The sequence below is a fragment of the Marivibrio sp. genome (assembly GCF_040218065.1).
Lineage (GTDB): Bacteria > Pseudomonadota > Alphaproteobacteria > UBA8366 > Aestuariispiraceae > Marivibrio.
In genome coordinates, this window is sequence record NZ_JAVJQE010000007.1 from 166,513 (window position 1) to 221,457 (window position 54,945).

Below are 54,945 nucleotides of genomic sequence, written 5' to 3' on the forward strand. Positions count from 1 at the left end.
CCTCGCGCAGGCGCTCCATCAGGTCGCCGGCCCGTCTTTCATGGCCGTGCAGCACGCCGAACAGCGCAAGCGCGCTGACCGCCACGAAGGCCGCGCCCTTCAACGTCTCCGCATGCATCGCCTCGTCCGACGCCGCGCCGAGCGTCAGGTCGCTGACGATCACCCACCCGAGCGCGAGCGCCGCATAGCTGAGCGCGGCGGCGCGCGGACCGATGCGAGGCGACGAGCGACCGGCCCGAGCCTTGAAGAGGGAAAATGACAACGCGGCGTTCCTTTGCGACCGGGAGTCCTCGAGCGACGACGACTAGCCGCCGTCTCCGGACCTACGTCTTAAGCCCACGGTCTTAACAAGCCGTTGAGATCAGTCAGCGTGAAACCACGCAGCAAGACCGACCCCGTCTGTCCGCGCGACGGGTTCGAGCGGCGGGGCGGGACCGGCGCGACGGCCGCGCCCTGCAAATGAGGGAGGCGGCTTGAGACGGATCAGCCGCCCGGGCGCGGCCGCTCTACCGGTTGCATCAGGCGGCCGCGCTCGGCGATCGCCGCAAGCGCCAGGGTCGCCGCGCCGAAGCCGGTGAAGCCGTAGGTGAGCGGACCGAGCGTGCCGTCATAGGCCTGGCCCACCAGATAGCCGCCGCCCGCCCCGAGCAAAACGGTGAGCGCGCCCACGACGGAAGACGCCACGCCGGCGACATGCTGCTGGGGCTCCATCGCGAGCGCGTTGAAGTTCGCGAAGACGAGACCCACCAGCAGCATCGAGGCCGTGAGGAGCGGCAGGAAGCTGTAGAGGCCCAGCAGGCCCATCGCCTCGAGCGCCGCCATGACGAGTCCGAGGGCGGTGAAGATCACCACCGCCCCGTGACTGAGCACGCGCATGCCGAGCCGCTCCACCAGCTTCGAATTGATGAAGGAGGCGGCCGCGATGGCGCTGGCGACCATCGCGAAAACGGCCGGGAACCAGGGTCCGAGACCCAGCAATTCGCCCAATATCTGCTGCGCCGAGTTGATGAAGCCGAAAAGCGCCGCCAGAAACAGCCCCGCCGAGAGCGTGTAGCCGACAGTCTGGCGCGAGCCCAGGATCGAGCTCAGCGACTCGGCGACGACGTCGAGGCGGATCGGCCGGCGCCACTCCGGCCGCAAGGTCTCCGGCAGCCGGTGCAGGCAGATGTGGAACATAATCGCGCCGTAAAGCGCCAGCAGCACGAAGACCGCGTGCCAATCCACGAAGATCAGCAAGAGTTGGCCGATCGACGGGGCCACCACCGGCACGGCCATGAAGACCATCATCACCAGCGACATGACCCGCGCCATGCGCCGCCCGCCGTAACAGTCGCGTACGGCCGCGATGGCGACGACCCGCGGGGCCGCCGAGCCGAGGCCCTGCACGAATCGCGCGGCCAGCAGCGCCTCCATGCTGGGCGCGACGATGCAAAAGCCGGCGGCCGCGCCGTAGACGGCGAGCCCCCATAGCAGCACCGGGCGGCGCCCGAACCGGTCGGAGAGCACGCCCATCGCCAACTGCCCGACGCCGAAGCCGATCAAATAGGCGGTGATCACAGTCTGCGCGCGGTTCGGATCGTCGAGACCGAACGCCGCCTGGATGTCCGGCAGGCCTGGGATCATGATGTCGATCGCGAGCGCGTTCAGCGCCATCAACGCGGCGACCAGCGCAACGAAGGTCCCGAAGCCAAGCGGCGCATGCCGCGGGGACGGGCGGGAGTCGTCCGCGACATCGGCGTCGGGCCGGTCGACAGAGGCGGAGGCGGGGGCGTTTTCGGACATGGCGCGCCTTGCCTACGCCCGCGCCGCCGGCCTGTCCAGTCTGGGGCCAAGCCCCCTCGTCCGCCTGACAGGCTCGACGGAGCGGGTCTGGGGTTTCGTCGCTCCGGGCTCGTCCCGGAGGACGCCTCAGCCCCCGCCGCCTTCCCGGGTGAAACGCTCGTCCAACTCCTGTTCGAAGCGTTTCAGGTCGTCGGGGATCGGCAGGCCCTCGGCGCGCATCTGGTCGAGCATCTGCTTCAGGCGCATCATGATCTCGTGCTCATCGCCCTGCTCGCCCTCCAGTTCGGTCAGCAGCAGTCCCAGCTCGGCCTCGTACTCTTCGAATGACATGGTCGGCGCCTCTTTCAACACGCCCGCCGGCGTCGGCGGTTTTGATTGCTTAATCCCTGTCGCTTACCATATCACGGGCGCGGGCGACACGCCCGGAAGACGCCCCGAACCATGCGAGCGTGACGATGACCGCCGACGTGCGCCCCGTTCAAGGGGCCCCGAGCCTGCAAGATTTCATGCCCGGCGGCGCGGCCGCGCCGGCGGCGGACGCGCGCGTCGATCTGGTCGGCCAGTCGCTCGATCAGTTGAGCGAGACGTTGAAGACGCTGGGCGAGCCCGCCTTCCGCGCCAAACAGCTCTACAAATGGCTCTATGTGCGCGGCGCGACGGATTTCGATCAAATGACCGATCTGTCGAAAAGCCTTCGGGCCAAGCTGGCCGAGGGCTTCAAGGTCGGCCGGCCCGGCGTCTCGGCGCACCAGAAAAGCGTCGACGGGACGGAGAAGTGGCTGTTCCGCTACGCCGACGGGAACGAGGCGGAGACCGTCTTTATCCCGGAGGATGAGCGCGGCACCTTATGCGTCTCCAGCCAGGTCGGCTGCTCGCTGACCTGCAGCTTCTGTCACACCGGCACGCAAAAACTGGTGCGCAACCTCACTCCCGGCGACATCGTCGGCCAGTTCATGAAGGCGCGCGACGATCTGGGCGACTGGGGCCGATCGGAAGACGGCCGCCGGCTGACCAACATCGTCTTCATGGGGATGGGCGAGCCGCTCTACAACACCGACAACGTGATCGCGGCCCTGAAGCTGTTGGGCGACGGCGACGGGCTGGCGATGGGCCGGCGGCGCGTTACGCTCTCCACCTCCGGCGTCGTCCCGGAGATGGCCCGCATCGGCGAAGCGGTTTGCCCGCAGCTCGCAATCTCGTTGCACGCCGTGACCGACGCGCTGCGCGACGAGCTCGTCCCGATCAACCGCAAATACCCGATCGCCGAGCTGATGCAGGCCGTGCGCGACTACCCGAACCTCTCCAACGCGCGGCGGGTCACGTGGGAGTACGTCATGCTGGCGGGCGTCAACGATTCCGACGCCGACGCGCGCGAACTCGTCCGCCTGATCGACGGAATCCCCTCCAAGGTCAATCTGATCCCGTTCAACCCCTGGCCCGGTTCGGGCTATGAGCGCTCCAGCAACAACCGCATCCGGCGCTTCGCCGAGATCCTGATGGAGGCGGGCTACGCCAGCCCCGTGCGCACCCCGCGCGGCGACGACATCCTGGCGGCCTGCGGCCAGCTGAAAAGCGACAGCCAGCGCATCGGCAAACGCGAGCGCCTGAAGCTCGAAGCCGAGATGGAGGCCGCCCGGCTGGAAAAGGAAGCGGCGGTGGGACTGTGACTGCACGGATGGTGTGCAGGCGGCGCGCTTATCGCCTTTACGTGTTATTCATTCAGAAGCACAACTGATTCGTTGATTGGCGCGCTCGATTCGCCTATATCTGTCACTGTCTGAGAGGGGTGAGCGGTCTGGCTGCGGTCAGGCCGACATCGCGGCGACCCGCTTCCACCGACGAAGCGGTTGGCAGCCGTTACCTCTCAGACCTTTTTCATCCCAGCCTCTTTACGCCGAAACGCTCGGTCAAGACGCGCGACGTGACCTCGCCCGCGGCGAGCCAGGCGAGGGTGCTGGCCGCCAGATCGGCCAACTGCAGCAAGCGCGACGCGTTCGAATCGATCGCCGCGACATGCTCTATCGCTTTCGCGTGTCCGCCGACCCTCGGCCCTCCGCTTCGCCTCGACCGGTCGCCGAAGTCTCTCGCGAGGTTGGGGTCGCCGCTGTACTGATTTCGGTCGATGATCAGCTCGACATTGTTGATGACGGGCCGCCGCGCCACAGTGCGTTTGTAATGAGCGACCACGGCCTTGCCCGTTTCCGCCAACGCGTCTTCGTACAGTCGGCGACGGTCCGATGGGGTGATGCGTCCGCCCGGCGCGGCGACGCCGCGCGCCGCAAGCAGCGCCGGCGGACCGCCGCCGTCCGCGTGGGCGACGGCCTCTAGCAGAGCGCTCACGTTCCGGGTCCCGACCGCGGCCGCCCGCAATTCCCCGCGCAAGCCCTCTTCGCTGAGCCTCCGTTCGAGGCGCGCGGCCAAAGCGTTCGCTTTCGCCGCCGGCGCCATGACGACGCCGAATCCAAAGACCGGGTCCCCTGGCCCGCCATGTTCGTCGACCAGCAGCAAAATCTTCTTGTTTTTGGCGGGCATGCGAGAAACCTCCCGCAATACGGGCATCTCAATTCGTCACCCCCCGCAACAACAAGCGACGCTCCCACGCCGAAGAAAGACGCCTTCAGACCTGACAGCGCGCGCGACGCCTGATAGACAGAAGGCCATGCGCACCCGGCGGTCGCGGCCCGGGGCAAATGGCGGCTGCGACGGGTTTGGCGACAGCGTGTTGCGGTTACCCATGAGAACCCAGGCTAGGACGGGGGCAAATATGTCCGAGGCGATCGAGCGGGCCCAGGCGATGACGCCGGAGGCCGATCCCTTCCACATTCCCACCCATATCGACGACGACAAGATCGGCGTGATGGTCTGCGGCCACGGCAGCCGCAGCGAAGGGGCGGTGACCGAATTCAAGGCGATCGCGGCTGCGCTGCAGGCGCGCTGGCCGCATCTGCCGGTCGACTACGGCTTCCTTGAGTTCGCGACGCCGATCATCCGGGACGGGCTGGACAATCTGATCGCTCAGGGTGCGACGCGCATTCTGGCCGTGCCGGGCATGCTGTTCGCCGCCGGGCACGCCAAGAACGACATCCCCAGCGTGCTGAACACCTACGCGGCGCAGCATCCGGGCGTATCGATCAAATACGGTCGCGAGTTGGCGGTCGACCTCAAGATGCTGAAGGCCGCGTCGGCCCGCGTGCAGGAGGCCTTGGACCGCGCGAACCAGGAGCATGGCGCGCTGTCGAACCACGAGGTCTGTCTGGTCGTCATCGGGCGCGGCGCGTCGGATCCCGACGCCAACTCCAACGTCGCCAAGATGGCCCGCATGCTGTGGGAGGGGATGGGCTTCGGCTGGTGCGAGGTCGGCTATTCCGGCGTCACCTTCCCGCTGGTCGAGCCGGCGCTCGAGCACGCGGCGCGCCTCGGCTACAAGCGGCTGGTGGTGTTCCCCTACTTCCTGTTCACCGGCATCCTGATCCAGCGCATCTACGACTACGCGGACAAGGTGCAGGCGGCGCATCCGGAGCTCGAGATCGTCAAGGCGGGCTACCTCAACGACCATCCCATGGTGATGGAGACCTTTGCGGAGCGGGTGCGCGAGATCCTCGAAGGCGCCAACAACATGAACTGCCAAATGTGCAAGTACCGCGCGCAGGTGCTGGGCTTCGAGGACGAGGTCGGCCTGCCGCAGGAAAGCCATCACCATCACGTCGAAGGCATCGGCACAGGCCCGGCGCCCGATCACGCGCCCGATCACGGCCATGACCACGGACACGGGCATGCGCACGGCCATGATCACGGTCACGGCCACGATCACGGTCACGGCCACGATCATGGCCACGGGCACGGCCATGATCACGGACACGGCCATGACCATCATCACCACCCTTACCCGCAGGCCGACCATCCGCACGGCCCCCGCTCGATGAAGGAAGGGGTCCGGCTGCCGGAGGCCGGAGGCGACTGAAGCGGCCGGCCGCTGCAGCTAGGTGGACTGGAAGGTGCGCTCGACCGCTCCCGACCGCGCCCCCGCGGGTCCTTGCGGCGGCCCCGGCCGCTCTCTCTCCTGCGCCCGCCCGCGTCACGTCGCCGAGCGTGGCCGCGCCGCGCCCACTCGCCGCCGACTTCTGGCCGGCAACGCCTTGGTCGGTGTAGAAGAAAAGGCATTGCACGAATTGTGTAATAAAGTTCTCATGCGCGATCGACGGCGGCTCTCCGACCGCCCCGGCCGGCGGCTTTTGCTTCCGAGCGCGCAGCCACGGCGGCGGGACGGCGGCGGGGATCCGGTCGGCCGCACGCCCGGCGCGGACGCCGGCGCGCGCGCCGCGGGGGCGGTCGCGCGATGAGCGCGCCGCTCTTCACACGCTACCTGGCCGTCGACTGGTCGGCGGCGGCGACGCCCAAGCGCGGCGCCGATTCGATCTGGATCGCCGAGGTCGCGCGCGACGCCGACGGCCGCGTGCGGCGGATCGTGCTGGAGAACCCGCCGACGCGAGACGCCGCGACGGCGCGGCTGATCGAGATCGCCCGCGCGCGTCTCGCGGGCGGTCAGCGGGTGCTGATCGGCTTCGACTTTCCCTTCGGTTATCCGCGCGGCACGGCGGCCGCGCTGGGTCTCGCCGGCGGGCTGGAATGGCGCAAGCTGTGGGCGCGGATCGACGCGGCGCTGCAGGACGGCCCCGACAATGCGAACAACAGGTTCGACGTCGCCGCCGGCCTGAACGCCGACCTGACGGGGGAGGCCTTCCCCTTCTGGGGCTGCCCGGAGGCGCGCGCGTCGACGCGTCTCAAAGTTCGCGGACGGCGCGCGCGCGGACCCGATGATCTGCCGGAGCGGCGGATGGTCGAAGGCCGCGTCCGCCGCACCCAGCCGGTCTGGAAGCTGGCCGGCGTCGGCGCGGTCGGCGGCCAGGCGCTGACGGGGATCCCGAGGGTCTGGGCGATCCGCACCGACGCGGCTTTGGCCTTCCGCGCCCAGATCTGGCCGTTCGAGACGGGCCTGACCCACCGGCCCGACGGCGATCTGATCCTGGCCGAGCTCTATCCCAGTCTGGTCGAGCCCGAGGCGATCGCCGGCAAGCCCAAGGACGCGGGCCAGGTGTCGGCTGTCGCCAAGGCGCTGGCGCGGCTGGACGCGGCGGGCGATCTGGGCCGGCTTTTCGCCGGCGATCCGACGTTGTCACCCGAGGAGCGCGCCGACGTCGAGCGCGAAGAGGCCTGGATCCTGGGCGTCGCCGGCGCGCCGGCGCTGAGCGGCGGGAGGGCGGCGGCGTGAGCGGCTACGACTATATCCGCGACCCGGCGGAGATCTATCGCGAGAGCTTCCGGCGGATCCGCGAGGCGGCCGACCTTTCGGCCCTGCCCGAGACGTTGCAGCCGTTGGCCCGCCGCCTGATCCATGCGGTCGGCCGGCCGGAGGTGGCGGACGCGCTCGCCTGGTCCGAGGGGGCGCTGGAGGCCGGGCGCGCGGCGCTGGAACGCGGCGCCCCCGTGCTGGTTGATTCCAAGATGGTCGCCGCCGGGATCGTGCGCGCGCGGCTGCCGGCCGGCAACGACGTGCTGTGCCTTTTGGACGCGCCGGGCGTGGTCGGGACGGCGGCGCGACGCGGGACGACGCGGTCGGCCGCCCAGGTCGATTATTGGCGGCCCTGGCTCGACGGCGCCGTGGTTGCGATCGGCAACGCGCCGACGGCGCTCTTCGCCCTGTTGGAGGCGGTGGAGGCGGGCGGCCCCAAGCCGGCCCTGGTGCTGGGCATGCCCGTCGGCTTCGTCGGCGCGAGCGAATCGAAGCACGCGCTGATCGACGCGGCCGAACGCCTCGGCCTCCCCTACGTCGCGGTGACGGGGCGGGAGGGGGGCAGCGCGCTCGCCGCTGCGGCGGTCAACGCGCTCGCACTCGGCAATCCGGAGGAGGCGGGATCATGAGCGACGCCCCGTCCGCCGCTCCCTGGCTCAGCATCGTCGGCGTCGGCGAGGACGGCCTTGGCGGCGTGACGCCGGCCGCGCGCGCGTTGGTCGACGCGGCCGAGGTTCTCGTCGGCGGGACCCGCCACCTGGCGATGATCCCACAGAACCATCCGGCCGAGCGGCTGACCTGGCGGAGCCCGCTCGCCGACACGGTGGCGGCGCTGCGCCGGCATGAAGGCCGCGCGGTCTGCGTGCTGGCGACCGGCGATCCGATGAGCTACGGGATCGGAGTGACGCTCGGCCGCGAATTCGGACCCGCGGCGCTGAGCGTGCACCCCGTCGCCGGCGCCTTCTCGCTCGCCGCCGCGCGGCTCTGTTGGCCGCTGGAGGAAGTCGGGCGGCTGACGCTGCACGGCCGGCCGCTGGCGCTCTTGGCGGCCCATCTGGCGCCGCGCCGCCGGCTTTTGATCCTCTCGGAAAACGGCGAGACGCCGGCGGCCGTCGCGCGCTATCTGGCCGCGGAAGGCTATGGGGAAAGCCGTCTCGTCGCACTCGCCCATCTCGGCGGGGCGGCGGAGGAGACGCATCGCGCCGCCGCCGCCGACTGGGGCGAGCGCCGCGTCGCCGACCTCAATACGCTGGCGGTCGAGTGTGCGGCCGGACCGGGCGCGCCCGCGCCCGGCGCCGCGCCGGGTCTGCCGGACGATCTCTTCGCCCATGACGGTCAGCTGACCAAACAGGAGGTGCGCGCGGCGACGCTTGCAGCCTTGCGCCCCTTCCCCGGCGCGGTCCTGTGGGACGTGGGCGCCGGCGCGGGCTCGATCGCGATCGAATGGATGCGCGCAGGCGGGCGCGCGCTCGCCCTGGAGCCGAAGGCGGCGCGCCGGGCCTTCATCGCCGAGAACGCCGAGCGGCTCGGAACGCCGCAGCTGGCGATCGTCGACGGCGCCGCGCCCGACGGCCTCGACGCGCTGCTCGACCGGGCGCCGCGGCCCGACGCGATCTTCTTCGGCGGCGGGCTGACCGCCGGCGACGGCGCAGAGCGGGCGCTGGCCGCCCTCGCCCCCGGCGGGCGCTTCGTCGCCAACGCGGTGACGCTCGAAGGCGAGGCGCGTCTCGCCACGCTGCACGCGGATCGCGGCGGCGCGATGCGGCGGATCGCCGTCTCACGCCTGGTCGCGGTCGGCCCCTATCACGGCTGGCGCCCGATGATGCCGGTCACCCAATATTGTTGGATCAAGCCCCATGAGTGACAGAGAAGACCGGGCCGCCCGGCGCGGCGTCCTCTACGGCCTGGGCGTCGGCCCGGGCGATCCGGACCTGCTGACCCTGAAGGCGGTGCGTCTGATCCAGGCCGCGCCGGTCATCGCCTACCCCGCGCCGCTGGAGGGCGAGAGCATGGCCCGGCGCATCGCCGCGCCGCACATCCCAGAGGCCAAGATCGAGATCGCGATCCGCATGCCGATGGTCCAGGCGCGCTTCCCGGCGCAGGAGGTCTACGACCGCGCGGCCGAGGAGATCGGCGCGCATCTGGCCGCCGGTCGGGACGTGGCCGTGCTGTGCGAGGGCGACCCCTTCTTCTACGGCAGCTTCATGTATCTCTTCGGCCGCCTGGCGGAGGCCGGCGGCGCGCGGGCGGTCGTGGTCCCCGGCGTCTCCGCCCTGACCGCGACGGCGGCCAGCGCGGGCGCGCCGCTGGCTGCGCGCAACGACGTGCTGACTGTCCTTCCCGGCCCGCTGGAAGAGGACGACCTGACCGCGCGGCTGAAGGCGGCGGAAGCCGTCGCGATCATCAAGGTCGGCCGGCATCTCGCCAAGGTTAAGCGAGCGCTGGCCGCAGCCGGCCTGGCTGACGGCGCTCGCTACATCAGCCACGCCACATTGCCGGAACAGCGAGTCGCCCCCCTCGCGGAGGTCGAGGAGGACGCCGCCCCCTATTTCTCGATGGTTCTGGCGCATCGGCGCGGGGAAGCCTGGACATGAGCGAGCGACGCGAAGCGCCCGTCGCCGTCGTTGCGCTGACCCGCAACGGCGCGACCGTCGGGCGACGTATTACCAGTTTTTTGGAAAACGCAGAACTGCACGGTCGACGCGGACGGGTCGAGAAGGCCGACACCCTTTTCGACGAAACCGCGGCGCACCTGGCGCAGCTGTTTCTCGACGGCCGACCGATCATCGCGCTGTGCGCGGCCGGGATCGTGATCCGCGCGCTCGCTCCGCATCTCGCAAACAAGCGGGCCGAGCCGCCGGTGTTGGCCGTCAGCGAAGACGGCGCCAGCGTTGCGCCGTTGCTCGGCGGCCACCGCGGGGCCAACGCGCTCGCCCGGCGGATTGCGGCGGCGTTGGGCGGCCGCGCCGCCATAACGACGGCCGGGGACGTCGGGTTGGGAGTAGCGTTGGACGATCCGCCTCAGGGCTGGGTCGTCGCCAACGCCGACGCGGCCAAGCCGATCGCCGCCGCGCTGTTGGCTGGAACGCCGGTTCGGGTCTGGCGCGACGCGGGGCCGGAGACTTGGCCGCCCCTGGATCAAAGTCTCATTACAGAAAATTCGGAATTTGAGATTAGCATCACGGATCGCTTGACCGTTTCCGACGAGACCGAGTCCCATTCCGACGCAAGGACCCGCCTGACCCTCCACCCGCCGACGCTGGCGCTGGGCGTGGGGTGCGAGCGAATGGCCGACGCCGAGGGTCTCGTCGCCTTCGTGCGCGAGACGCTGGCGACGCGCAGCCTCGCGCCCGCGTCGATCGCGGCGATCGGCACCATCGACCTGAAGGGCGACGAGCCGGCGACGGCGGCGCTCGCCGACGATCTCGCCCGCCCGTTGCGACTCTTCACCGCCGAGGCCTTGGAGGCGATGACCCCGCGTCTCGCCAATCCCTCGGAGACGGTCTTCCGCGAGGTCGGCTGTCACGGCGTCGCCGAAGGGGCGGCGCTGGCGCTGACCGGCGCGACGGGGACGCTCGCGGTCGAGAAGGTGAAGCGCGGCCCCTATACGCTGGCCGTCGCGCGCGCCGGCGCCGGCGCGACGGTCGACGCGACCCGCGGGCGGGCGCGCGGTCGGCTCTTCGTCGTCGGCCTCGGCCCGGGCGCGCAGATGTGGCGCACGGGCGAGGCGGCGGCGGCCCTGCGCCGGGCGGAGGCGGTGGTGGGCTATCGCCTCTATCTTGACCTCTGCGCCGATCTGATCGCCGGCAAACCGACCTTCGAGAGCGATCTGGGCGCAGAGGAGGCGCGCGCCGCCAAGGCGTTGGCGCTGGCGGCGGAAGGGCGCGACGTCGCCCTTGTCTGCTCCGGCGATCCGGGGATCTACGCGCTGGCGACGCTGGTTTTCGAACTGCTGGCGGAAAGCGAGGACCGCGCGACCCGAGCGGTCGAGGTCACGGTGGTTCCCGGGATCAGCGCCTTCCAGGCGGCGGCCGCGCGCCTGGGCGCGCCGATGGGCCACGACTTCTGCCTGATCAGCCTTTCGGATCTGCTAACCCCGCAGGAGGTGGTGCGCAAGCGCCTTCAGGCGGCGGCGGACGGCGACTTCGTCTGCGCCTTCTACAATCCGCAGAGCAAACGCCGCCGCACCCTGCTGCCCGAGGCGCGCGAGATCCTGCTCGCCGCCCGCCCGGCTGAGACGCCGGTCGCGATCTGCCGCTCGCTCGGCCGGCCGGAGGAGGAGATCGAGGTGACGACGCTCCAGGCCTTCGATCCAGAAAGCGTGGACATGCTGACGCTGGTCGTGGTCGGCAACAGCGATTCCAAGGCCTTCGACCAGGCCGGCCGCCCGCGCCTCTACACCCCGCGCGGCTACGCCGGCAAACGGGCGGAACAGGAGACGGGTTAACCGCAAAGAGCGCAGAGAAGGCGCAAAGGACGCAAAGGCGGCGGCGATGGTCGGTCCTTCGGAGAATGAATTGTCGAAGACGGTGCTGGACGCGGCCCTGGCCGTTCACAAGGCGCTGGGTCCGGGATTGCTGGAAAGCGCGTACGAGGGGTGTCTCGCCATCGAGTTGGAGGAGCGCGGCCTCCCCTTTCACCGGCAGAAGGTTCTGCCCGTAACCTACAAGACGCATCAGATAGAGTCCGGATATCGGCTCGATCTGCTGGTGGCTGAAAAACTGGTGGTCGAGATCAAGTCGGTCGACCGACTGACCGATGTGCATCGCGCGCAAATCTTGAGTTATCTGCGCCTCGGAGACTTTCGCCTTGGTCTTCTTATCAATTTCAATGTCGCGCGACTGCGGGACGGTGTGCAGCGTTTCGCGAACGGCCTGGAAGAGCGCTAGGGCCGCCTTTGCGTCCTTTGCGCCTTCTTCGCGCCCTTTGCGGTTCAACGAGGAGCGGGAAGAGCAATGACCGTCTACTTCATCGGAGCGGGGCCGGGAGCGCCGGATCTCATCACGGTGCGGGGGTTGAAGCTGGTGCAGCGCTGCCCGGTCTGTCTCTACGCCGGCTCGCTGGTGCCGGCCGAGGTGGTGGCCGAGGCGCCCGACGGCGCGCGGGTGGTCGACACCGCGTCGATGCATCTGGACGAGATCCTGGCCGAGATCGAGGCCGCCCACGCGCGCCGCCTGGACGTGGCGCGCGTCCATTCCGGCGACCCCTCGCTCTACGGCGCGATCCAGGAGCAGATCCGCCGTCTGAAGCCGTTGGGGATTCCCTATGAGATATGCCCGGGCGTGCCGGCCTACGCCGGCATGGCGGCGGCGCTTGGCCAAGAGTTGACGCTGGCCGGGGTGTCGCAGTCCCTGGTGCTGACGCGCACGGCCGTGCGCTCCTCCGGCATGCCCAATCGGGAGGATCTGGAGACCTTCGGCGCAAGCGGCGCGACGCTGGCGATTCATCTGTCGGTCAACAATCTGGCGAAGGTGGTTCGCGAGCTGACGCCGCATTACGGGGCCGACTGTCCGGTCGCCGTGGGCTACCGCGTCAGCTGGCCGGATCAGGAAATCCTGCGCGGGACGCTGGCCGACATCCGCGGCCAGGTGAAGGCCGCCGGCTTCACCCGCACGGCGCTGATCCTGGTCGGGCGCACGCTGGCGCCAGACGATCTGGAGGCCGCCTTCGAGGACAGCCGCCTTTACGCCGCCGATCACACTCACGTGCTGCGGCCGAAAAGCTAGGGCGAGCCGTCTTCGGCCCCTTCGAGCGCCGCCGGGTCGGGCGCGCCGCGGATCAGCCAGAGCCAGGCGATCAGCGCCGCCGCCCCGCTGCCCGCGATCCCCAGCGTCATCGGCAGGGGCGTCAGGTCGAAGCCGTGGCCGACCGCCAGGCCGACGAAGGCGGCGACGCCGTACTGCGCCGCCCCGATCAGCGAGGAGGCCGCGCCCGCCCGGCGCGGAAACGGGCCGACCGCGCCGGCCTGGGCGCTGGGCAGCACGATCCCCATGCCCACCATGTATAGGATCATCGGGATCAGGATGGTCAGAATCGCCGCCTGCCCCGCCAGCACCAGCCCCAGCATGGCGAGGCCGGCGGCGGCGTTCACCGCCGCCCCGATCATCACCGCGCGGACCGGCCCGACGCTCAGCCGCGAGGCGATCTGCGCGCCCGCCATGAAGCCGATCACCACGCTGGCGAAGCAATAGCCGTAAAGGTCGGGGGCGAGGCCGAAGATCTCGATGAAGACGAAGCTGGAGCCCGAAATCCAGGCGAACAGGCCCGCATAGCTGAAGGTCGCGGCAAGCGCGAAGCCGGAGAACTGGCGATGGCGCAGAAGGCTTGCAAAAATCCGCACCATGCGCCGCGCGCCCGCCGGATCAGGGTCGGGATGGCGGTTCGTCTCCTCAAGCAGCAGGATCGAGCCGAGCAACGCCGCCGCGCCGGCCAGCGTCAGCGCCCAGAAGCACGCCTGCCAGCCGAAAGCGTCGGTCAGCAGGCCGCCGATCGCCGGGCCGACCGCCGGCGCGAATCCCATGGCGAAGGCGATCTTGGCCAGCACCGGGCCGGCGCGTTCGCGGCCGTGGACGTCGCGCACCACCGCGCGCGCGATCACCTGCCCGGCGCAGCCGCCGACGCCTTGCAGGAAGCGCCCCAGAATCAGCCATTCGATGCTCGGCGCGACGAGGCACAGGATCGAGGCCGCGACGTAGAGCCCCGTCCCGGCGAGAAGCGGCCCGCGGCGCCCGAAACGGTCGCTCAGCGGCCCGTAGATCAGCTGCGCCGCCGCAAAAGCGATCATGTAAACCGAGAGCGTCAGCTGGATCGCGCCCGTCTCGGCGTCGAACGCGCGCTGCATGGCCGGCAGAGACGGCAGATAAAGGTCGGTCGAAATCGGCCCGAGCGCGGTGAGCAGGACAAGCAGCAGCGTGACCGATCGGCCGCTCGGATCACGGCGCGGGCTCATCGTTCCCCTCCAGGCTTGGGCGCGGTCTTGGCGGGGTTCTCGTCCCCCCGGGCCAGCACCGCGTGCGCCAGGAAGGCGGCCGCGCTCATCGCCAACACGACGTAGCCGAGCGTCAGCGCGCCGCCGTCATAGAGCGGCTGGACCGCCACGCTGGCCGCGCCCGCGCCCGCCATCTGGACGAAGCCCAGCATGGCGGAGGCGCTGCCTGCGACCCGCGGAAACGGGGCGAGCGCGCCGGCGAAGCTGGCCGGCAGGGTCAGGCCGAAGCCGAGCGTGTAGACGCACATCGGCCCGATGACCCGCGCGACCGTCAGGTCGCCGGAAAAGCCGATCAGCAACAGCGCGCCGAGGACCGAGATCCCCGTCCCTGTCAGAATGACGCGCCGGCGCGGCCAGCGCCCGGCGAGCCGGCCGGAAAGATAGGAGCCGCCGGCGTAGCCGCCGACGGTGAAGACCATCAGCAGGCCGAAGACGTCAGGCGCGATTCCCAACTCCCCGATGAACAGAAACGGCGCGTCGGCGAAGTAGCCGAAAAAGCCGCCGAAGACGAGACCGCCGGCCAGCGCGTGGCCCATATAGACCCGGTTGCGCAGGAGGTCGGCGTAAATCCGGACGAGCCGAGCGGGATTGAGCGCGTCGGGCCGCCGCTCCGCAATGGTCTCGTGCAGTTTGAGCGAGCTTAGGCCCAACAGCGCGAGCCCGATGGCGGCCAGCGCCAAGAACGCCGCTTCCCACCCCAGCTGCGCCTGGATCGCGCCGCCCAGGATCGGGGCCAAGGCCGGCACGACGGCCAGCGCCGTGCCCACCGCGGAAAAGGCCCGCGCCGCCGCCGCGCCCTCGAACAGGTCGCGCACGATCGCGCGCCCGACGACCGGCCCGGCGCAGGCCGCGAAGCCTTGGAAGAACCGACCCAGCGTCAGCTGCTCCACCGTCGTCGCCAGCGCGCAGAAAATCCCGGCGCCGACGTAGGCCGCCAGCCCGACCAGCAGCACCGGCCGGCGGCCGAAGGCGTCGCTCAGCGGCCCGATCACCAGTTGCGCGCCGGCGAAGCCGACCAGAAAGCTGGTGAGCGTGCGTTGCACCGCGGCGCTGGAGGCGCCGAAATCCGCCCCGATCGCCGGCAGCGAGGGGGTGTAGAGCGAGGTGGACAGCGCGCCCAACGCCACCAACGCCGTGATCAGCGAAAGCGCGGGCGTCGCCCGGTCGGCGCTGCGAAGGAAAGCCATGGTGAAGCGCCGCTCCCGCCTAGCCGATCCGGTGCAGGCGCGCGCCGTGCTCGCGCAGCCAGGCGCGGCTCTGCTTCGGGCTCGGCGCGATCTCGGCCACCGTCGCCCAGAAGGCGGGCGAATGATCCATATGGCGCAGATGCGCCACCTCATGGGCGACGACGTAGTCCAGGATCTCGGGCGGACAGTAAATCAGCCGCCAGCTGAAATTGAGGTCGCCCGAGGCCGTGCAGCTGCCCCAGCGCGAACGCTGGTCGCGCAGCACGATCCGGCCCATCCGCACGCCAAGCGCCGCCGCCTTGTCGCGCGCCAACGGCTTGATCGCGGCGCGCGCCTCGCGTTTCATGAAATCCGTCACGCGGCGCGGCAGATGCGCGCTCTCGCCGGCGACCACAAGCTCGCGCTCGTCCGGGCCGTCCAGGAACACGCCGCCGCGCCCGCGGCTGGTCGGATCGTGGCGGATCCTGCGCTCGCGGCCCAAGAGCGGCACGACCGCGCCGTCGGCGAAGGCGATGCGGGGCGGCAGCGCGTCGAGCTGCGCCAGAACCCAATCGCGATGCTGCATCAGAAAGGCGACCGCTTCGCGCTCGGCCGCGCGCGGCGGCAGCGTCAGCACGGCGGCGTCGCGCCGCCCGTCGATGCGCAGGCTGATGCGCCGCGCGCGGTCATGGCGGCGCAGGATCACCGGGATCTCTCGCCCGGCGAGGTCGATCAGCCGCATTTCCTCGCGGCCGGCGGCGGGCGCGCGCGGCTTAGGCGCGAACAGGCCCGCGCGACGGGCGGATGATCGGCTGAACAGCATGGTTCGTAAGTAGAGCAAATGGGGCTGGCGGAAAAGAACGCCGTCTGGTCTCTTCCCACCGTTCGAACCGCCTTCGTCTTGAGGCCCTCCGTCTTAGGGATCGCATGGCCGACGACAGCCGAACCATCGCTCCCGCCGGCCCGGCGGAGCAGCAGGGCGCGCCGCGCCTGCTGCCCGCGCTGCTGCTGCTGTTTCTCGGCTCGATCTGGGGCCTGAACGCCTCGATCGCGAAGCTGGCGGGACAAAGCGGCGTGGCGCCGATCGGCTTCACCAGCTGGCAGATGTCGGGCGCGGCCGTCGTGGTGACGGCCGTCTGTCTCGCCCGCGGACTGCGCATCCGCTTCGACGCGGCGCACTGGCGCTATTACCTGCTGGTCGGCGTGCTTGGGACGGGCGCGCCCAGCGTCAATTTGGTCAACGCCCTCAACCACCTGCCGGCGGGCGTGCTGACCATCGGCCTGGCGATGGTGCCGCTGTTCAGCTATCTGATGAGCCTGACCGTAGGGCTCGAGCGCTTCGACCGGCTGCGCGCCGGCGGGATCCTGCTCGGCTTCGCCGGCATGCTGCTGATCATCCTGCCCGAGGCGAGCCTGCCGAACGAGGGCGACGCGCTCTGGTTCCTGATCAGTCTCCTGACGCCGCTGCTCTACGCCTTCTCCAGCGTCGCGGCGGCGAAATTCCGGCCGCAGGGCGCCTCCTCCTTGCCGCTGGCCGGCGGCATGCTGATCACGCTGGGGATCGTGCTGTGGCCGACCGCCTGGGCGGCCGGACAGATCTTCACACCGAGCCTCGGCGAGACCGGCGGGCTGAGCGTGGCGTCGGTGACGGTGCTGGTCGCCATCGCCGTCTCCTCCGTCGCCTACTTCATCTATTTCGAAATCGTGCGCATGGCCGGCCCCGTGGCGGTCAGCGTGGTCGGCTACATCGTCACCTGCACGGGCATCGGTTGGGGAATGCTGTTCTTCGGTGAAGAGCATTCGCTCTATGTGTGGGCGGCGGTGGCTGTGATTTTCGCGGGCCTTGCCCTTGTCAACAAACGCCAGGAGAAAGCGGCCATCCTTAAGAAATGAAAGGGGTCGCCCCAAAACCATGTCGCGCCCTTTAAAAAATCAGTATAATTATATGCGGTGCTGATAAAAACTTAACGCCATAAACATTCTTTCGTTTTTGTCTTGTTGATGCGTTTTTATACTCAAGTTATTGTTATAAATTTCTTTTCGCTTGAATTTTAGACGCTATCCCTCATCTTATAGTTCGAACGCCGCAAATTCGCGGCGTCACTTCTTCGAACGCGATGCGGCGCGGCCGACGGACGCTGAAGCCGGCGCGACGTATCGACCAAGGACGCCCGGCCCGCCGCGGCTGTCGCGGGCGGCGTGCGAACGACGATAACGGGGGATCACATCCCATGAGCAACGCGGACAAGGATCCGAACAAAGGCTATATCGCGCTCCTCGGCTGGAGCCTGAACGCGATCGAGGCGATCGACCGGTTCGATCGACGCTACGTCGTCGTCGCGCCGGACTGGGCGAAGCAATACGCCGAAGACAACGACATTCCCTTCATGGCGTGGAATTTCGACCGCCTGAACGAGCGGTCGATGGAGCTCGGCCAGACGCTTGAAGAAATGGGCGTCGACGTGGCCGTCCCGCTGTTCGAGGAGACGGTCGAATGGGCCGGCGCCGTCAACGCGGTCCTGCTGAAGGACCCCAAGCTGATGAACCAAGCCTTCCTATTCCGCGACAAAGGCATGATGAAGCGCCGCGCCCAGCTGGGCGGCATTCGCGTCGGCATCTTCGAGGAGGCCGACGACAAGCGCGACGTCATGAAGTTCCTGAAGCGGGTCAATAGCGCGCTTCTGAAGCTGGACGGCGATCCGAACGACCCGATCCACCTGAAGGCCTTCGACAAGGCCGGTTGCCTCGGCCACCGCGTCATCCGAACGCCCGAGGACGTGGACAACATCCCGGACGACGAGTTCCCCTGCCTGCTTGAGAGCCACCTGGACGGCTGGGAGTTCGGCGTCGAAGCCTTCGTGAAGGATCGTAAGATCCAGTTCCTCAACATCTCCGAATACGTGAAGCTCGGCTATTCGGTCTTCGTGCCGGCCAGCCCCGAGCTTGAGAAGTGGCGCAAGCGCGTCGAGGAAGAGGTTGAGAAGCTGATCGAGGCCTTCGACATCGATTTCGGCTTCCTGCATCCGGAGTATTTCGTCACCAATGACGGCAAGATGTACTTCGGCGAGGTCGCCTATCGCCCGCCCGGCTTCAACGCCTTCGAGCTGATCGAGCGCGCCTACGGCTTCAACGCCTATCAGGCGATGGTGCTGATGTTCGACCCCAAGGCGACGAAGGAGGAGGTCGAGAAGTTCTTCCCGACCCCGGTGAAGGACGCGAAGGGCCACGCCGGCACGTTCGGCGTCTATCCGCGCCGGCGGGTCATCAGCGCGCTGGAAATCCCGGAAGAAACCGAGAACGACCCCTATTTCGAGTTCCACGAGCTGGCCCCGCCGCTCGAGAACAAGGTGACGAAGCGCAACGCCTTCGGCACCCATTGGGGTCTCGTCTACTTCTTCGGCGAGGACCCGGAGCGCATGCGCGAGCTGCTGAGCGAGCAGGAGGAGCTCGACTTCTACGTCTGAGCCCGACAGGGCCGGCCAAGTCTGTTAGGGTCGCGCGATCCGGGGGTCGCCCCGTCGCGCGGCCCAGCGTTTTTTTGATGTGAGGACAATTGGTGAGCGCCGAGAACAATCCCGCGAGCGAGGCCGGACCCGGCGGGGTCGACACGGACGCCGAGGCGACGCGCCGGCTCGACGCGCTGCTCGACAAGCTCGACCATGCGATCGAGCGTCTGGCCCAGGCGCGCCCGTTCGCCAAAGGGCGGCGCAGCGCCGGCGTGCTGGATCTGGCGCGCCGCGCGATGGCCTCGCCCGGCGGCGTAGAGGCGGTCTACGAGCGCATCGAACGGCTGGAGCAGGCGGGGATCTTCCACGACACCGACTGGGCCCGGCCGGAGATTCTGCACGCCGCCATCGCAGCGCGCACGCTGAAGCTCGCCGACCCGGCGACCGCGACGCTGGAGTGCTTGAGCCAGCTGCGCATGGCCGCGATCAGCCGCGGCGCCTATCTGCACCCGTCGCTGTCGGCCGAGCAGGCCTCCAACTTCCTGGCGCAGACCGTCGGGCTCAATCTCGACCTTTTGATGGGCGGGCCGAACGAAGCGCAGCGCATGCGGCCGGGAAACATGGCCGCGGTGCTGAGCAACCTCTTCTCCTTCGTCGTCGGCCAAGTCGATCCGGACGAGATCGTGGATCAGCTGATCGGGGAGATCTGGCGCCTGCTGGCCCAGCGCCCGATCGTGGTTGACGAGATCAAGGCGATGATCCTGCAGATCGGTCTATGGCGTTCTCAGGAGAGCGGCGGCGCGCGCGGCGCGAACGAGCATTCAGGATGGGGCGCGGACCGGCTGGTCAGCGCCGTCTTCGCGCCGACCGCCGGCTGCAAGGAAGACCCCGGGCTGCAGGCCTACGCAGAACGGCTCTCCGCGATGGACGAATCCGCACTGGCGCAGGAGGCGGCGGGCTTCGCGCGCTCGATGCACGACACGGGGCTCGTCTCCGCCTATCACGCCGTCTTCCTGCGCGCGGCGCTCGATCACGGGCCGACCGACCTGCTGCCCGCCGCGCTCGGCTTGTCGGCCACCGGCGCAGACGCCTATCGCTGCTATCGCGATCTGGTGCGCGCGCTGATCGAGCGCGCGATCCACGCCGAGACCGCGCAGTCGGTCTACGGCCTGGCGCTGATGCTGGAGCGCGGCGTGCTGTACCAGCCCTCGGTCGCGCCGGGCCTATGGCGGCAGATCGGGCTGAAGGTCGCCCCCGCCCCGGCGGAACGGCTGCGCCAACGCTACGGCGCGGCCCTGGCGCCGGAGGATTGGCTGCTCGCCGGCGTGATTTCGATGCTGGGCCTGCCGCTCGGCGTCGGGCAAGGCAACAATCCGACCTGTCAGGCGGCCCGGGCGCTCTCCATGTGGGCCTTCACCGATCCCGACTACCTGTTGCAGATCGTCGCCTGGGCGGCGCGCGACGACGACGTAACTCTCGCGTTCGAAGGACAGCCGATCTCTTCGGCCGAGTCCGGCGCCGGCCTCGCGCTGACGCCGCCGGGCGACGTCGATCCGGTGTCGATCGTCACCGTCCCGCATCTCGACCGGGTTTACGCCGAGATGGGGCGGCGCTGCATGGATCGCGGCGACGACGCCCACCGCTGGGTGAATCCCGAGATGCACGGCTGGTGGGTCGGGCGCGGCTGCGATCTGGCCGTCGACATCTCGACCGGGATGCTGGATCGGTTCGACGATTTCGTCCGGCGGTTCTACGCGGTGTACCATCCGCTCTACAACGGCGGGCAGCCGGTTATCCACCCGCAGCCGGCCGGCGTCGCGGTCACCGACGCAGCCGCGCGGTATGTCGGCTGGCACGCCATATCGATCTATCGCGTCGGGCTGGATCAGACCGGGGAGATGCGCGTCTACTTCTTCAATCCCAACAACGACAGCGGTCAGGATTGGGGCGACGGCGTCGTGGTGTCGACCGACGGCAAGGGGGAGCGTTTCGGCGAGAGCTCCCTGCCGATCGCCGATTTCGCCGCGCGCCTTTATCTTTTCCACTACGACCCGCTGGAGGTCGGCCAGGCCGAGCGCGTGCCGGCCGAGGAGGTCGCCGCGATCGAAGCGGCCGCGCGCCGCAGCTGGGCCGCCGACCGCTGACGGGTCAGCGTTTTACAAACAATTTGGAAAAGCCGTTCGTCGGGCGCCAGAAGGCCTCGATGCGCGCCTTGAACGTCGCTTTGTCGGGGCGATCCGGCAGGTGACGACGGATCTTTTCCAGGTTCCGCTTGCCGTCGATCAGCCGCGCCAGATCAGCCGCGCCCTCCGGCAAAGGACACGAGATCTGCAACCCGTCGATCGTGAGCGGCAGGGTGCGGGCGCCCTTCGGCATGGCGTGAAACAGCCGCATCGTCTCTGCGTCGCGCCAAACGGGGATCGCCTCCGGCGTCAGGCCGGGCGCGCTCGGCGCGGGGCGCTCGGCGCGCGTCGCATAGAGGATATGCTTGCGCATGTTGCCCGCCAGCGCCTCGGCGAGCGCGGCGCGCGCGCCGGGGATCATCCTCTGCGCGGCCCGCCCCTCCTGCGCCGGCAGATACAAGGCCGGATCGTAGCGCAGCGGGTCTATCCAAGTGACCAGCGCAAGGCCGGCCGACTCGATTTCCGTCAGGAGCCGGTCGGCGCGATACGCCCGGTCCGTCGAATGGAGCAGCAGGTCGTAGAGCCCGGCCTCGCTGTCCAGGTGGTCTTTGAGCAGCGGGTTGCGCCGAAATCGATTGGTCGCCGGAAGGGCCGCCAGCACGCGCCGCGCGACAGCGATCCTCTCGTCGGGCGGCAGGTCCTCCGGCGCCAGGCGGCGCAGGCTTTCCTGCAATTCGTAGACCCCGCTGCGTCCGAATTCCGCATAGACCATGAGGCCCAGCCCGCCCTGGGGCGCAAGGCTCTCCGCCAAGGCGCGGAAGCCGGCCGCCGGCTCGTCGAGGTGATGCAGCACGCCGCAGCAGTCGATGTAGTCGAAGGGACCCTCGGCCGCAGCGATCTCCGGCGCCTCCAGCAGCGAGCGCCGCTCGATCCGCACGCGATCTTCGAGGCCGCGCGCGGCGAGGCGCGCCCGCGCGAGCGCAATCGAGGCCTCTGAGAGGTCCAGACCCGTGATCGCGGCGTCGACGCCCGCATCCGCGGTCTGTTGCGCCAGCATCACCAATGCGTCGCCCGTACCGCAGCCGGCGACGAGGATCCGCATCGGCTCTTTAGGCGTGCGGCCCGCGAACAGGTGGTGCAGCAGTTCGGGCCAATGGCTGGGGCTGCCGGTCACCAGGCGCTTGGCCTCGTCGGCCGGATCGCGCGCCGGATAGGGAAGCGCCTCGTACTGCGCTTGAACCTGATCGTTCACGCCTTACGTCCCGCCTGCGATTTCGATCAACACCTTGCCCGCGACGCCGCGCTCGGCCAGCGCGCGGTACGCGTCCGCCGCCCGGTCGAGCGGAAAGCGCGCGCCGATCTCGGGCTGCAAGCGATGCTGCTCGAACATCTCGTAAAGCGCATGGAAGCTGTCGCGATGGACTTGCGGCGCCGCCTGCGCATAGGCACCCCAATAGAACCCGAGCGCGTCGATGTTCTTCACCAGGAGCCGGTTGGCCGCGATCTGCGGGACGTCCCCGGCGGCGAAGCCGATCACCAGCAGGCGCCCTTCGAAGGCCAGCGCCCGCTGCGCGGCCTCGAAGGCCGCGCCGCCGACGGGATCGAACGCCACGTCGGCGCCGGCCTTGCCGCGTTCGGCGGCGATCGTCTTGACGGCCTCGCGCAGATCCTCCGTGCGATAGTCGACGATGTGATCGGCGCCGTGCGCCTTGGCGCGGGCCAGCTTGTCCGGCCCGCCGGCCGCAGCGATCACCGTCGCGCCCAGCGCCTTGCCGACCGCGACCGCGGCAAGCCCCACGCCGCCGCCCGCCCCCGTCACCAGCAACAGCTCCCCCGCCCGCAGGCGCGCGCGGCGCGTCAGCCCTACATGCGCCGTGCCGAAGGCGATCGGCAGCGCCGCGCCGTCGGCCAATGCGATCTGCGGCGGCAGCTGCAGGCAGGCCGCATCGCGCACAAGCGCCCGCTCGGCGAAGGCGCCCGATCCGGCGAAGGCTGCAACCCGGTCGCCGACAAAGACGCCGTCGACCTTGCGGCCGACGGCGCGGACCGTACCCGAAAGCTCCATCCCGGCGGTGAAGGGGACCTCCGGCGTCGCCTGATAGGCCCCGGTCAGCATCAGCAAATCGGCGAAATTCAACGCCCCCGCGACGACGTCGATCAGCACCTCGCCCTCCCCCGGCGCGTCCGGGGCCGGGGTCTTCTCGACCGTCAGGGCGGCGATTCCCGCCGCCGCGTCCTTCGCCCGTCCGACGACCTTGAGCGCGCGCATCTTTCGTCTCCCCGGCGCTCGCCGCCGCTAGAAGCTGAGCCAGCCGGCCGCCGGGCGGATCGCGCCCACCGCAGTTCCCCGGCGGTTTTCGATCGGCCGCTCGATGAAGCGGCGCACGGTCTCGTCGGCCACATCGTCCAGCACCCCGATGGTGCGCAGCGCCGCGACCAGCATGATCTCGGCCGCGCGCCCGGCGCCGTCGTCGCATTTCAGCGCGACGCCGAGGCCGTAGTCGGGAACCGCCGCGCAGAAGACGCCTTCCGCCCCCGTCTTCACGAACACCCGCGGCGCCGTCGCGGCCATGAAATCGGTGCAGAAACGCCCCGTCCCGGCGACCATGAAGGGCTCGGCGAAGACCGCGCGCCGCAGCCGCAAGGCCGCGTCGGCGCGATGGTCGGGCATCCCTTCGCCCGTGCCGAACAGCGCGAAGGCGAAGGCGAGATTTTCCAGCGGGATCGCCCAGGTCGGCACGGAGCAGCCGTCGATCCCGACCGCCGCGCGCGCCAGATCGAGGCCCGTCAGGGTCTCCAGCACGCCCATGATGCGCTGCTGCACCGGATGGGTGCGATCGGTGTAGCCCTTGGGATCGATCCCGAGCTGGCGGGCCAGCGCGACCATGCCGGCGTGCTTGCCGGAACAATTATTGTGCCGCTGGTCGGGGGCCTGGCCGGCGATCGCCAGGGCGTGCGCGGCCGCTTGGCTGTAGGGCCAATGGACGCCGCATTCCAGCGCGCTTTCCTCCAGACCGCAGGCGGCCAGCATCGCGCCCGCGGTCTCGACGTGGCGCGGCTCCCCCTCGTGGCTGGAGCAGGCGAGCGCCAGCGCCGCGTCGTCGAAGCCGAAGGCGTCGGCCGCGCCGGTTTCGACCAGCGGCAGCGCCTGCAGCGCCTTGATGGCGGATCGCGGGAAGATCGGCCGCTGGATGTCGCCCCAGGCCGCCTGAACCTGGCCGCGCACGTCGACGATCGCGGCCGCGCCGCGATGGCGGCTTTCGACAACGCCGCCGCGCGTGACCTCGACGGTGATGGGATTGGCGCCGGCGGCGTCGGCGGACGCCTCGATGGAGACCTCGTGGGGCATGGAACTCGTCGCGTGCTCAAAGCCGAAGGGTGCGCCGCGACAGTGCCTCGCCGTTCCCCCGCTTGCAAGACGCGCCGCCGGCGGCGTAGGTAGAGGCGCAGGCATGACGGCAGGAGCGGCGAGGCGCCCATGACGCAGATGCGCGGCTATTTCGGCGTCGGGGTGGAGCGGCTTTCCAAGCCGCGGAACGCCGGCGCGATCTTCCGCACCGCCCACGCTTTCGGGGCGAGCTTCCTGTTCGGGATCGACGCCGACGTCAATCTGCGCACGGTGCATCAAACCGACACGTCGGCCACCGCCCGTCAGGCGCCCTTGTGGGAGTTCCCGTCGGTCGAGGCGCTCGACCTGCCCAAGGGCTGCCGGCTGGTCGGGATCGAGCTGACCGAGGACGCCGTCGCGCTGCCGAGCTTCCGCCATCCGGCGCAGGCGGCCTACATTTTGGGAACGGAGCGCGACTCGCTCTCGCCGGCGTTGCAGGCGCGGTGCGATTTCATCGTGCAGATTCCGACGCAGTTCTGCGTCAACGTCTCGATCGCCTGCGCGGTCACCCTCTACGACCGGATGTTGAGCCGCGGGCGCTTCGCCGAACGCCCCGTACGCCCCGGCGGCCCGACCGAAGAGCGCCCGGCCCACGTCCACGGCGGGATCTTCAGCCGGGTCGGGAAGGGCGTGGGGTGATGCGCGACGCTCCCCTTCGGGAGAGGTCGGCCGCGATGGGCGGCCGGGTGAGGGGGCTCCCGCCTACGCGTCGCTCCTCAGTCGGCGCGGCCTCTCACCCCGCGCTCAACGCGATCCGCCGATAGCTCAGCGCCTCGGCGATGTGCAGACGGCGCACCTGCTCCTCCCCCTCCATGTCGGCCAACGTGCGGGCGACGCGCAGGACCCGATGATAGCCGCGCGCGGAAAGCCGCAGGCGCTCCGCCGCCTCGGACAGCAGGCGCCGGCCGGGCTCGTCCGGCGCGGCGATCGCCTCCAGCAGCCGCCCGTCGGCGTGGGCGTTGCTGCGCACGCCGGCGGCCGCGGCGTCGTCCAACGCCTCGTAGCGCGCGCTCTGGCGGGCGCGCGCGGCGGCGACTCGCGCGGCCACCTGGACGCTGCCCTCGGCCGGCGGCGGCAGCGACAGATCGGCGGCCGAGACGGCGGGCACGTCGACATGCAGGTCGATCCGGTCGAACAGCGGGCCCGAGATCTTCGACTGATAGTCCATCGCGCAGCGCGGCGCGCGGGTGCAGGCCCGCTCCGGATCGTCGAGATAGCCGCAGCGGCACGGGTTCATCGCCGCCGTCAGCTGCACGCGCGCGGGATATGTCACATGGGCGTTGACCCGCGCGACCACGGCGCGGCCGGTCTCCAGCGGCTGGCGCAAGCTCTCCAGCGCCTGGCGCTGGAACTCCGGCAGTTCGTCGAGGAACAACACGCCGTTGTGGGCCAGCGAGATCTCCCCCGGCTTCGCCCGCTGGCCGCCGCCGACCAGCGCGGGCGTGGAGGCCGAATGGTGCGGATCGCGGAACGGGCGCGTGCGGCTCAACCGCCCGTCCTCCAGCAGTCCCGCAACGGAGTGGATCATCGAGCATTCGAGCGCCTCGGCCGCGCTCATCGGCGGCAGGATGCCGGGCAGACGCGCGGCCAGCATCGACTTGCCGGCCCCGGGCGGGCCGACCATCAGCAGGTTATGGCCCCCGCTGGCCGCGACCTCCAGCGCGCGCTTGGCGCTTTCCTGGCCTTTGATGTCGGCGAGGTCGGGCGGATCGGCCCGCGGCGGGGCCAGCTTCGCCTCCGGCGCCGGCAGGACGCTAGAGCCCTTGAAGTGATTGATCAGCGCGATCAGGCTCGGCGCGGCCAGGATCTCCAGATCGCCGGCCCAGGCGGCCTCCCCGCCCTGGGCGGCGGGGCAGATCAGCCCCTTCTCCTCCGCATTCGCGGCCATCGCGGCCGGCAGCACGCCGGCGACGCCCGTGATCGCCCCGTCGAGCGCCAATTCGCCCAGCGCCACATACTCGACCAAGCGGTCGGCCGACAGGATCTCCATCGCCGCCAGCAGGCCGAGCGCGATCGGCAGATCGAAGTGGCTGCCCTCCTTCGGCACGTCGGCGGGCGAGAGATTGACGGTGATTCGCTTGGGCGGCAGGCCGAGGCCGATGGCGGTCAGCGCGCCGCGCACCCGCTCCTTCGATTCGGCGACCGCCTTGTCCGGCAGACCGACCAGCGCAAAGCCCGGCATGCCGGCCGACATCTGCACCTGCACGTCGATCGGCAGCGTGTCGATCCCTAAGAACGAAACGGTGGAGGCCCGCGCAACCATAGGGGGCCTTATGGCGCCCTTTTCGCGGCGCGTCATGCGGAAAATGCACGCGAGGACCGCCTTTGCGCCCCCTGAACCGGCCTTCCGGCGACAAGACGTCGCGCCGGCGCCGGTTCTCCCGGCTCTCCGCTGCGCTCCGGGGGGGATGACGGGCTGTGTGCGAAGAGCACCGGACAGGACCTCGGCCCGGACTCGATCCGGGCCGACCGGTGTCGGAGGTCGCTCCAGCGCCGGGCGTCCCGTCTCCGGATCGCGGCCCGGAGGCGCGGGGGCGCAAGACAAAGGCGCGGCCGATCGACCGACGCCGCCCGCCCGCGATCCGTGCTTGCAAAGCGCGCGCGTCCCCCCTATTTTCCGCGCCGTCCGAGCGACAGGGCCGCCTTAGCTCAGTTGGTAGAGCATCGCATTCGTAATGCGGGGGTCGCGTGTTCGAGTCACGCAGGCGGCACCATCTCTTTTCTCGGCATACTCATACCCTCCAACATACTGAAGACGCTGGACTTTTCCGAGTTCAAACAGCCTGTTTCGCGGCTGTATTCGAGAGGCGCTGCAAAAGCCAATTTCGGCACCATAGCGCGGGCCTGCTCGCTGCCAATTTTCCAGCATTCATAAGGGTTTGCGAGGAATCGCAGCGAGAGTTCAAACACTTCCGAAAACGGACGCACCGGAGCGGGCTTTTTCTGCGCCTGTTCAAGAGCAACAAGCTTCTCACGCTCTAGGCTTTCGATCCGATCTTCAAAGGCTTTGAGGGCGCGCGGGTTTGAGACCTCCAGCATCCGGTCAACGGTCTTATCGATCTCGGCTTCGATCTCGCGGACCTTGAGCCCGGCGGCCTTGCTTATCTCAGCCAAACGCTCCCCCTGGACCTGCCATGCCTTTGTAAACAAGGCCTTTGCCATCGCCAGGAACGAGGTGCTTGGCGTCAGGGCCTTCAATTCCTCCTCAAAGCGCTCGTGCAGTTTCGCGGCGGGGATCGTTTTCCCGCGCTCGTCGCAGCCTTTGTGATGGCAGAAGTAGTACGGATATTTTTGGTACTTGCCCTTGCTCCAGCCGCCTGTGAGCGCATAGCCGCAGGAGGAACAGCACACGACCCCGCGCAGAGGGAAGTCCGCTCTGTAATCAGGGCGCGCGGGCGCAAGCGGACGCTCTTTCAGGCGATCCTGAATGCGCCAGAAGGTTTCTTTGGAGATAATGCCTTCGTGCTTGGCCTCTCGCATTGAGATGCCCCAGGAAGGCGCGGCGATATATCCGGCATAGAGGATTTGCGCCATCATGCGCTTGACCGTCATTTGCCGCACGCCGCCGCCCGGCAGGTCCTTCGGAAACTCGGGCTGGGCTTCGAGAAAGCGCATCACTTCGGCTTGGGTTTGGAAACGGCCTGAGGCGAAGCCTTCCAGGGCCTCACGAACGATGGAGGCCTTCGGCTCATCGTGAATCAGGATCTTCCCGCCGCCCTTGGCCTTCTCGTACTTGAATCCGACAGGCGGCACAGCGCGCACGCAGTAGCCTTGCTCAACGCGCGCCATGGCCTTTTGCTTGTTCTGCCGTCCCATCTGGAGGCGCTCAAGCTCACCGGCGGCGGCAGAGATGATCTCGTTAAACCGGCCTTCCGGCGTATCCTCAAAATTGAAGTTCAGGCATTCGCGCGTTGCGCCGCGCTCGGTCATCACCCGGCGCAGCTTCAGGTGAAACTCCACATCGCGCGAATAGCGTTTCAGATCATCGAAGATCACCACGAAGCGCTCTGGCGCTTTGGCATCGAGATAAGCCAGCAAGGCCACCATGCCGGGGCGGTTGATAAAATCTCCGCCGCCCGAAACATCATCAGGGAACACCGCCTCGACCGAATAGCCCTTCGCTTCGGCATACTGGCGGCACCGATGTTCTTGGCTATCGAGACCCGAGCCATCGGCCTTTTGTTTCTTGCCGGACACCCGGCAGTAGATCAGGGCTTTTTGCGGTCTATCCATCGCTGACTCCTTCCCCGCCAGAAGGAGCGCTTTCCCCGTTCCGACGTACAAACTCTTCAATCAATTCACTATGGGAAGAGTCTACCATTTCCGCCGCGCCCAAGGGCGCTCGAACGCGGCTTTGCACGGTTTTTCCACAGCTTTCCTTGGCTTGCTGGAGCGGGTGAACGCCCCAGCCCATCGCGACGAACTCGCAGACGATATTCCAGACCAGCGTCACGTAATCGGCCTTTTGCTCATCGCTCCAATCCGTGCCTTCCAGAAAATGGAAGAACTCTTGCGGATCGAAGTTGAGAACGGGTGGCCCGGCCTTGGTGGGGGTGGTTTTTGGGGGTTTTTGGGTCTTGTGCGCGGTCATGGCGGCGTCTCCTTTTTCTCTATAATTTCTCTTTCGCTCCAGCGCCTCCTTTCCTTACATCGCACAAGAACAAACATAGAACATTTATAGTTGATTGTCTTTTGCAATGCAAGAAAAAGGTGAAGAATTTTTCCCTCAGCGTGTCCGTTCCGAGCGCGTCCGGCCCGGAGCGCGATCTTCATCGCGGCGGCGGTTTTTGAACTCTTCCCGGCGCAGCTCCGCGCTGCGGTCATAGGCCTTGCGGGCGAGCTCGGAGACGCGCAGCAAATCGGTGCCGATGAAGCTGGAGGTATCGCGCGGCTTGCCTTCATCATCGGTGTAGGTGCGCGCGAACTCAGTGGCGAAGTATGGCCCCTTATCGCTCTCATTGCGCCAGAGCGTGGCCTTAAGGTTGCTATCGCGGATCACATCGGCGGGCTTATTGGGGTTTTGGTCATGTTCGTTATCACGGCTCATCACTCGAACTCCTCTTTCTAGCGGTTGAAGGACTTGTTCAGGGTGCGGATGCGCCCGCCCGTTTTGGGTTCGGTGCGCATTTGGATAAAGGCGGCGCGGCGTTGCTCGCGCGCCCATTTCTCATTGAAGGTGGCCCGGTCGGCCTCATCCGCGAGATCGGGCGACGGGCGCGGGGCCGGGTGCGGCGCATCGCGCTCGATCATCGATTGTGAGCGCGTCTCGCAGCTTTCCTTGGCGTTCTCAAAATCGGTGCGCGGGGATTCCGCCGTGATTGGAGAGGGCGAAACGCTTTTGGCAAAGCTGGTCATTTGATCCGGCTCCAGGTTCCGTTGCGATATTGCGGGTAATGCGTGAAGGCGCGCGGCACGGGTTCTGTCACCACCCGCCGCCAGGCGGGACCACGCGAAGTCATGACCTGCACGCGATCTACGGGAGGGAAGAACGGGTTCGGGTGATAACGCCCGGCCATGGAAGGCATTTCATAGTAGGGATAGCGATCCGCCAGGATTGGATGCGCAAGGCCATCAGCGAAGATGATCTGCTTTCCAGGCGGCAGGCCTAGAATTTCATCCGGGGACATCAGCGCCCGTTCTTTGAGCGCCGGAACACCTGCCAGTTGCGCCTGGTGCCGTGCTTCCATCGCAGCGGCGAAAGGGTCCGCTCCATTGAAGGCCGCCATGGCCGCCTTTCGCTTGGCGTGCTGCGCATGCAGCGCGCGTTCCTGATCGACATGGCGCAGGGTCTCAGAGCCCATCTGCCGCGATAGCGCGTTTGCTGTTTGCGGATCGCGCACCCCGAACCAGTTTTGTAGAGCAGAAGAGGCCGGGATGATCGTCTCAGCGCCGGGCGCGAGGGTTTTCATCTGTGCAGCCGACTGCCAGAAGCCCCAGGGACGAATGCCAATACCCGCATCGCGGGTATAAAGCTGCATGGCCAGCGGGAAGGCCCCGAGATTGCCAATCTCATCCAGCACGAAGGTGATGCGCGGAGCACTAGGCGCGCGGGCCTTATAGGTGCGGGCCGCCACGAAGAAGGCCTTAATGACCGGCCCCCAGGCCTCGACTGTCTCGCCAGGCGGCATGAGATAGACCTGATAGGTCTGATCGCCCGCGAAGACATCGGCCAGGAAGGCATCGAAGGGCGGCGAGACCGAAGCCATCAGCTCAGGATCGGAAAGCGCGGAAAATGCTCGCGTGATCTCCCCGATGATCCCGCGAAAGCCGCCCGAGCTATCGGCACGCGAGGCGGCGATCTCCTCTTCGATCCGCCGGACGCTCTCGATGCCGGTTTCCTGCATCTCGAAGGCAAAATCGAGCCAGGCATCCCCGCCCATCACCAGCAGGTTGATGGCTTGATAGAGCGCCGGATAGGTCAGCACGCCATCGCGCAGGGTGACGGTGATCGCCAGCGCTTCGATGAACTCGCGGCCCCTGCCGGGGAAATACCGTCCATCGGTGCCCCCGCTATCGGGCAGCTTGTTCTCCGCCAGCACCTTGATGTCTGAGATAAGCGAAGGGCTGTCTTTGCGGATGTAATCCAGCGGATTGATCCGGTGTTGCGGCAGGCCGTGCAGGCCGCGCGGATTCCAATACAGGCAAAATTTACGATCCGGGGTCTGGTCTTGGGAGATCGCGGCCAGTTCGCCCTTTACATCCAGCACGATCATGCTGGGCAGATGAATGCCCGAGCAGATATTCATCGCGATCAGCGTCGTGAGCTTGCCCGAACGCGGCCCGGCCACGCACATCGCCCCGCCCATGCCGGAATACCAAAGCGGCTGATGATCGATGAACCCCACCAGCAGCGAGTGCGGTTCACGGGTAAACAGCCCGGCACGCGCGATCTCCTCCGGCCCGGCGAAACGCGCCGAGCCGAAGGGATGATCGGCGTTATTCTGGATCGGCCCAGCCATAGGCCTAGACCGCGAACCCGGCAAAACGCATCGCGCCGAAGGCAACCACCCCGGCAATCGCGTACCACAGCGCCATGCGGCAGACCGTGAAGATGACAACGCCGGACAGGCCAAAGCTCGCGAAATACATCAGGCTGGCCAGACCGTCGGAGTCGTAGGCCTCATGCACCAGTTGCTTGATCACCGGGCCAATCAGTTGGAACAGCGCAGGCGTCCCTAAGATCGCCGCCAAGAGCGCAAGCGTGATGCACAGAAGGTTCTGCCCCGGCGGGCCTTGATTGTGATCGCCGCCCGGACCGGGCAGCGCCCCATATCCTCTGGGATCGCTCATGCCGCACCCCCTTGAGCATCAGGCCCGGTTAGTAAGGGGGTGTCACCTTTATTCGCGGCTTCGATAGCAGCGCCGTACAGCTGCGCGCGGTGCGCGGAGCTTAAGTTCTTATCCGCGATGATGGCCCGCAGGTTCTCCACATGGCGTTTCGTCCGCTCCTCAGTGTGCTTTTTCCCGAGCCGGAGAATTGCGTGGGTGATCAGCCCCACAAGGCCGACGATCATCATCAGGACGCTGATGATCTTTCCGAGCACAGTTATGTGTTCGTGAAGACGGCGCTCTGTTTCCGCAGCCTCTATGTTCTTGAGCCGTTGGGTTTCAGCAGCGAGCTTGTTGTGTAAGCGCTGTGTTTCTGCGGCGAGCTCGGCGGCATATTGCTGCGCAAGGCGTTGCTGATAGGCTTGTTGCGCAGCGATGCGCTCCTGACTTTCACGCGCCGCCCGCCGCTCTTCCTCCGAACACCCGCCAAGCGTGAGAACAAGCGCCACGCCGGTTGCGGCAAGAAAGGTCTTCCTCATCACCACCTCCTTCTCCAGTGGTTGGCCTTCGATCCGCGCAGGACGGATTCCTGCGCAAAATCGCTTGGCCGATCTGGAGGTGGAGGATTGGGAAAGGCTGTTCTTTATGATGTGCCAAGCGATCAACCGCTTGCAACGGCGCGCTGAAGCGACCTACACAGATTTGGAAGAATCGTTCAGCGACTTTTATCTAACAGATTGAGAAGAAGGCATTTCTCAAGGAGCTGGATTTTGGACGACAACCCTCTCGCGCCGCCTGCATTCTTTCACTCAGCCGAGCCAATCCGGCCCCGCTCTAAAGTTCCTCGTAACAAAGTTCCCGGTGTCTGCTTGGGCTTCTGCCAGAGTGTGTCCGTGCCTCATGTAGCAAAACGGACAGGGCTATCCGTCAAAACGGTTCGAGAGCTCTACAAGGCGATCCGCGCTCTTTTGCTTGAGCCACGTTACCGGAAATGGCACGCCCTTGACCGCCTTCCAATTTATGAGTTCACAAACGGCAAACGAATAGAAAAAGAGATTTGGCGCGCGTTCGGGGAGTGCTATTCGGACGATGAGTGTTTTCGGAATTACCGCTACGGAAAGCGTTCAAGCCGCCAGTGTCGGAACTGTCCGGCGCAACAATCCGATTTACTACAGGCAATCCTGACACCTGAGATCGTCGATATGATGCTTCAGCGCATCGATACGATTCGCGCTTACTACCAAGTTCTGCTTGGCCTATCGCGTGAGAAGGGTCAGGACCAAACAGAGTTGTTTCGCCAACGCGCGTACCATGTCGAGATCATTCTCACCGCGCAGAAAGCCTCGATGCGCATTGATAATGGCGTCGTACAGCCGGATATGCTTGCGCGGGGTCCGATGACACTCAACGAACTCTGGTTAACTATCCTCCATCACATCGAGGAGCGCGGTAAGCTTTAAGGGTGTGCATTTTTATTTCTCGCCTGCCATCTCCCGGCATCGCTTCAGCACATAGGCGAGATGCTTGGCGGGAATCTTCGGCGGTTTGGGGGAGAGCCACAGGCTAACGGTGCGCGGCGTTAAGCCCTCCGGCGCATCGTCGGCATCGATGAATACCTTGCTCGGCAATAGGCCGCTTTCAAAATAACTCCGCAGTTCGGCCAGATCGGCCTCGCGCTGACGGATTTTTTCCGCTTTCTGGCGTGGCGGCGCTTTGGCCTTCTCTCCATCCTTTTTGCGGGGTGTTTTTTTCTTCCGCTGGCCATAGCCATCGGCATAGCTCTCCCGCACGCGGTATGGGCGGTCAATCTGCTCTTCGGGGAACAAATCTTCGAGCGAGCAACCTAGCGCCTCACAGATCGCCGCGATGTCATATTTCACGATGCCCTTGTGGTCCACGGGCCGTCGTCCATCCTTCGCATAGCTCTCTACGTTTCGGTATGACAGGCCCAGATGTTCCGCCAGGCGCGAGATGCTGCCAAACTCTGAATCCGCTATCGCTTTATCGTATTTGCTGTTCCTCATAAGCCCGTAAATTGCGCCAATTAAAGTATTTCGAATTTGATTTAAATGCTATCAAAAATTCACTTTTTTCAAACACTTACACGGTATTATTAAAGACATTGATTGTTTTTATCAATACTTAATTAACTTTTATTATGTAAAATATAAAGCAAGAATAAAAAAAAGGCATTGTGGGGCATAAATGGCAGCGAAACCAAACATTGATGAAGAAGCAGCCGCAACCATGCGCGCCAGCGCGTGGCAGAAAGGCGTTCTCACCAGCCAGCAGAGTGCTGCAGCCGCGCCTGTGCCTGAAGATCCCGCCAATGAGCAAAACCGGCGCAATGAAGATTTGCGAGAACAGGCTGACGTCGAAAACGCCTTCCGCCTTGCCGAGGTCGGCGGGTTTCTGGCCGGACGCATAGAGCGCACAGGCGCCAGCGGCAACGAGCTCAAAGGTATAGGCGGCAAAGACGGCAAGAAAAACGCCAGACGCGAAGGCAATGGCCTCTACCTCTCCGCGCTGCTGAGCCAAATCGATGACCTTAATGATCAGATCGCATTCCACGATAGCGAAATTGAGCGGTTGAACGAAGAACTGAATGAAATCGATGAACTGCTCGAAAAAATCGAAAACGGAACTTTAGACCCTGACGATCCGGGCGATGCCGCGTTGATGAAAAAGTACGGTATCACCGAACAAGACATTGAAAACGGCGACGCGGGCCAAAAACTGCGTACGGCACGTGATGACCGGGAAAAGCAAATTGACTGGCATGAAGGGCAACGCGCCAAAGCTGAAACTGAACGTGATGAGAAGTTACAAAACTTGAATGATGATGTTAATCGCCGTGTAGAAAAAGGAGAGACGATCGACCCGCAGGACTCCTCTCACCCTTTGGTGCGGAAAATGTTGGAAGCGATAGAGTCTTCTTCAGAAATTACATACCATGACACCCAACTCCTTCGCCTCAAAGACTTAGAACAGTTCGAAGGCGATCCGGATTACATCGACAAAATTGATGCCTTTTTGAGAGACGCTGACGAGGCTACTCTTGCGGACATGCGTCAGGACGAAACCCTGGACCCGACTATCGCGGAAAGGGTTGCCGTCCACCAATTCGGCGAAATGTATGACCGGATACAGAGCCTCAAGGGAACCGATAACTATGATCGCGCGCTACACGGCATATTGGGGCGCATCGATTCTCAAACACGCAATGCTTTAGTCAATGACGAAGAGGCGCCCGAGGATGTTATTGCTGCGATATATGAGACACTCGATGAAGAGCCGAAGAACGACAGTTCAGATGAACGGCCAGAAGAGGTTGAGCGCTCGCAGGTTGCAAGCGCGAACCCGGCGATAACACCGCAAATTTAGCCTTTAAGAATCAGCCGTACACTCACGTAAAGCAAAACTTCCTGCGCTGCCGGTTTGCGTGAAGTTTGCAGGATCACCGCCATCAACTTCGACATCAATTGATTCCGGAATAAAGCCATCTTCAAGTACCGTTGTTGGGCAGCCTCGTGAATTCAGGGTTGCGGCCAACAGGTTTGCTATTTCGGGCTCAAACCCCGGCCCCACGCGAAGTGTCACCGGCTTGCCAGTCATTTCCTGTGATGTGGCTGCTTTATCCTGATTAGCGGCAGCAAGGTCTTGCGCACTTGCTGCGCCAGTAAGGACCAATAAAGAAGCGCCTGCCCCTATGATAGCGGCAGCAGTTTTGCCGCGCGCACCATCAAATTTGTTTCGTAATGCCTGTATCATCGGCTTATCTTTCACAATAAAATTATAAAAAAACTCAAAATATGGCATCTTTATACGCCATTTCGCCGTAAATGTCCAGTTTTTTCGGATTATCTGGGAATAACCGGTGTTTTTATACTTCTCACGCGTAGACAACGGCGCGGACATAATTGATGATTTTTGTCAAAAAGGGCTTCTATCCATGACTTACCAAAATGCAATCTTGAAAATTCGCAGAATTCAGCCATTCTACGTTTCTGCCACGCGCATCCCGTCGCCGGAATCGGAGGCCGAAAGCCATGGGACAAAATCCATGGGTTTTGTCGCCCAAGCCTCCGGCCTTGAAGGGAATGCGTGATGAGTGTTTGGCCGCAAATCGCCTGCACCGGGCGGCGCATCGGCTATGCCCGCGTTTCGACGCGTGACCAGAAGCTGCGCATGCAGCGCGAGGGGCTGAAGGCGGTCTCGTGCGATCAGATTTTCGAAGATCACGGGGTGAGCGGCGCGAAGGGATCGCGCCCCGGCCTCGATGCGATGCTGGAGGTCTTAGAGCCCGGCGATAGCGTCGTCGTCTTTAAGCTGGACCGGCTGGGGCGCAGCGTCCTGCACCTTGCCGATCTGCTTGTGCGCTTTGAGGCGATGGGCGTGCATTTCGTCTCGCTGTCTGAGGGGATCAACACGACCACGCCTGGCGGGCGCATGGTGTTTCATATCTTCAGCGCCGTGGCCGAGTTCTCGCGCGAGGTGATCGTGGAGAACACATGCGCCGGGCTCGACGCCGCCCGCGCCAAGGGTAAACGCTTGGGGCGGCCAAGGAAGCTCAGCATTGAAGACGTGATGGCCGCGCACGAGGCAATAGCGCGCGGACGCCTTACCACGAACGACATCGCCGAAAGGCATGACGTGCACCCGAGGACGGTAAGCCGGGCTGTGGAACAGGTAAGCACTGAAATCAAAACTAGGTGCAGTGCCTAACTTCCGTCAATGCCTGAACCAACTTGACCCAACCTGAAAACAGCATTCGCGCTACGCGCAAGATGTTCGCGGTATTACCGCGACACCTTCTCGACCCGCCTTGCGGCCCTCGGCAAAGGGGCGTGCCGCCCCTTGTGCAATCCCCTGCCATGGAGCAATGGAGAACTCTAGGCACGTCTGAATCTGATTAAAACACCAATGACGAATTGCTGCTCAGCTACGAATCTGAGAACATATCATCCTTCAAAAATGTCATTGCACTTCACATTGTTTTCCAATTCGGGCACAATCAGGAGTATGAAAGGCTAAAAAAATGACAAGAAAAAACTCCAATCTGGCTGAGACGCAATTCGACCTTGAAAATGTTTATAGGTTGAAGCGGGACGCTTTTGCTGACGTTCAGTGTGTTGACAACATTGAGTATATGCGAAGCCTGAAAAAAGAATCAATTGATCTTATTATCACTTCTCCGCCATACAATATTGGAAAATCCTATGAAAAAAAACGCCCTACAGACCGTTATATTGAAGAACAAACGGTCTGCATCGCAGAAGCCGTCAGGCTTTTGAAGCCAAACGGCTCGATCTGCTGGCAAGTCGGGAACCATATAGATGGCGGCGAGATATTTCCTTTGGACATTATCCTGTATGAAAAATTCAAAGATCACGGCTTGAAGCTTAGAAACCGGATCGTATGGACGTTTGGCCACGGCTTGCACTGCAAAAACCGATTCTCCGGACGGCACGAGACAATCCTTTGGTTTACGAAGTCTGACGACTACAAGTTTAATCTCGATGCAGTGCGGGTGCCGTCTAAATACCCTAACAAAAAGCACTTTAAGGGACCTAAGAAAGGTCAACTGTCGAGCAATCCGCTTGGTAAGAACCCTTCTGACGTTTGGGACATTCCAAACGTGAAGTGGAACCACGTCGAGAAGACTGATCACCCTTGTCAGTTTCCGGTTGGTTTGGTGGAGCGCCTTGTGCTCGCGCTGACCGATGAAGGTGACAGCGTTCTCGATCCTTACCTCGGTGTGGGTTCGACCGCTGTCGCAGCTATTAAGAATGATCGAAACGCATACGGATGTGATTTGGATCAAGGATACATTGATATCGCATGGGAACGCATCCATCAGCTACGCGCCGGAACGCTTCGGACTAGGCCGATGAACAAGCCCGTCTATGACCCCACATCCAACAAGGATGACGAATGAAATTAGCATTTCCGTACGACCATCGTGATGGCATCGCTCAATGGGGAGAACGTGACCTATACGAGTGGGTGACGGACATTTTTGAATGCCCGTCTGTTCGAATCGGTCCTGGCTGCACGAATGATGTACGTAATCATGTTGAGAAAGAATTTATCCGCGAGGGATGGGCGCGTGATGTAAAGCTTGACCAGGACCTTAAGCTGAACGTTTTCGCACAGAAGGACGATTTGGCGTTTCAGCTTCAGACCGGAAACATGAGCCGAGCGCCTTATGACCTCTTAAAGCTTCAATACCTGTTTCAATCTGGACGAATCGAGGCAGCGGCGCTCGCCGTCCCAACTAAGGACGCTGCCCGAGCGATCGGCGAGAATATTGCGAACGCAGATAGGATTGTCAGAGAGCTTCAGCTTTTTGATCGGGTTATAACCGTCCCAATCCTATTGATAGCCTTTGATTGACGGTGGGAGGGGCAATGCCATTCAAAGTCAAAATTACGCCGCGAGCGGACCGCGCTTCGATCATCAAAAAGAGCTGCGCAGCTTCGGACAAGACTGAGGACTTTTACGCGTTTCGAAATGAAAAGACTGCCCTGAGAGTCGTTCGATTGGAACTGGGATTGCCCATCTACCGGATGGACAATTCCCGGACCTTCTCAGCACAACGCGAGCACGTCGTTAAAAACAAACTCCCTCACGATTATTTTATCCAAGGGCAAGAGAAACAGACCGTACAACAAGAGCAGCATGACCTATTGTTCGGCCTCGCAAAACGGGGAAAATCTGGATCCGTTACGCCAGTTTATGACGTTCTAAAAGCTGAAGGACAACGTGAACCGCTTCTGATCACAAGTACAGGCGTCGTAATAAATGGAAACCGCCGTCTTGCAGCAATGCGAGAGCTGCATTCTGAGAATGAGACGGGCGAACCACCTTTCGAGCATGTTGATTTTATGGTGCTTCCGGAGGACGCGGGACCCAAAGACATCATAGATATTGAGGCTTTTCTCCAGGGAAGACCAGAAACACGCCTGGACTACGATTGGATCGGTGACGCTGAGCTAATAAATCGCCTGATTGAGGCGGGAAGAACCATAAAACAAATTGCCAATCGTCTGAATCGAACCGAGGCTGATATCAAAAACTCGATGCAGGCCCTTGTAGAGGCGGATATATACCTCCGAGATTGGGCTGGCGCAGAAGGCGAGTATAGCCGTATCCGAGATGACGCAGAGCAGCTTTTCAAGGACTTGCCGAAGCTCCTTTCAGGCAAGGATACGGGACTCGTTAATGCAAGCCGCGCTATCGGCTGGACGCTACTTGAAAATCGGGATCGACTCTCCGGAAGGCTGTACAATTTCAACCAAGCTATCGGCGGGCTTGCTGACGACGTAATTGAGCGTTTTTCCAAAGACCTGGATATTCAGGTTGAAGATTACAGCGTTAGCGATGACGGTGAAGCGGATAATTTTGAGATCGACTTCGATGGCACAGACGGTGCCTCGAACTACGATGCGATCGTCGAGGTTTTGCGAGCCGAAGAAAACAAGGACGACACTGTAGATGCTTTGATCGATGCCTGTGAGTCGGCGATCGAAACAGCCAAAGGTCAAAAATCGGCAAGTGCTGCGCTGAAATCTGTATCGCAAGCTCATTCCAAATTAGCCGCCATCGATCTGTCTAAAGCCTCTCAGAGCACATACTCAGGAATTCGAAAGCAGCTCCAGGCTATCGATACATTGGTCAAAAAGCACTTGTCTACGCTTGATAAACTCGAAGAAGACTAGGGACAGGAACGCGAGTTGTATGAGCGAAACAGTAAGCGAAATTGAAATACAGTATGATCCAAGATTTATGGAGGGAGTATTTGTCCTTGAAAATGATGCCGGCGCCTCTTCAATATGGAACAGACTAAAAGTCCGCATCCTAGATCAAGGCGTTGACGCAAAGATCAGCGGCAACTCTATTGCAGTTCCTTGGCCCGACGCCCTGACTATTATTCGCGAATTTGGTTCAAAATCGCTTCAGCGTTCACTGCGCTTTCGTTTCTCCCCAAAGGGAGAGGCTAAAGACCGAATAATCCAATTTTCCTCGGAGGTTCGAGAAGCCAAGAAAGCACGTGAAACAGCCCTCTTAGATGTATCCCACGAAGAAATCTCACAGAGACTTAAGGCTAAAGGCTTCACGAAACGAACACTGAAGGCGTTTCAGGAACGAGATTTGGGTCACCTAGCCAGTATGCCGCATGGCGCGAATTTTTCGGTGCCTGGCGCAGGGAAAACGACTGTTACTTTCGCCCTATACCTTCTTCTCCATGAAGAAGGCCGCCATCTTTTTGTGGTCTGTCCAAAATCTGCATTCCCCGCCTGGAAGGAAATCGTGAACCAGTGTGTCGACACGGACGCGCATCCGGAAATGGCAGAGCCGTTCACGATGTTGGACGGAAGAGGGGAAGATATGCGTGCCAAGCTCGCATCAGGCGCAACAAGGTTTCTTATCTCATATGATATGATGATCCGAAATCAAGCTGAAGTCGCAAACTATCTTGCGACGCATAACGTTCACTTGGTTCTCGATGAATCACATCGAATGAAGGCTGGTTTGGCATCTCAGCGTGGTGCCTTCTTGTTAGGCATTGCAGGGTTGCCAGCCCGCCGGGATATCCTCTCTGGCACGCCCATGCCGCAAGGTGCATCTGACATGGCATCTCAGATGGGTTTCTTATGGCCTGGGCAAGGCTTCGATCTGCGTATTCAACGTGGCGCGCCTCCGAGAGAGGTGCTTGGGAACCTTTATGTGCGTACTACCAAACAGGAGCTTGGGTTACCCCCTGCCGAACGGCACTATTACGATGTCGACATGGCACCTGGCCAGTTAGCGCTTTACTCCATTGTGCGCTCAGAGGCACTTCGCCAATTTCATCGAACACTCGCATCGTCGTCTGACAGTCGCGACTATGTTAAGGCGCGCAAGTCCGTTATGCGTCTACTCCAGCTCTCTATCAATCCTACCCTCGCGCTGGCTGGAATGGCACACGACGACGCCGATATTGACACTGGCATCGTGGACAAGGTGCTGGAAGAAGGCTCTTCCAATAAGATAAAGGCCATAGTTGATCACGCCCACGATTTAGCTAAAGAAAATAAGAAGTGCGTTATATGGACGATATTCACCGATACAATTCATGAGCTTGATAATCGGTTAGCTGATTTGAACCCAGTCTTCATCCACGGTGGAGTTTCTTCTGGTGATGAGAATTTGTCAGATACAAGAGAAGGGAGATTAAAGCGCTTCCACGAGGACGACGACTGTTCGGTACTAATTGCTAATCCTGCCGCAGCGGGAGAAGGGATAAGCCTTCACACTGTGTGCCACGATGCAATCTATGCAGACCGCAGTTATGTATCGACCCACTATTTGCAGTCAATTGACCGCATTCATAGACTTGGATTGCCACCCGGCATCGAGACCAACATCCATATATACCGGACGAGAGCGCCACGCGAGATCGGCAGCATCGATCTATCCGTAAGTCGACGATTGTTAATGAAAATAAGAAATTTGCAGGAATTATTAAACGACCCAGACCTGCACCAGATCGCGCTCGACGAAGAAGAGGCAGATGATCCGATCGACTACGACGTTGATATGCAGGATCTTGTCGATTTGGTTGAAGAACTAGAAGGCAGGGTGCTCGAAGCAACCTCTGAGGAACTGTGAGCGGTGTCTCGACGCGGCGGCTGTTTTCAATGCCCACGTTTGAGGGCCTTCGATTGATACGAGCATACCTTGCTGAGAACAGCCACCTGAACCTGGATAGCGCAATTGCTGCAATCCAAGCTGCTGAAGCTGATGCCGTGGCGTTGGATTTGCAGGCATCCGCAGTCCTTCATGAGCTTGTCCCGATCGGCGCGTCCTTGGATGGCGTTACTTTCTATCGGAGTTGCATAGAGACTGTTGTCGTCGAACTGCAGCCAATCTGGGCCAAGACAATGACCGCGGGCCGCAAGAGGTTCATATCAAAGCTATCCGATGAAGATGATATCTCAATATTTGAAGCGGGTGCACTGCTCGCTGACCCGCCGTCTTGGGATGACGTATCTTGGTGGGACTCAATTACGGCTCGGGTTCGAAAGGCTAAAGACGCCCAAAAAATGGAACAGGCGCGTCAAGCTGAACTCCTTAGTATAGAGTACGAGAAGAAGCGTCTTGTTGACTTAGGTTTAGACGTTGAACCGGAGTGGACTGGCTTTGAAGACAACTTTGCTGGCTACGACGTGTTATCGTACGAGATTGGTAATCACGGTTTAGTAAGCAAGCTCATCGAGGTCAAGTCGACCACGGCGTCTCCGCTTCGCTTCATGATTACAAGAAATGAATGGAACACGGCACAGGAATACTCCGACAACTACGTGTTTCACGTATGGGACATGGATCGTGAAACCCCGGTTCTTTACGAGCGAAAGTCCGCCGATGTTGCGCCACTCATTCCTTCTGACAACAACAAAGGAAAATGGTCTTTGGCTGAAATACCTCTCGGTGCCACCTGATCTCTAGGGCCTGTCAGGCTAAAGCCCTTTCAAGAGCTGGTTAGGGGCTTCGCCCCTCGCGCGGGCAAGGCATCCCAACGTCTGCACGCCCGCTGTTCCCAGCGGACGCGGACCCTCGTTCGGAGCCTCCTTGCCCTTGCTACCCCCACTCTTCGCCAGAGGGTCAGGGTTGCAGGGCTGCAACCCTGTTCCAATCGGTTATACCGGCGAACTTACCGATCGAGCATTGGCCCATCGCGCGATCTTGAGCGGCGGCGGGGGCGTTCTTGGCTGCGGCGCTTTTCCTTGAAGGCTTCGCGGCGGGCGGCGCGTTCCTGATCGGCCTCCGTTTCCATCTTCTGGAAGACCTTGGCATCTTCGGTGAGGTCGCGAGCCACACCCTTGTTGCGCTCGCGCTGAGTTGCCCGCTCCTTCACCATCTCGCGGCGCTGGGCGAGCTGAACGGCGGTGAGCGTGTCGCGCTGGGCCTTGTCGCGATCACGGGCAACTTCGGCTTCCTGCGCATTGCGCTCCAGCGTGCGTTTGCGCTCGCCCCTGATCCTGTCCCATAGGCCGAGCAGGCCGCCGCGCAAGCGCGATTTCCGCTCTTTCTCTTCGGCCTGCTGGAGGCGCTGCGTGGTTTCCTGAAGGGCTTTACGGTCGGTGCTCTGCCGTTCCTTTAGAGCCGCGCGCTTTCCCTCGGCTTCTTTGCGTTCTAGCGCTTCCTTCTCCGCGACCTCGCGCTGAAATTCCTCCATCTTGGCCTGCATGGCCTTGGCGATCTCGCGCTTGGTATCAGCGACCGAGGGGAGCGCCGCTTCATCGCCGAGACGCTCGCGAACGGCCTTGGTTCTCACCCCGACACGCTTAGCGATGTTATGCACTTCCCCATGACGATCGACGGCGACATGGCCGCGCCGGTCCCCTTGCGCGAGCCAATAGCCGCGCTCTTGCAGGGCATGAGTGAAAGCGGCCTTGGAATCGGAGACCGCCCACGCATCTTGAAAGGCCGCTTTGATTTCGCGCGGGTCTTCCTTGATGCGCCGGGCCTGTTGCCATTCGGCGAGGGTGAAGTTGCGCGGATCGCGCTGACCGCTCACGGCCAGACCGCGCGGCATTGTCCAGCCATGCTCCAGATAGAGATCGCGGGCGATGTCTTGCATCTTGCGCTTAGAGTGCGGCAGTGGAATCGCCTTCATCTCCTGCACATCGATCCGGCTCCACACCGCATGGGCATGGCGGCGCACAGCCCCATCATCCCCGCGCTTTTCATGGTAGACGATGGCGCGGGGCTGGCCTGTGAGGCCGAGCTTGGTTTCTACTCGGTCAATGGCTTGCGAGAACGCTTCCTCGCTCACCTGCGCCTCTTTGGGCGGATTGAGGCTGAGCGAGAAAAGAAATTGCCTGCACTTGGTGCCCCGGCTGATCGCATAGCTTTCCTGAAACGCGCCATCCAGATCATCCGCCACGAAGCCACGCAGCTCCGCCACCTCGACGCGCTCATTCTCGGTCTTCATCAAATGCCGGGCGAGATCGCGCGCGCCACCTCTGGGATTGCCGACAAGGATCATGAACCGCTCCCGGATTTTAGTCCGAGGGCACTCACCAGCAGCGCCCGCACTACGCGTACGTCTTCGCAGGCATCCTTGAGGGCGGCGCGATCCTGTTCCGCCAACTCCAGCCGCCCGGCCTCGGCAGCGGCAGCCAGCAGGCACAGATGCGTTGCCAGCTCCGACTTGCCGAGCACGCCCAGCACCTGGCCGAGCATGGCGTAATCTATGGCAGGCGCGCGGGTGGCCTTTCGGGGTGCCTTCTCATCGCCAAGCAGCTTTCCCCGTATATATCCGCCCAGCGGACGGTTCCCGGCTTTGCGCTCCAGATAGGCGCGTTCATCCGCGCTCAGACGGATTGAGAAGGGCGCTGGGCGCTTTTGTTTTTTTGTCTCAGCGGAGCTCATGGCGTCGGCTCCTCCCATTCCTTGGGGATATCCGACTCAAGCGCCTTCAGTTGATGTTCCCAGTCTGCTAACTCTTGAAAGAGGGAGTTCAAAGACTCTCCCTCTAGATGCACCATCTTTTCCCCCCTCACCCCTTCCGGAAAATCACCGTCAGATTGTTCGCCGGCATCGCCTCGATCGCCTTGAGGGTGAGCCCGCGGGCGTCGGCCAGCGGCAGGACCTCGCTCTCCAGGTCGCGGACGCCCCAGCTTGGGTCGCGGGCGCGCAGGCTTTCGTCGAAGGCTTCGTTGCTTTCGGCCGTGTGCCGGCCGTCGCGCTTGAACGGGCCGTAGAGCAGGAGCGGCGCGCCGGCGGGCAGGAGGCGGCCGGCGCCGCGCAGCAGGCCCTCCGCCGCCGCCCAGGGGGCGATGTGGATCATGTTGGCGCAGAAGATCGCGGTCGTCCCCTCCGTCGCCTCGGCGGGCCAGGCGTCGGCCGTGACGTCGAGCGCGATCGCCGGCGCGATCTTCTCCGGCGCCTCGCTTGCGGCCGCGTGGGCGTCGATCGAGGCGAGCGCCTCCGGCTCCGCATCGCTCGGCCGCCAGCGGAGTTCGGGGGCGAGCCGCGGGGCGAAGAAGGCGGCGTGTTCGCCCGTGCCGCTGGCGATCTCCAGCACCTGGCCGCCCCTTCGCCCGGAGGCGGGCAGATGCGCCTGCAGCACGGGCAGAAGCGCGTCGCGATTGCGCAAGGTGGCGGGCGCGTGGCGGCGGGGATCGCTCATCGTCGGGGCCTCCGAATGGCGCGAAGGGGCGCTTACAAGGACGGGCGGGCGGGCGGCCTGCGGCGGCGCCCGAAAACTATTGCGTCGCCGAAACCGCGTCACTAAAAACTGACACTCGGGATCGCATGAAGAGTCAGGCGACCGGCGAGAAAAACAAGAGCCGCCGGTCCAGGAAGGATAAGCCCGCCGATGACCTACGTCGTCACCGAAGCCTGCATCAAGTGCAAGTATCAGGACTGCATCGAAGTCTGCCCCGTGGACTGCTTCTACGAGGGCGAAAACATGCTGGTCATCCATCCGGACGAATGCATCGACTGCGGCGTGTGCGAACCGGAATGCCCGGCCGAGGCCATCTTGCCCGACACCGAGGGCGAGGCCGAGAAATGGCTCGAGCTCAATCGGGAATATTCGGAGAAATGGCCGAACATCACCCGAAAGGGCGAGCCGCCGGAGGACGCCGACGATTGGGACGGCGTCGACAATAAGTTCGAGCAGCATTTCAGCCCGAATCCCGGAAAAGGCGACTGACGCCGGCGCCTGTTCGCGCCTCGCTTGCTGCGCCGCACCATAGCGGCGGCGCGCCGCCGCGCCCGCGATTCAGGGGTGGGATTCGTCGAAATTTTGTGTTACATTATTGCGTATAAATCGACGTGTGTGCGGCGTTCGTCGTGTAGACGACTCGGCGTGAGGGTGATTCGGCGTGAAGGCGCTTCGGCGGGAGCCGTCAGCGTCGGATCATCGGCGACCGGATAAACGCTGCGCATTCCCAGACTACCGGGCGACCGCGCCCGACAGTCGTCGGTCGGCGAAGCCGGACCGCGGGCGATGACGCCCGGCCCGCTCGCCGCCTGAGGATGTCGGGTGGGGAGAAAATCGCGCCGGGTCCGGACCGCCGGTCGGTCCGGCGACCCCCTCGATACCGAGGGCGGCAAGGGTGACGAGGATAGAAATGGCGACGAAATCTGCGTACCGTAAAGGCGATTATGTTGTGTACCCGACGCACGGCGTCGGCAAGGTGCTCGGCGTGGAGGATCAGGAGATCGCCGGCCAGAAGCTTGAGCTGATCATCATCGAATTCGACAAGGACCGCATGACGCTGCGGGTGCCCGTGGCGAAAGCGGACCAGTCGGGCCTGCGCAAGCTGAGCTCCCCCGACCAGATGAAGGCGGCGCTGAAGACGCTGAAGGGCAAGAGCCGGGTGCGCCGGACCATGTGGTCGCGCCGCGCGCAGGAGTACGAGGCGAAGATCAACTCGGGCGACCCGGTCTCGATCGCCGAGGTGGTGCGCGACCTGTTCCGCAACGCGAACCAGCCGGACCAGAGCTATTCCGAGCGTCAGCTCTATCAGGCGGCGCTCGACCGCCTGGCGCGCGAGCTCGCCGCCGTCGAGGAAATCGACGAGGAGGCGGCCGCCGTTAAGCTGGAGCAGATGCTGCAGAAGGCGGCGGCGTAAGCGCGCTTCCCGAGCGGTTTTAGGAAAAGCCCCGGCCGCCGCGCCGGGGTTTCTTCTTGGGCGGCCGCCTTCCGTTCGAGGGCGTCCCTGTGACGGCCGGGCGCCGTCGGAAAGACAAGTCGAACGCCGAGGCGCGTCTCGACGCCTTCGGTATCCGATCCTCCGCGCAAGCGGGGGTCCATGCCTGAGACGGAACAGCCGACGCCCGCCGTCCGCGTGACGACACGCCTCAGGCGGGGTCCCCGCCTTCGCGGGGACGGGGGATTTGCGAAGGGGGCGCATCCCCGTCGCGCCGGCTGCAAGAGCGGAGAGCCCCCACGCGGCCGCCGGCGCGGCCGACCGGTCCTGAGGGAGACGTTTGGGGCCCTCACCCCGCCAGCAGCGCGGCCGTGCGGGCGCGCAGCTCGGGCAGCACCTCGGCGTCGAACCACGGGTTCTTCCTCTGCCAATGGGTCGTGCGCCAGCTGGGGTGGGGCAGCGGCAGGAAGCCCTGCGCCAGGTGGTCGCGAAAGGCGCGGACCCGCGCGGTCATCGTCTCCCGCCCCCCGAGATAGCGCTTCTGCGCATAGGACCCGACCAGCAGCGTCAGCGCGACGTCGGGCAGATGCGAAAGGATCGCCTCGTGCCACGCGGGCGCGCATTCGGGCCGGGGCGGCTTGTCCCCGCCCTTGGCGTCGACGCCGGGATAGCAGAAGCCCATCGGCATGATCGCGATCTCGGTCTCGTCATAGAAGGTCTCGCGATCGACCTGCAGCCAGTCGCGCAGGCGCTCGCCGCTTCGGTCGTTCCAGGGAACGCCGGTCTCGTGCACCTTGGTCCCCGGCGCCTGCCCGATGATGAGAAGCCGCGCGCCGGGCGCCGCGCGCACGACGGGCCGCGGCCCCAGCGGCAGATGCGCTTCGCACAGGCGGCAGGCGCGCACCTGCGCCAGCAGCGTCTCCAGATCGCTCATCAGCCCCCGCGCGCGCTCAACAGCCGCTTCACCAGCGCCGGCACGGTCTCGCCCGCCGGGCCTTCGAGCGCGTGGCGGAAGACGCCGGAGGCGTCGGTCTCCTCCAGGTTCATCTCCAGCGTCAGGGGACAGCCGTAATCGCGCGCCGCCATGACGAAGCCGGCGGCCGGATAGACGGTGGCCGAGGTGCCGATCGCGATGAAGAGCGCCGCCTCGGCCAACGCGCGCTCGATCTCCTCCATGAAGAACGGCATTTCGCCGAACCAGACGACGTGCGGGCGCAGACGGCCGGTGCGGCCGCAGGCGGGGCAGGCGCTCTGCACCGTGGCGTCCTCGCGCCAATCGTGGACGCCCGCGCAATCCTCGCAGCGCATCTTCAGCAGCTCGCCGTGCATGTGCAGCAGCTGGCGCGCGCCGCCGCGCTCATGCAGATCGTCGATGTTCTGGGTGACGGTCAGGACCCGGTGCGGCCAGCCCGCCTCCAGCCGCGCGATCGCCTCGTGCGCCGGGTTGGGGCGGATGTCGGCCGACAGCAGATCGCGCCGGCGTTGATTGTAGAAATCATGCACCTTTTCCGGATCGGCGGCGTAGCCTTCGGGCGTCGCCACTTCCTCCAGGCTGTGGCGGCTCCAGATGCCGCCCTTGTCGCGAAAGGTGTCGATGCCGGACTCCTTCGAGATTCCGGCGCCCGTCAGGATCACGATGGGGCCGTCGACCCGATCCAGCGGCAAGTCCTCGATCGCTGCGCTCATGTCCTCGTCCGTCGCTCGCCCTTCCCAAATCCGCCGGGGACATGGTAGCCCCGTCGAACGCCTGCAACAAAAAAGGACCGCCGCCCATGCGCGTCGAGGCCGAGCCCGTTCGATCGATCCTGTTCGTGTGCACCGGAAACATCTGCCGCTCGCCGACGGCGGAGGGCGTGTTTCGCGCTTTGGCGGCGGAGGCCGGGCTGCTTGACGGCCTGCGCGTCGACAGCTGCGGCCTCACCTCCTTTCATGTCGGCGAGCCGCCCAGCCGCCCGGCGATAGAACACGCCGCCAAACGCGGCTACGACCTCGCCGCCTTGCGCGCGCGGGCCTTCGCGCCGGCGGATTTCGAGCGCTTCGACCTGCTGCTGGCGATGGACGACGGGCATTACGCGCAGCTCGCCCGGCGCGCGTCGGCGGAGGCGCGGCGGAAGGTCGCCTTCTTCCTGGACGCCGCGCCGGACGCGCCGCGGCGCGACGTGCCGGACCCCTATTACGGCGGCGCGGCGGAGTACGAGCTGGCGCTCGACCTGATCGAGGCCGGCTGCCGCGGCTGGATCGAGCGTCTGCGCGCGGCATGACCGGCGATCTCGCCGCGCGGATCGAGCGCGCCCTGGGCGCGCCGCCCGCCTCGCTGCCGCGCCGGATCGGCGGCGGCGCGACGGGGTCCGTCTTCGCGTTCGAGACGGCGCAGGGCGCCCGCCTGGCGGTGAAGCAAGCCGCGGCGCGCGAGGCGCAGCTCGATCTGGAAGGCTGGATGCTGCGGCTGCTGGCCGAGCGCAGCGCGCTGCCCGTCCCGGCGGTGCATTACGCCGCGCCCGAACTGCTGATCATGGACTTCGTGGAGACCGGCGGGCCGATCGACGCCCGCGCGGAAGAGCACGCCGCCGATCTGATCGCGGCGCTGCACGGGGTGCGCGGAGAGGTCTTCGGACTGGAGCGCGACACGTTGATCGGCCCGCTGATCCAGCCCAACAGGCCGCGCGCGCGATGGCTCGACTTCTACGCCGAGGAACGCCTGCTGCCCTTCGCCCGCGCGGCGCTGGACGCCGGCGGGATCGGCGCGCAGACGATGGACCGGGCGGAGCGGCTGGCCGGCCGGATCGGCGATTTCCTGGCCGAACCGGACCATCCCAGTCTGATCCACGGCGATCTGTGGGGCGGCAACGTGCTGGCGCGCGCGGGCCGCATCGCGGGCTTCATCGACCCGGCCGTCCACTACGCCCATCCGGAGGTCGAGCTCGCCTTCACGACCCTGTTCGGGACGTTCGGGGAGCGCTTCTTCGCGCGCTATCAGGAGCGGCGACCGATCGAGCCCGGCTTCTTCAAGGAGCGGCGCGACCTCTATCTGATGTATCCGCTCTTGGTCCACGCGACGCTTTTCGGCGCCGGCTACGGCCGTCAGGCCGACGCAATCCTTCGCCGCGCGGTGGGGTGACAAGCCCCTCTTCCTGCGGGAGAGGGTACGAGACTCACCCGCCCGCGAACAGCCCGCGCGAGGAGGGGTCGTAGGGCTCCGGCTGCATCTCCAGATGCAGGCGATCGCCCTTGTAAGGGTGCGCGCGGGCGACCGCCTCGTCGAGCTCAACCCCCAGGCCCGGCGCGTCGGGCGGGATGACGTAGCCGTCCTCCCAGCGGATCGGGGTCTTCAGGATCTCGGCGTGGAAGCCGTCCCAGCGGCCGATCCCCTCCAGCAGCAGGAAATTGGGGCTGGCGGCGGCGATCTGGATGTTGGCCGCGCCGACGATCGGCCCGCAATAGAGGTGCGGCGCGATCTGCGCGTGATGGGCCTCGGCAAGGGCGGCGATCTTCTTCGCCTCCAGGATCCCGCCGATGCGGCCCAGATTCATCTGAACGATGTTGACGGCGCCGGCGCCGAGGTGAGCCGCAATCTCCATCTTGGTGGTCAGCCGCTCGCCGGCGGCGATCGGGATCGCGGTGGCGCGCGCCACCTCCGCCATGCGCTCGGGCGCGTCGGGCGGGACGGGCTCCTCGAACCACAACGGATCGTAGGGTTCGATCCGGCGGGCGAGGCGCTTGGCGCCGGAGACGGTGAACTGTCCGTGCGTGCCGAACAACAGATCCGCCCTGTCGCCGACGGCCTCGCGCACCTTTTTGCAGAAAGCCTCCGAGCGATCGAGGATCGCCATGTCGGGCTGGTGCGGGCCGAAGCGGGTGTAGGGGCCGGCCGGGTCGAACTTGAGCGCCGTGAATCCTTGGCGCACCCACTCGACCGCCGCCTCGGCCGAGGCGTCGGGATCTGCGTAAAAGCCGGCCGGGTCGTCCCCCGGCTTGGGATAGAGATAGGTGTAGGTGCGCAGCCGGCGGTTGACGGTCCCGCCGATCAGCTCGCGCACCGGCCGGTCCAGCGCCTTGCCGATCAGATCCCAGCAGGCCGTCTCCAGCCCGCTGGCCGCGCCCATCACGGTCGGGTCCGGGCGCTGGGTGAAGCCGGAGCCGTAGCAGCCGCGGATGAAGCGCTCGGTCTCGAACGGGTTTTGACCCTCAAGATAACGCTGGAACAGATCCTCGATCACCGCCGTCATGGCGCTCGGCCCGACGGCGGCGGCGTAGACTTCGCCGTAGCCGACGGTTCCGTCGTCCGCCGTCAGCTTGACGAACTGGAAATAGCGTCCGCCGAAGCCGGGCGGCGGATTGCCGACGACGAAGACCTCAAGGTCGGTGACGCGCATCGAAAAGCCTCCCTTAGGGGCAGCCGGGCGGCCGGTCAGTCGAAGGTGATGACGTTGCGCAGGACGCGGCCCTGCTTCACCTCCTCCACCGCCTCGTTGATTTTCTCCAGCGGGTAGCGATTCGAGATCAGCTCGTCGAGCTTGAGCCGGCCGGCCTTGTAGTGCGTCACCAGCCAGGGAATGTCGACCGCGACGCGCGCCTCGCCCATCTTGGAGCCGAGGATGCGCTGGGAATAGGCGGCGAGCGATCCCGGATCGATCTCCGCAAACACGCCCGACGGCGGCATGCCGACCAGCACCACGGCGCCGGTCTTGCCGACGATTCGCATCGCCTGGTCGATCGCGCCCTTCACGCCGACGGTGACGAAGGCGTAGTCGACGCCGCGCCCGTCGGTCGCGGCCATGACCTGGTCGACGGCGTCGGACGCGGCCGCGTCGATCGCGCCGGTCGCGCCGAACGTCGTCGCCGCCGCGCGCTTCTCCGCCACGACGTCGAGGGCCAGGATCCGGCCCGCCCCCGCGATCGCGCAGCCCTGCACGGCGTTCAGGCCGACCCCGCCGCAGCCGATCACGGCGGCCGTCTGGCCCGGACGCAAGCCGGCCGTGTTGGTCACCGCGCCGACGCCGGTGATGACGCCGCAGGCCAAGAGGCTGGCGGCGTCCAGCGGCACGTCCTTCGGGATGGCGACCGCCTGGCTCGCCTCGACCGTCACGGCCTCGGCGAATCCGCCGGTGCGCAGGCCGTGGACCAGCGCGCCGCCGTCGGCCGCCGTCAGCGGGGTTTTGCGGTCGAGCGGAAAGTCCGTCTCGCACGCCGTCTGCTTGCCCTGGCCGCAATAGTGGCAGCGCCCGCAAGACCGAATCAGCGTCACCACCGCATGGTCGCCGACGGCCAGGCGCTCGACCCCGTCGCCCACGGCTTCCACCACGCCTGCGGCCTCATGCCCGTAGACCGCCGGCAAATCGCCGCCCCAGCCGCCGTCGGCGTAGAGAATGTCGGAATGGCAGATCGCGCAGGCCTTGAGGCGCACGCGCACCTCGCCCGGGCCGGGCTCGGCGAGGGTTACGGATTCGATCGACAGCGGCTCGCCGAAGGCCCGGCAAACGGCGGCGGAGACGGTGGTCATGGCGGGTGAAGCTCCCAATCGCGCAGGTCGCCGGAACGCTCCGCTATTCGGCGAGACGATGCAAGGGGGGAAAGCTGTCGCCGCGGGACGATCAGACGGGGTGCGCCCAGACTAAGACGATCTTGGCCCTCACCCCGACCTTGCGCCGTCGACGCCCGCCCGCTGTCGGGCCGGAACAGGCCCGGCCCGACGGGGTTTCTGAAACGGGCGACAGAGGCCTACCCGTCGCCGTCGACGATCTCGCGGATATCGACGGTCGTGCGCACGCCCAGATCGTCGTAATGCGCGTCGAGCCAGCGCCGCGCGGCCGTCTGGCCGATCGCGCGCAGATGCAGCAGGAAATCCCATTCGGCGTTCAGCTTCGACGACGCGCCGAGCGGCGCCAGCGCCGCCGAATCGGCGATTATGTGAACCAGCACGTGTTTGTAGCGCTCGGGATCAAGGCGGCCCTCCTCGAGCAGCCGGGCGACGAAATCGACGGCGCGCAACTCGCGCATCAGGCTGGCGTTGAAGGTGATTTCGTTGAGGCGCTCCTGAATCTCGCGGGCGGTGCGCGGAATTTCCGGCCGCTCCACCGGGTTGATCTGGACGATCAGGATGTCGTCGCTGAAGCAGCTTCGAAAGAACGGGAACAGCGCCGGATTGCCCATGTAGCCGCCGTCCCAATAGGCCTCGTTCCCGATCTCCACCGCCTGGAACATGAAGGGCAGGCAGGCGCTGGCCAGCACATGGTCGGCGGTGATGCGGCGGCGGTCGAAGACGGCGATGCGCCCGGTTCGCACATTGGTGGCCGACAGATGCAGCCGGAAGCCCTCGCAGCGCCGGACGCGATCGAAATCCACGCCGCTCTCCAACAACGGCGCCAACGGGTTGAGATCCAGCGGATTGAACAGATAGGGCGAGGCCATGCGCCCCATCAGATCGAACAGCGCGAAGCCCGGCGATCGATCGAGCGACCAGTCCCCCATGATTCGATCGAGCAGGGTGCGCTGGATCGGACTGAAGCGCGCGGCGTCCGCGACCGAGCGCCAGAAGGCGGCGAGTTGGTCGCGCGCGCGGTCGCGGTCGACCTTGCGCTGGCCGTCGGCCAGCCCGTCGGCCAGCAACACGGCGTTCATGGCCCCGGCCGAGGTTCCCGAGACCGCCTCGATCTCGATCCGACCGTCGCGCAGGATCTCGTCCAAGACGCCCCAGGTGAAGGCGCCGTGGGAGCCGCCGCCCTGCAGGGCGAGGCAGACGGGTTTGCGGGCGTCGCTCATGACCGCAGTCTATCAGCATGGGGAGCCGCGGGCGCGTCCCGAATCGACCCGCGCTCGCTCACAGGGGCGTCACCGTATTCGGCAGGCTGGTCTTCACCGCCGCGGCCAGGCCCTGAAACAGAGCGCGGCGCGGGCTGGCCGAGCGAAAGACCAGGCGCACCCGGCGGCTCGCCTCCGGCGCCAGAGGGCCGTCGATCCGGCGCGCGACCAGGCCTTGGTCGGTCGTCCAGGCGCCGCGCAGCGACAGCGCCGGCGCCAAGGTCGTCCCGGCCCCGGCGGCGACCAGGTTCAGGACGGTCTCGAAGCTGGTGGCGCGCAGATCGGTCTTCACCCGACGATCGGGCCGCGCCGCCCGGCAAAAGCTCAGCGCCTGATCCCGGAAGCAGTGCCCCTCGCTCAGCAGCAGCAACTCTTCGGGGTCGATCGCCGCAGCCGAGACGCTGGGCGCCTCGGCCAGCGGATGACCGCGCGGCGCCACCAGCCAGAACGGCTCGTCGAAGAGGGGGATTTCCTCCAGCCGCGAGCTCTCCGGCGCGGTGGCGATCAAAGCGGCGTCCAGATCGCCGGCCAACAGCCGCTCGGTCAAGGGCGCTGTCATCTCCTCCACCAACGCGAGGTCGAGGGTCGGTAGTTCGCGCTGGATCGCCGGCAAAATCGCCGGCACGAGCCAGGGCGCGATCGTCGGGATCGCGCCCAGCCGCGCCGCGCCGGCCAGCGGATCGCGATGGGCGGCGGCCGCGCGGCGAATGTCCTCGGCGGCCTCAAGGGCGCGCCGAGCGATGGCGGCGATCTCACGACCGACAGGGGTCGCGCGCACGCTTTTGTTGGTCCGCTCGAACAGCGTCACGCCGAGCTCGCCTTCCAGTTTCTTGATCTGGGCGCTGAGCGTGGGCTGGCTGACATGGCAACGCTCGCTCGCCCGGCCGAAATGCTCCAGCTCCGCCACGGCGACGAGGTAATCGAGATCGCGGAGATTCACGGCGCGGCGCGGCCTTTCAGAAAGCGATGGTCATGCGGCGGCGCGTCCGACGCGCGCACGGCTTTCAGCCGCGCGCCGGCCGGCCGCTTACACCGGCTCGACGACCCCAACGGCCGGACGCGACGGCAAGGCGGCCGGCCGGGCGTCGGCGTCGGTCTCCGACTCGTCCTCGTCGTCCGCGACGGCGTCCTGCGCCTCGGCGTCTCCGGCGGCCCGGGCGAGCCAATCGCGCGCGGCCTCCAGATCGCCGCGCTCCTCCTCCTCGAGCCGCGCCATCATGCGGCAAATGCGCGGGCTGGGCTGCGCGCCGACAAGGGGGGTCAGGTGATTGCGCGCCTCGCCCCAGAGCTGCGCGTCGAGCGAGGCCTGGGCGAGCGACAGATGCGCCTCCGGGTGGTCGGGCGCGAGCCCGCGCAGCTTCTCCATCCGCTTCACCTGGCCAAGCGCCGTAGTCCCGGTCGGCGCCAGGTCGCGATAGATCTCGGCCAACTGGGGATCGGGCTCGGTGCGCCAGGCGTCTTCGACCAATTTCTCGGCCTTGCGGCTCCGCCCCTCCTCGCGCAGCAGCGAGGCGGCGAGCCGCACCGCCTCGATCGAGCGCGGGTCGGACTTCAAGGCCTGCTGGGCGGTCTTCAGCGCCGTGCGCGTCATGCCTTCGCGGCGCTGCGCCTTGGCCTCGGTCATCAGCAAATCGGCGCGCCGGCGGCCAACCTCGACCTCCGGGATCGCCTTGGCGCGGCCGGCGCGGTCGAGCGTCGCCAGGGCCGCCTGACGGCGCCCCTGCTCCTGCTGCAGCTCCAGCAGCTCGCGCAGCACCCAGGGCGTGCCCGGACGCAGCGCGTCCGCGCGCTCGGCCAGTTCAAGCGCGCGCGCGCGATCGCCGGCCTTCAACGCCTGCATCATCAGCCCGCGCACGCCCATGAAGGCCGTCGACGGATCGTCCAACATGCCTTCGAAATACCGGCGCGCGGCGTCGTCCTGGCCGTTCAGCTGCGCCGATTGCGCCGACAGCAGCCGCGTCAGCGCCGGGTCGTCGAGCAGCGCGTCGGCGCGTTTGGCCTGCCGCGCCGCCTCGTTCTTGTCGCCGGCCGCGACGGCCACCAT

General features: G+C 65.4%; 55 protein-coding genes and 1 tRNA gene (2 of these 56 cut by a window edge). 26 read left to right on the top strand and 30 right to left on the bottom strand.

What is annotated here, in order from left to right; genetic code table 11:
• From RIB45_RS05910 to RIB45_RS05920, 3 genes are all read right to left on the bottom strand, one after another.
• Positions 1-262, bottom strand: partial view of an HD domain-containing phosphohydrolase gene (locus RIB45_RS05910; RefSeq protein WP_350049306.1) — the 5' end (the start) only. Its footprint begins 1,505 nt before the window's first position; only the first 262 of its 1,767 coding nucleotides appear in the window; its start codon is at positions 260-262; its stop codon lies beyond the left edge, outside the window.
• 221 nt (positions 263-483) lie between these two features.
• Positions 484-1,782: a multidrug effflux MFS transporter gene (locus RIB45_RS05915; RefSeq protein WP_350049307.1), complete on the bottom strand. Its 1,299-nt coding sequence runs from the start codon at positions 1,780-1,782 to the stop codon at positions 484-486.
• Between the two features lie 126 nt (positions 1,783-1,908).
• Positions 1,909-2,112 carry a hypothetical protein gene (locus tag RIB45_RS05920; protein WP_350049308.1) on the bottom strand — a complete coding sequence of 68 codons (204 nt, stop codon included), beginning with the start codon at positions 2,110-2,112 and terminating at the stop codon, positions 1,909-1,911.
• A gap of 176 nt (positions 2,113-2,288) precedes the next feature.
• Here RIB45_RS05920 and rlmN point away from each other — a divergent pair, with 176 nt between their 5' ends.
• Positions 2,289-3,449: a dual-specificity RNA methyltransferase RlmN gene (rlmN, locus tag RIB45_RS05925; protein ID WP_350049392.1), complete on the top strand. Its 1,161-nt coding sequence runs from the start codon at positions 2,289-2,291 to the stop codon at positions 3,447-3,449.
• 208 nt (positions 3,450-3,657) lie between these two features.
• On the opposite strand, the gene RIB45_RS05930 is transcribed toward rlmN, so the two are convergent.
• Positions 3,658-4,314, bottom strand: a complete 657-nt coding sequence (locus RIB45_RS05930; protein WP_350049309.1) for a DUF3800 domain-containing protein — start codon at positions 4,312-4,314, stop codon at positions 3,658-3,660.
• Between the two features lie 232 nt (positions 4,315-4,546).
• Between RIB45_RS05930 and RIB45_RS05935 the strand changes: the two genes are divergently transcribed.
• The 8 genes from RIB45_RS05935 (at position 4,547) to cobM (ending at position 12,798) form a co-directional block, all read left to right on the top strand.
• On the top strand, positions 4,547-5,743 hold the full coding sequence (locus RIB45_RS05935; protein ID WP_350049310.1) for a sirohydrochlorin chelatase: 1,197 nt from the start codon (positions 4,547-4,549) through the stop codon (positions 5,741-5,743).
• Positions 5,744-6,118: 375 nt separating this feature from the next.
• Positions 6,119-7,051, top strand: a complete 933-nt coding sequence (locus RIB45_RS05940) for a hypothetical protein (RefSeq protein WP_350049311.1) — start codon at positions 6,119-6,121, stop codon at positions 7,049-7,051.
• A complete protein-coding gene (locus RIB45_RS05945) occupies positions 7,048-7,701 on the top strand; it encodes a precorrin-8X methylmutase (protein ID WP_350049312.1) in 654 nt (217 codons plus the stop codon). Before RIB45_RS05940 ends, RIB45_RS05945 begins: the two co-directional genes overlap by 4 nt.
• A complete protein-coding gene (gene cbiE / locus RIB45_RS05950) occupies positions 7,698-8,936 on the top strand; it encodes a precorrin-6y C5,15-methyltransferase (decarboxylating) subunit CbiE (protein WP_350049313.1) in 1,239 nt (412 codons plus the stop codon). The genes RIB45_RS05945 and cbiE overlap by 4 nt, the downstream gene beginning before the upstream one ends.
• Complete coding sequence (cobI, locus tag RIB45_RS05955; protein WP_350049314.1) at positions 8,929-9,666, top strand: precorrin-2 C(20)-methyltransferase; 738 nt, start codon at positions 8,929-8,931, stop codon at positions 9,664-9,666. Before cbiE ends, cobI begins: the two co-directional genes overlap by 8 nt.
• A complete protein-coding gene (cobJ, locus tag RIB45_RS05960; protein WP_350049315.1) occupies positions 9,663-11,519 on the top strand; it encodes a precorrin-3B C(17)-methyltransferase in 1,857 nt (618 codons plus the stop codon). The genes cobI and cobJ overlap by 4 nt, the downstream gene beginning before the upstream one ends.
• 46 nt (positions 11,520-11,565) lie before the next feature.
• Positions 11,566-11,961, top strand: coding sequence for a GxxExxY protein (locus RIB45_RS05965; RefSeq protein ID WP_350049316.1), 396 nt, complete (start codon positions 11,566-11,568; stop codon positions 11,959-11,961).
• 66 nt (positions 11,962-12,027) lie between these two features.
• Positions 12,028-12,798, top strand: a complete 771-nt coding sequence (gene cobM / locus RIB45_RS05970; protein WP_350049317.1) for a precorrin-4 C(11)-methyltransferase — start codon at positions 12,028-12,030, stop codon at positions 12,796-12,798.
• On the opposite strand, the gene RIB45_RS05975 is transcribed toward cobM, so the two are convergent.
• From RIB45_RS05975 to RIB45_RS05985, 3 genes are read right to left on the bottom strand one after another with little or no spacing between them, the layout of a single operon-like run.
• On the bottom strand, positions 12,795-14,021 hold the full coding sequence (locus RIB45_RS05975) for a multidrug effflux MFS transporter (protein WP_350049318.1): 1,227 nt from the start codon (positions 14,019-14,021) through the stop codon (positions 12,795-12,797). The two genes, cobM and RIB45_RS05975, sit on opposite strands and share 4 nt — an antisense overlap.
• On the bottom strand, positions 14,018-15,247 hold the full coding sequence (locus RIB45_RS05980) for a multidrug effflux MFS transporter (RefSeq protein WP_350049319.1): 1,230 nt from the start codon (positions 15,245-15,247) through the stop codon (positions 14,018-14,020). The genes RIB45_RS05975 and RIB45_RS05980 overlap by 4 nt, the downstream gene beginning before the upstream one ends.
• Positions 15,248-15,266: 19 nt before the next feature.
• On the bottom strand, positions 15,267-15,968 hold the full coding sequence (locus RIB45_RS05985; RefSeq protein ID WP_350049320.1) for a M48 family metallopeptidase: 702 nt from the start codon (positions 15,966-15,968) through the stop codon (positions 15,267-15,269).
• A 185-nt stretch (positions 15,969-16,153) separates the two neighbouring features.
• Here RIB45_RS05985 and RIB45_RS05990 point away from each other — a divergent pair, with 185 nt between their 5' ends.
• From RIB45_RS05990 to RIB45_RS06000, 3 genes are all read left to right on the top strand, one after another.
• Positions 16,154-17,119, top strand: a complete 966-nt coding sequence (locus RIB45_RS05990) for a DMT family transporter (protein ID WP_350049321.1) — start codon at positions 16,154-16,156, stop codon at positions 17,117-17,119.
• A 338-nt stretch (positions 17,120-17,457) separates the two neighbouring features.
• Complete coding sequence (locus RIB45_RS05995; RefSeq protein ID WP_350049322.1) at positions 17,458-18,690, top strand: ATP-grasp domain-containing protein; 1,233 nt, start codon at positions 17,458-17,460, stop codon at positions 18,688-18,690.
• Between the two features lie 92 nt (positions 18,691-18,782).
• Positions 18,783-20,816, top strand: coding sequence for a hypothetical protein (locus RIB45_RS06000; protein WP_350049323.1), 2,034 nt, complete (start codon positions 18,783-18,785; stop codon positions 20,814-20,816).
• Positions 20,817-20,820: 4 nt separating this feature from the next.
• Here RIB45_RS06000 and RIB45_RS06005 read toward each other — a convergent pair whose 3' ends face one another.
• Genes RIB45_RS06005 through RIB45_RS06015 form a run of 3 tightly spaced genes read right to left on the bottom strand, consistent with a single transcriptional unit; the run spans position 20,821 to position 24,144 of the window.
• Positions 20,821-22,047 (bottom strand): class I SAM-dependent methyltransferase, encoded by a 1,227-nt coding sequence (locus tag RIB45_RS06005; RefSeq protein WP_350049324.1) that lies wholly within the window; start codon positions 22,045-22,047, stop codon positions 20,821-20,823.
• Between the two features lie 3 nt (positions 22,048-22,050).
• Entirely contained in the window at positions 22,051-23,064 is a 1,014-nt protein-coding gene (locus tag RIB45_RS06010; protein ID WP_350049325.1) for an NADPH:quinone oxidoreductase family protein, read from the bottom strand.
• Between the two features lie 27 nt (positions 23,065-23,091).
• Positions 23,092-24,144, bottom strand: coding sequence for an asparaginase (locus RIB45_RS06015; protein ID WP_350049326.1), 1,053 nt, complete (start codon positions 24,142-24,144; stop codon positions 23,092-23,094).
• Positions 24,145-24,273: 129 nt separating this feature from the next.
• Here RIB45_RS06015 and RIB45_RS06020 point away from each other — a divergent pair, with 129 nt between their 5' ends.
• Positions 24,274-24,822 carry an RNA methyltransferase gene (locus tag RIB45_RS06020; RefSeq protein WP_350049327.1) on the top strand — a complete coding sequence of 183 codons (549 nt, stop codon included), beginning with the start codon at positions 24,274-24,276 and terminating at the stop codon, positions 24,820-24,822.
• A 94-nt stretch (positions 24,823-24,916) separates the two neighbouring features.
• Here RIB45_RS06020 and RIB45_RS06025 read toward each other — a convergent pair whose 3' ends face one another.
• The gene (locus tag RIB45_RS06025) at positions 24,917-26,446 is read right to left on the bottom strand and encodes a YifB family Mg chelatase-like AAA ATPase (RefSeq protein WP_350049328.1); all 1,530 of its coding nucleotides are present in this window, start codon (positions 26,444-26,446) and stop codon (positions 24,917-24,919) included.
• A gap of 375 nt (positions 26,447-26,821) precedes the next feature.
• Here RIB45_RS06025 and RIB45_RS06030 point away from each other — a divergent pair.
• Positions 26,822-26,897 (top strand) — tRNA-Thr (locus tag RIB45_RS06030).
• On the opposite strand, the gene RIB45_RS06035 is transcribed toward RIB45_RS06030, so the two are convergent.
• The 7 genes from RIB45_RS06035 to RIB45_RS06065 form a co-directional block, all read right to left on the bottom strand.
• The gene (locus RIB45_RS06035; RefSeq protein ID WP_350049329.1) at positions 26,881-28,416 is read right to left on the bottom strand and encodes a recombinase family protein; all 1,536 of its coding nucleotides are present in this window, start codon (positions 28,414-28,416) and stop codon (positions 26,881-26,883) included. The two genes, RIB45_RS06030 and RIB45_RS06035, sit on opposite strands and share 17 nt — an antisense overlap.
• Entirely contained in the window at positions 28,409-28,774 is a 366-nt protein-coding gene (locus RIB45_RS06040) for a hypothetical protein (RefSeq protein WP_350049330.1), read from the bottom strand. The genes RIB45_RS06035 and RIB45_RS06040 overlap by 8 nt, the downstream gene beginning before the upstream one ends.
• A 135-nt stretch (positions 28,775-28,909) precedes the next feature.
• Positions 28,910-29,230 carry a hypothetical protein gene (locus RIB45_RS06045; protein ID WP_350049331.1) on the bottom strand — a complete coding sequence of 107 codons (321 nt, stop codon included), beginning with the start codon at positions 29,228-29,230 and terminating at the stop codon, positions 28,910-28,912.
• Positions 29,231-29,247: 17 nt separating this feature from the next.
• Positions 29,248-29,538: a hypothetical protein gene (locus RIB45_RS06050; protein WP_350049332.1), complete on the bottom strand. Its 291-nt coding sequence runs from the start codon at positions 29,536-29,538 to the stop codon at positions 29,248-29,250.
• Positions 29,535-31,142 carry a type IV secretory system conjugative DNA transfer family protein gene (locus RIB45_RS06055; protein WP_350049333.1) on the bottom strand — a complete coding sequence of 536 codons (1,608 nt, stop codon included), beginning with the start codon at positions 31,140-31,142 and terminating at the stop codon, positions 29,535-29,537. The genes RIB45_RS06050 and RIB45_RS06055 overlap by 4 nt, the downstream gene beginning before the upstream one ends.
• 4 nt (positions 31,143-31,146) lie before the next feature.
• Complete coding sequence (locus tag RIB45_RS06060; RefSeq protein WP_350049334.1) at positions 31,147-31,473, bottom strand: hypothetical protein; 327 nt, start codon at positions 31,471-31,473, stop codon at positions 31,147-31,149.
• Positions 31,470-31,991, bottom strand: a complete 522-nt coding sequence (locus RIB45_RS06065) for a hypothetical protein (RefSeq protein ID WP_350049335.1) — start codon at positions 31,989-31,991, stop codon at positions 31,470-31,472. The genes RIB45_RS06060 and RIB45_RS06065 overlap by 4 nt, the downstream gene beginning before the upstream one ends.
• A gap of 231 nt (positions 31,992-32,222) precedes the next feature.
• Between RIB45_RS06065 and RIB45_RS06070 the strand changes: the two genes are divergently transcribed.
• Positions 32,223-32,912, top strand: coding sequence for a hypothetical protein (locus tag RIB45_RS06070; RefSeq protein WP_350049336.1), 690 nt, complete (start codon positions 32,223-32,225; stop codon positions 32,910-32,912).
• A 12-nt stretch (positions 32,913-32,924) separates the two neighbouring features.
• Here RIB45_RS06070 and RIB45_RS06075 read toward each other — a convergent pair whose 3' ends face one another.
• Complete coding sequence (locus tag RIB45_RS06075) at positions 32,925-33,476, bottom strand: helix-turn-helix domain-containing protein (protein WP_350049337.1); 552 nt, start codon at positions 33,474-33,476, stop codon at positions 32,925-32,927.
• A gap of 181 nt (positions 33,477-33,657) precedes the next feature.
• Between RIB45_RS06075 and RIB45_RS06080 the strand changes: the two genes are divergently transcribed.
• Positions 33,658-34,836 (top strand): hypothetical protein, encoded by a 1,179-nt coding sequence (locus RIB45_RS06080; protein ID WP_350049338.1) that lies wholly within the window; start codon positions 33,658-33,660, stop codon positions 34,834-34,836.
• Between the two features lie 3 nt (positions 34,837-34,839).
• Here the strand turns inward: RIB45_RS06080 and RIB45_RS06085 are convergent, their stop codons facing one another.
• Positions 34,840-35,370: a hypothetical protein gene (locus tag RIB45_RS06085; protein WP_350049339.1), complete on the bottom strand. Its 531-nt coding sequence runs from the start codon at positions 35,368-35,370 to the stop codon at positions 34,840-34,842.
• A 189-nt stretch (positions 35,371-35,559) separates the two neighbouring features.
• Between RIB45_RS06085 and RIB45_RS06090 the strand changes: the two genes are divergently transcribed.
• The 6 genes from RIB45_RS06090 to RIB45_RS06115 all read left to right on the top strand — a co-directional run bounded on the left by RIB45_RS06090 (position 35,560) and on the right by RIB45_RS06115 (position 41,936).
• Positions 35,560-36,177 (top strand): recombinase family protein, encoded by a 618-nt coding sequence (locus RIB45_RS06090; protein WP_350049340.1) that lies wholly within the window; start codon positions 35,560-35,562, stop codon positions 36,175-36,177.
• Between the two features lie 313 nt (positions 36,178-36,490).
• Positions 36,491-37,390, top strand: coding sequence for a DNA-methyltransferase (locus tag RIB45_RS06095; protein ID WP_350049341.1), 900 nt, complete (start codon positions 36,491-36,493; stop codon positions 37,388-37,390).
• Complete coding sequence (locus tag RIB45_RS06100; RefSeq protein ID WP_350049342.1) at positions 37,387-37,848, top strand: BglII/BstYI family type II restriction endonuclease; 462 nt, start codon at positions 37,387-37,389, stop codon at positions 37,846-37,848. The genes RIB45_RS06095 and RIB45_RS06100 overlap by 4 nt, the downstream gene beginning before the upstream one ends.
• A 14-nt stretch (positions 37,849-37,862) precedes the next feature.
• Positions 37,863-39,173 (top strand): hypothetical protein, encoded by a 1,311-nt coding sequence (locus tag RIB45_RS06105; RefSeq protein WP_350049343.1) that lies wholly within the window; start codon positions 37,863-37,865, stop codon positions 39,171-39,173.
• Positions 39,174-39,192: 19 nt separating this feature from the next.
• Positions 39,193-41,106: an SNF2-related protein gene (locus RIB45_RS06110; RefSeq protein WP_350049344.1), complete on the top strand. Its 1,914-nt coding sequence runs from the start codon at positions 39,193-39,195 to the stop codon at positions 41,104-41,106.
• A gap of 29 nt (positions 41,107-41,135) precedes the next feature.
• Positions 41,136-41,936 carry a protein NO VEIN domain-containing protein gene (locus RIB45_RS06115; protein WP_350049345.1) on the top strand — a complete coding sequence of 267 codons (801 nt, stop codon included), beginning with the start codon at positions 41,136-41,138 and terminating at the stop codon, positions 41,934-41,936.
• Between the two features lie 212 nt (positions 41,937-42,148).
• On the opposite strand, the gene RIB45_RS06120 is transcribed toward RIB45_RS06115, so the two are convergent.
• The 3 genes from RIB45_RS06120 to RIB45_RS06130 all read right to left on the bottom strand — a co-directional run bounded on the left by RIB45_RS06120 (position 42,149) and on the right by RIB45_RS06130 (position 44,632).
• A complete protein-coding gene (locus RIB45_RS06120) occupies positions 42,149-43,486 on the bottom strand; it encodes a relaxase/mobilization nuclease domain-containing protein (protein WP_350049346.1) in 1,338 nt (445 codons plus the stop codon).
• Positions 43,483-43,872 carry a hypothetical protein gene (locus RIB45_RS06125; RefSeq protein WP_350049347.1) on the bottom strand — a complete coding sequence of 130 codons (390 nt, stop codon included), beginning with the start codon at positions 43,870-43,872 and terminating at the stop codon, positions 43,483-43,485. Before RIB45_RS06125 ends, RIB45_RS06120 begins: the two co-directional genes overlap by 4 nt.
• 127 nt (positions 43,873-43,999) lie before the next feature.
• Entirely contained in the window at positions 44,000-44,632 is a 633-nt protein-coding gene (locus tag RIB45_RS06130; RefSeq protein WP_350049348.1) for a DUF938 domain-containing protein, read from the bottom strand.
• Between the two features lie 189 nt (positions 44,633-44,821).
• On the opposite strand from RIB45_RS06130, the gene fdxA reads away from it, so the two are divergent.
• Both fdxA and RIB45_RS06140 read left to right on the top strand, forming a co-directional pair.
• Positions 44,822-45,160 carry a ferredoxin FdxA gene (fdxA, locus tag RIB45_RS06135; protein WP_350049349.1) on the top strand — a complete coding sequence of 113 codons (339 nt, stop codon included), beginning with the start codon at positions 44,822-44,824 and terminating at the stop codon, positions 45,158-45,160.
• A gap of 421 nt (positions 45,161-45,581) precedes the next feature.
• Positions 45,582-46,085, top strand: a complete 504-nt coding sequence (locus RIB45_RS06140) for a CarD family transcriptional regulator (RefSeq protein ID WP_350049350.1) — start codon at positions 45,582-45,584, stop codon at positions 46,083-46,085.
• Between the two features lie 367 nt (positions 46,086-46,452).
• Here RIB45_RS06140 and RIB45_RS06145 read toward each other — a convergent pair whose 3' ends face one another.
• Both RIB45_RS06145 and RIB45_RS06150 read right to left on the bottom strand, forming a co-directional pair.
• Entirely contained in the window at positions 46,453-47,037 is a 585-nt protein-coding gene (locus RIB45_RS06145; RefSeq protein WP_350049351.1) for a uracil-DNA glycosylase family protein, read from the bottom strand.
• A complete protein-coding gene (locus RIB45_RS06150; RefSeq protein ID WP_350049352.1) occupies positions 47,037-47,789 on the bottom strand; it encodes an NAD-dependent deacylase in 753 nt (250 codons plus the stop codon). Before RIB45_RS06150 ends, RIB45_RS06145 begins: the two co-directional genes overlap by 1 nt.
• 86 nt (positions 47,790-47,875) lie before the next feature.
• Here RIB45_RS06150 and RIB45_RS06155 point away from each other — a divergent pair, with 86 nt between their 5' ends.
• Both RIB45_RS06155 and RIB45_RS06160 read left to right on the top strand, forming a co-directional pair.
• On the top strand, positions 47,876-48,364 hold the full coding sequence (locus RIB45_RS06155; RefSeq protein ID WP_350049353.1) for a low molecular weight protein-tyrosine-phosphatase: 489 nt from the start codon (positions 47,876-47,878) through the stop codon (positions 48,362-48,364).
• Positions 48,361-49,221 (top strand): fructosamine kinase family protein, encoded by an 861-nt coding sequence (locus RIB45_RS06160; protein ID WP_350049354.1) that lies wholly within the window; start codon positions 48,361-48,363, stop codon positions 49,219-49,221. Before RIB45_RS06155 ends, RIB45_RS06160 begins: the two co-directional genes overlap by 4 nt.
• Before the next feature lie 34 nt (positions 49,222-49,255).
• Here the strand turns inward: RIB45_RS06160 and RIB45_RS06165 are convergent, their stop codons facing one another.
• From RIB45_RS06165 to RIB45_RS06185, 5 genes are all read right to left on the bottom strand, one after another.
• Positions 49,256-50,476 (bottom strand): mandelate racemase/muconate lactonizing enzyme family protein, encoded by a 1,221-nt coding sequence (locus RIB45_RS06165; protein ID WP_350049355.1) that lies wholly within the window; start codon positions 50,474-50,476, stop codon positions 49,256-49,258.
• A 35-nt stretch (positions 50,477-50,511) separates the two neighbouring features.
• Positions 50,512-51,603 (bottom strand): Zn-dependent alcohol dehydrogenase, encoded by a 1,092-nt coding sequence (locus RIB45_RS06170; protein WP_350049356.1) that lies wholly within the window; start codon positions 51,601-51,603, stop codon positions 50,512-50,514.
• Between the two features lie 218 nt (positions 51,604-51,821).
• Complete coding sequence (locus tag RIB45_RS06175) at positions 51,822-52,862, bottom strand: patatin-like phospholipase family protein (RefSeq protein WP_350049357.1); 1,041 nt, start codon at positions 52,860-52,862, stop codon at positions 51,822-51,824.
• 58 nt (positions 52,863-52,920) lie between these two features.
• A complete protein-coding gene (locus tag RIB45_RS06180; protein ID WP_350049358.1) occupies positions 52,921-53,841 on the bottom strand; it encodes a LysR substrate-binding domain-containing protein in 921 nt (306 codons plus the stop codon).
• Positions 53,842-53,928: 87 nt separating this feature from the next.
• Positions 53,929-54,945 carry the 3' portion of a heme biosynthesis protein HemY gene (locus RIB45_RS06185; RefSeq protein WP_350049359.1) on the bottom strand. 276 nt of this gene lie beyond the right edge of the window, so only the last 1,017 of its 1,293 coding nucleotides appear in the window; the start codon falls outside the window, past its right edge; the stop codon is at positions 53,929-53,931.

Excerpts from the sequence above, each read along its gene's own strand:
- RIB45_RS05915 (WP_350049307.1), bottom strand. The coding sequence starts at position 1,782 with ATGTCCGAAAACGCCCCCGCCTCCGCCTCTGTCGACCGGCCCGACGCC.
- RIB45_RS05920 (WP_350049308.1), bottom strand. The coding sequence starts at position 2,112 with ATGTCATTCGAAGAGTACGAGGCCGAGCTGGGACTGCTGCTGACCGAA.
- rlmN (WP_350049392.1), top strand. The coding sequence starts at position 2,289 with ATGCCCGGCGGCGCGGCCGCGCCGGCGGCGGACGCGCGCGTCGATCTG.
- RIB45_RS05930 (WP_350049309.1), bottom strand. The coding sequence starts at position 4,314 with ATGCCCGCCAAAAACAAGAAGATTTTGCTGCTGGTCGACGAACATGGC.
- RIB45_RS05935 (WP_350049310.1), top strand. The coding sequence starts at position 4,547 with ATGTCCGAGGCGATCGAGCGGGCCCAGGCGATGACGCCGGAGGCCGAT.
- RIB45_RS05940 (WP_350049311.1), top strand. The coding sequence starts at position 6,119 with ATGAGCGCGCCGCTCTTCACACGCTACCTGGCCGTCGACTGGTCGGCG.
- cbiE (WP_350049313.1), top strand. The coding sequence starts at position 7,698 with ATGAGCGACGCCCCGTCCGCCGCTCCCTGGCTCAGCATCGTCGGCGTC.
- cobI (WP_350049314.1), top strand. The coding sequence starts at position 8,929 with ATGAGTGACAGAGAAGACCGGGCCGCCCGGCGCGGCGTCCTCTACGGC.
- cobJ (WP_350049315.1), top strand. The coding sequence starts at position 9,663 with ATGAGCGAGCGACGCGAAGCGCCCGTCGCCGTCGTTGCGCTGACCCGC.
- RIB45_RS05965 (WP_350049316.1), top strand. The coding sequence starts at position 11,566 with ATGGTCGGTCCTTCGGAGAATGAATTGTCGAAGACGGTGCTGGACGCG.
- cobM (WP_350049317.1), top strand. The coding sequence starts at position 12,028 with ATGACCGTCTACTTCATCGGAGCGGGGCCGGGAGCGCCGGATCTCATC.
- RIB45_RS05975 (WP_350049318.1), bottom strand. The coding sequence starts at position 14,021 with ATGAGCCCGCGCCGTGATCCGAGCGGCCGATCGGTCACGCTGCTGCTT.
- RIB45_RS05980 (WP_350049319.1), bottom strand. The coding sequence starts at position 15,247 with ATGGCTTTCCTTCGCAGCGCCGACCGGGCGACGCCCGCGCTTTCGCTG.
- RIB45_RS05985 (WP_350049320.1), bottom strand. The coding sequence starts at position 15,968 with ATGCGGCTGATCGACCTCGCCGGGCGAGAGATCCCGGTGATCCTGCGC.
- RIB45_RS05990 (WP_350049321.1), top strand. The coding sequence starts at position 16,154 with ATGGCCGACGACAGCCGAACCATCGCTCCCGCCGGCCCGGCGGAGCAG.
- RIB45_RS05995 (WP_350049322.1), top strand. The coding sequence starts at position 17,458 with ATGAGCAACGCGGACAAGGATCCGAACAAAGGCTATATCGCGCTCCTC.
- RIB45_RS06010 (WP_350049325.1), bottom strand. The coding sequence starts at position 23,064 with ATGCGCGCGCTCAAGGTCGTCGGACGGGCGAAGGACGCGGCGGCGGGA.
- RIB45_RS06015 (WP_350049326.1), bottom strand. The coding sequence starts at position 24,144 with ATGCCCCACGAGGTCTCCATCGAGGCGTCCGCCGACGCCGCCGGCGCC.
- RIB45_RS06020 (WP_350049327.1), top strand. The coding sequence starts at position 24,274 with ATGACGCAGATGCGCGGCTATTTCGGCGTCGGGGTGGAGCGGCTTTCC.
- RIB45_RS06025 (WP_350049328.1), bottom strand. The coding sequence starts at position 26,446 with ATGGTTGCGCGGGCCTCCACCGTTTCGTTCTTAGGGATCGACACGCTG.
- RIB45_RS06035 (WP_350049329.1), bottom strand. The coding sequence starts at position 28,416 with ATGGATAGACCGCAAAAAGCCCTGATCTACTGCCGGGTGTCCGGCAAG.
- RIB45_RS06040 (WP_350049330.1), bottom strand. The coding sequence starts at position 28,774 with ATGACCGCGCACAAGACCCAAAAACCCCCAAAAACCACCCCCACCAAG.
- RIB45_RS06045 (WP_350049331.1), bottom strand. The coding sequence starts at position 29,230 with ATGAGCCGTGATAACGAACATGACCAAAACCCCAATAAGCCCGCCGAT.
- RIB45_RS06050 (WP_350049332.1), bottom strand. The coding sequence starts at position 29,538 with ATGACCAGCTTTGCCAAAAGCGTTTCGCCCTCTCCAATCACGGCGGAA.
- RIB45_RS06055 (WP_350049333.1), bottom strand. The coding sequence starts at position 31,142 with ATGGCTGGGCCGATCCAGAATAACGCCGATCATCCCTTCGGCTCGGCG.
- RIB45_RS06060 (WP_350049334.1), bottom strand. The coding sequence starts at position 31,473 with ATGAGCGATCCCAGAGGATATGGGGCGCTGCCCGGTCCGGGCGGCGAT.
- RIB45_RS06065 (WP_350049335.1), bottom strand. The coding sequence starts at position 31,991 with ATGAGGAAGACCTTTCTTGCCGCAACCGGCGTGGCGCTTGTTCTCACG.
- RIB45_RS06075 (WP_350049337.1), bottom strand. The coding sequence starts at position 33,476 with ATGAGGAACAGCAAATACGATAAAGCGATAGCGGATTCAGAGTTTGGC.
- RIB45_RS06080 (WP_350049338.1), top strand. The coding sequence starts at position 33,658 with ATGGCAGCGAAACCAAACATTGATGAAGAAGCAGCCGCAACCATGCGC.
- RIB45_RS06085 (WP_350049339.1), bottom strand. The coding sequence starts at position 35,370 with ATGTCCGCGCCGTTGTCTACGCGTGAGAAGTATAAAAACACCGGTTAT.
- RIB45_RS06090 (WP_350049340.1), top strand. The coding sequence starts at position 35,560 with ATGAGTGTTTGGCCGCAAATCGCCTGCACCGGGCGGCGCATCGGCTAT.
- RIB45_RS06095 (WP_350049341.1), top strand. The coding sequence starts at position 36,491 with ATGACAAGAAAAAACTCCAATCTGGCTGAGACGCAATTCGACCTTGAA.
- RIB45_RS06100 (WP_350049342.1), top strand. The coding sequence starts at position 37,387 with ATGAAATTAGCATTTCCGTACGACCATCGTGATGGCATCGCTCAATGG.
- RIB45_RS06105 (WP_350049343.1), top strand. The coding sequence starts at position 37,863 with ATGCCATTCAAAGTCAAAATTACGCCGCGAGCGGACCGCGCTTCGATC.
- RIB45_RS06110 (WP_350049344.1), top strand. The coding sequence starts at position 39,193 with ATGAGCGAAACAGTAAGCGAAATTGAAATACAGTATGATCCAAGATTT.
- RIB45_RS06115 (WP_350049345.1), top strand. The coding sequence starts at position 41,136 with ATGCCCACGTTTGAGGGCCTTCGATTGATACGAGCATACCTTGCTGAG.
- RIB45_RS06120 (WP_350049346.1), bottom strand. The coding sequence starts at position 43,486 with ATGATCCTTGTCGGCAATCCCAGAGGTGGCGCGCGCGATCTCGCCCGG.
- RIB45_RS06125 (WP_350049347.1), bottom strand. The coding sequence starts at position 43,872 with ATGAGCTCCGCTGAGACAAAAAAACAAAAGCGCCCAGCGCCCTTCTCA.
- RIB45_RS06130 (WP_350049348.1), bottom strand. The coding sequence starts at position 44,632 with ATGAGCGATCCCCGCCGCCACGCGCCCGCCACCTTGCGCAATCGCGAC.
- fdxA (WP_350049349.1), top strand. The coding sequence starts at position 44,822 with ATGACCTACGTCGTCACCGAAGCCTGCATCAAGTGCAAGTATCAGGAC.
- RIB45_RS06140 (WP_350049350.1), top strand. The coding sequence starts at position 45,582 with ATGGCGACGAAATCTGCGTACCGTAAAGGCGATTATGTTGTGTACCCG.
- RIB45_RS06145 (WP_350049351.1), bottom strand. The coding sequence starts at position 47,037 with ATGAGCGATCTGGAGACGCTGCTGGCGCAGGTGCGCGCCTGCCGCCTG.
- RIB45_RS06150 (WP_350049352.1), bottom strand. The coding sequence starts at position 47,789 with ATGAGCGCAGCGATCGAGGACTTGCCGCTGGATCGGGTCGACGGCCCC.
- RIB45_RS06155 (WP_350049353.1), top strand. The coding sequence starts at position 47,876 with ATGCGCGTCGAGGCCGAGCCCGTTCGATCGATCCTGTTCGTGTGCACC.
- RIB45_RS06160 (WP_350049354.1), top strand. The coding sequence starts at position 48,361 with ATGACCGGCGATCTCGCCGCGCGGATCGAGCGCGCCCTGGGCGCGCCG.
- RIB45_RS06165 (WP_350049355.1), bottom strand. The coding sequence starts at position 50,476 with ATGCGCGTCACCGACCTTGAGGTCTTCGTCGTCGGCAATCCGCCGCCC.
- RIB45_RS06170 (WP_350049356.1), bottom strand. The coding sequence starts at position 51,603 with ATGACCACCGTCTCCGCCGCCGTTTGCCGGGCCTTCGGCGAGCCGCTG.
- RIB45_RS06175 (WP_350049357.1), bottom strand. The coding sequence starts at position 52,862 with ATGAGCGACGCCCGCAAACCCGTCTGCCTCGCCCTGCAGGGCGGCGGC.